The organism is Hymenobacter roseosalivarius DSM 11622 (genome assembly GCF_900176135.1).
Lineage (GTDB): Bacteria > Bacteroidota > Bacteroidia > Cytophagales > Hymenobacteraceae > Hymenobacter > Hymenobacter roseosalivarius.
The window spans coordinates 1-57,671 of record NZ_FWWW01000052.1; the positions used below are offsets into that span (position 1 = coordinate 1).

Below are 57,671 nucleotides of genomic sequence, written 5' to 3' on the forward strand. Positions count from 1 at the left end.
TTAAACGGAGAGTTTTTTTTAATCACTATAAACGTTTACGTAAATAAAAAAGTCCCCTCAGGATTGATACACGGTGAGTTTGCGGAGATTACAATACTAATTCTCCACTAAGCCTACCGTCCCATGCGAACAACTACCTTTTTGCTGATCATCTTGGCGCTGGCAGCAAGCTTATCTGCGCATGCCCAAACCCGTCAGGTGACAGGCGCCGTTCTGAGCGCCGTCGACAGAGCGCCGCTCCCTGGAGTCTCGGTAGTTGTGAAAGGCACTACCACGGGTACTTCTACTGATCCTGAAGGAAAGTTTAATCTATCGGTGCCAGCTGATAGCCAGCCTGTACTGGTTCTGTCTTTTATTGGCTTTGAGCCCACTGAAGTAAGTGTGGGCAATAGGTCAACTATCGATGCAATTCAGCTCAAGGAAAAAACCACCGAGCTAAACGATGTGGTCGTGGTCGGTTACGGCACCCAGCGTAAGCAGGATGTAACGGGCGCCGTGGCGTCCATTTCGGCCGGGCAGGTGGCCGAAACGCCTATCACACGGGCCGACCAGATATTGCAGGGCCGGGTGGGCGGCGTACAGGTGACGCAGACCAACTCTGAGCCGGGCGGCAACGTCTCCATCCGCATCCGGGGGACAAATTCCATCAACTCCGGCAACGAGCCGCTGTTTGTGATTGACGGCTTTCCGGGAGCTGGCGATTTGAACTCTATCAACCCCAGCGACATCGAGTCGATTGAGGTGCTGAAAGATGCGTCGGCCACGGCTATTTATGGTAGCCGGGGGGCAAATGGCGTCGTGATTATCACCACCAAAAAAGGCAAGGCAGGCGCTAATACCATCAACTTTGAAGCCTACACCGGCGTGAGCAATATTCGCAAGCAGTATGACCTGATGAACGCCACCGAGTATGCTACTTACCTGAACGAGGCCCAGGCGCTCAACAACTTAGAGAACCGAACTACTACGCCCTTGCCCTTTACCCAAGACCAAATAGCGCAGCTGGGCGAAGGCACCGATTGGCAGGACGAGGTTTTTCGCCAGGGCCGGATAAGCAATTATCAACTGGGGTTTAATGAGGGCAACGCGGACACCCGCTACAACCTGAGCTTCAACTACTTCGACCAGGACGGTATTATCCAAAACTCGGGCTTAAAGCGCGGGTCTATTCGGCTGAACCTGGATAAAAGAGTCAGCAATAAAATCAACGTCAACTTCACCAGCCAGATTTCCCGCACGCAGCAGCAGCGCACCACCGTGAATACCAATGGGGGCAGCGGTGGCGGCGTGGTTCTGGATGCGCTGCGGTTTAGCCCTACGCAGACCGTACGCGACGCGGACGGCAACTATACTTTACAAAACCAGCCGATACCCTACGTAGAAATTGGCGGTAACCCCGTCGCCTACGCTGACCTGGCCAAGGACGAGGCAACTGTCACGCGCGGCCTGATCAACGTAGCCGGGGAATATGAAATTCTGAAAGGCCTGAAGCTGCGCATTGCCGGTGGGGTCGACATTTTTGGCAACCTGCGCAATCAGTTTATTCCCTCTACCGTGTTCGTAGGCCAGAATACAAACGGCTCCGCGACCAAGGCGTCGAATAGCAATTATAGCTGGCTGAACGAGAATACGCTGACCTTCGACCGGGCACTAAACGAGAATAACGCCCTGAACGTGGTGATAGGTCTTACGTCGCAGCAATTCGTAAATGAGAACTACACCGCCGCTGCAAATAACTTTTTTACGAATGCGCTGGGCAGCGACAATCTCGGTATCGGGGCCAATATCCTGACCCCCATATCCGGGAAAAGCCAGAACACCCTGGCGTCTTATTTTGGCCGCGTTAATTACCGTTTGTTCGAGAAATACCTGTTCACATTTACCATGCGCGCCGACGGCTCGTCGCGTTTTGGCGCCGATAATAAATGGGGCTATTTTCCGTCGGCGGCCGTTGCGTATCGAATTATTGATGAGCGCTTCATGGAGAATTTATCCGCCTTCAGCGACCTGAAGCTGCGCGCCAGCTACGGCATTACCGGCAACCAGGAAATTGGCTCGTATCAATCGGTGGGGCGCTACGGCCTGAACGCGTACACGGCTGGTACTACGCGCCTGGTTGGCTTAGCGGCTTCCAACATTCCCAATCCAAATCTGAGCTGGGAGTCAACGGCTTCTGCCGATGTGGGCATCGACTTAGCCTTCCTGAAAAACCGGATAACCGTAACAGCAGACTATTACTACAAGAAAACCACCGACCTGCTGCTGCAAGTGTCGATTCCGCAGACCTCGGGCTTCTCCAATATTCTGCAAAATGCCGGCAGCGTGCAGAACAAAGGCTTCGAGTTCTCTTTGAATACGGTGAATTTTGACGCCAAAGCATTCTCCTGGAACACCAACCTGAACCTGTCGCTCTAACCGCAACAAAGTGCTCGACCTGAATGGCGAGCGGGAGCGGTTTGTGGGCCAGTCCAGCACCAGCATCTTTCCGGGTGCCACGGGCGCTACCAGCGTGCTGCGCGTGGGCGAGTCCATCGGCTCCTTTTATGGCTACGTGTTTCAGGGAATCTGGCAGACGCCCGAGGAAATTACGGCCAGCGGCATCACCACTCTCGTGCGCCCCGGCGACCCGCGCTACGCTGACCTGAATGGCGACAATCGAATTGATGGCAACGACCGCACCATCATCGGACAGGCTCAGCCCAAATTTATTTACGGCGTCACCAACAACTTCACCCTGGGGCCGGTTAGCCTGAGCCTCTTTATCCAGGGCGTGGAAGGCTCCGACATTCTGAACCTAAACCGCTACGAGCTGGAGTCGGGCTTTGTAGCGCCCAATAAGCTCAAGACCGTGGTAGACCGCTGGACCGGCCCCGGCACCAGCAACACCATCCCAAAGGCCAACAGCGTCGTGCGGCGCAATACGGGCATCACGAGTGACGTGGTGGAAGACGGCAGCTTCGTGCGCCTCAAAACTGCCACCATATCCTTCCAGGTACCTGTGCCTCAGGGCATGAGCAACACTGTGAAATCGGCTAGCATCTACGTGACCGGCCAGAACCTGATTACGATTACCGACTACTCGGGCTTCGACCCGGAGGTAAACTCATTTGGTAACTCCGGCCTGAGCCTGAACACCGACTACAACGCTTTTCCCACCACCCGGACCTTCATTGCCGGCGTGCGGATTGGCTTTTAATCAACTAGGTAATAATCGGTACTGACATGAAAAAGAAGATTATTCTCCTGGGCATCTGTTCACTTGGCTTGTTCTCCTCCTGCGAGAAGTTTCTGGAAGAAAAGCCCTACGACTTCCTGACGAGCAGCAATTTTTATCAAAACGAAGGCGACGCAACTGCCGCCCTGAACGGGGTATTCAGCACCATGCAGGTGCAAACGCATTATGGCCGCACGGTGTGGCTGGTGACGGAGTTGCCTGGCGAATACATGGAGGTGGTGGGTGCCGCTACCGGCGACCGCGCCGAGCTGAACCGCTACACCTACACCGCCAACAACGGGGAAATTGCCTTCTGGTGGATCAACACGTATCGGATGATCAGCCGGGCCAACGACGTGATTGAAAAAACGCCCCCCATCAACATGGACGAGGCGCGCAAAAACAACATCATCGGCAATGCGCGCTTCCTGCGGGCGCTGGGCTATTTTGAGCTGGTCCGCAGCTACGGCGATGTGCCTCTTATTTTAAGTCCCGTCAAAGGCCCCAACGACGACCTCCGGCCCGCGCGTACGCCCCAGGCGCAGATCTATGAGCAGATTATCGACGACCTAAAATTCGCGGAGGCCAACTGCCTGCCGGAAAACCAGATTCCGGCGGCGAATAAGGGCCGGATATCTACTGGCGCCGCCTCATCTATGCTGGCCAAAGTATACCTGACCCGCGCCAGCAGCCCCGCCGCGCAGGGCGCCGACAATCAGGAGGCGCTGGCGGCCTGCAACCGCGTGATTTCTTCCAATACGTACAGCCTCTCGCCGGTGTACGGCGACGTGTTCTTGCCCGATCGGGAAAATGGGCCGGAGCATATTCTTTCCGTGCAGTTCGATTTGCCCCCCAACGTGGGCAATATCATCGTGCGGCAGAATTACCCGGCGCTGCTGGGTGGGTTTGCGTCGTTCACGGTGAGGGACGCTTTTGTTAACTCCTACGCCGCTACCGATGTGCGCAAGGAGTGGAACGTAAGCAACCGCGCCGGCACCACCACGCTGCCTCAGTACTACTTCAACAAGTTCCGCGACGACCGGCGCATCGGCAACGACTCGCGCGTGAACTGGCTTATCACCCGCTTCGCCGACGTACTATTAATGCAATCGGAGGCGCTGAACAACCTGAACGCCGGAGATGCCACTAAGTACCAGGGGATAAACGGCGTACGGGTGCGAGCTGGTTTGGCCCCACTACCACTCACGGCTACTACCAAAGATGCGTTTGTGGATCTATTGGTACGGGAGCGAGGTTGGGAGCTGTGCTACGAAGGCCACCGCCGCTACGACCTGCTGCGCCTGAACCGCCTGAAGCAAGTGCAGCAAGCCACGTTCAACCGCGTTATCAGCGACAACTACCTGCTGTTCCCGATTCCGCAGAGCGAGGTCATTCTCAATCCGAACCTCACGCAAAACCCCGGTTTTTAACTGCTGAAAATCGCGCTGGGGGGTTTTTTTGGTAGTCGCTAATGCGTTGTGAGCGTGCGGTTGCATCTGCAAATGCTGCCGGGAATTCACGCTTACTCGCAGACTACCAAAAAATGCCCCCCAGTCGCAATATTACCGGCTGGGGGGCATTTTCGGGCGTTGTACACGCCTGCATTCGCTGGTACTATTTCACCGAAGCCACTACTCGCCAGGGCTCACACTACCTCATTCTAATCCTGCTATACATGGGAGTAAAGTATAAAGCACTTCTTCTCTCCACGATGCTGCTAGCGGGCCAGGCGGTAGTTGCCCAAAAAGGTAATGCAATTCCGGTGGAGCAGGTTATTGCGTTGACCGAGAAGCAGTACACAGGCTACTGTAAGCAATACCCCGACAGCACCAAATATCCGCGCAGCACCAAAGAAGACGGCACTATTCTGCTGACTTCGTCCCGCAACTGGACCAGCGGGTTTTTCGCCGGTAGCCTGTGGTATCTGGCGCGGTTTACGAACCAGGAAAGCTGGCGCCGCCGCGCCGCCGCCTGGACCGAAACGTTGGAGGCGGAAAAAAACACGACCAACACGCACGATCTGGGCTTTATCCTGAACAATTCCTTCGGCCAGGGCTACGCTTTGACCCAGAATCCGAAGTACAAAGACGTGGTATTACAGGCCTCCGCTACGTTGGTGCGGCGCTTCAACCCTACAGTCGGTGCCATTCGCTCCTGGGATTTCGCGCCGTTCACGTATCCGGTTATCGTCGATAATCTGATGAACCTGGAAATGCTGTTGTCGGCGGCCAAGCTCAGCGGCGACACCACGTTGGCGCGCATCGCCACAACGCACGCCGACACCGATCTGAAATACCGGTTTCGCAAAGACCACAGCACCTTCCACGTCCTCGACTTCGACCCCGCTACCGGCAAACCCCTGAAGCGAATAACGCACCAGGGCCTGGCCGATAACTCCTGCTGGGCGCGGGGTCAGGCTTGGGCGATTTATGGGTACACCATGCTCTACCGCTACACCAACAACAAGCAATACCTCGCCGCCGCCCAGCACGCCGCCGACTATTTCATCAAGCAAACCAACCAGATTCCGGACCACATTCCCTATTGGGATTTCAACGATCCGGCCATCCCCAACTCGCCCCGCGATGCGTCGGCCGCGGCCGTAGCCGCCTCGGGCCTGTTGGAGTTGAGCAAGTATGCCAAGAGCCAGAAGAAGTATAAGGAGGCCGCTACGGCTATGCTGAGTAGCCTCTGTACGCCGCAGTACCTGGCAGTAGCGGGGACCAATAACTTCTTTCTGCTGAAGCATTCCACGGGAAATAAGCCCGCCAAATCGGAAATCGATGCGCCGCTAGTATATGCCGATTACTACTTTCTGGAGGCATTGTGGCGCTACAAGAACTACGCAACGCTGGCGCTTCAATAAATTCCAGAACGTCATGCAGAGCGTAGAGAAACATCTCGCTCGCCTCGTTGCCAAGTAACTTTTAAAAGGAGTTGTATATAGTCGTCTGTCATCCTGACGAAGGAAGGACCTTATCACGTATGCACGAGTCGTTATTATGCCAGTCGTTCTTCGGGCATAAGGTCCTTCCTTCGTCAGGATGACAGAAGGAGCGAAAGAAAAGAGTTATTTCGGGAAGATCTGCATGACGACCAGACTAATTGAATAGCTAACCGAGAAACTGACTTCAGCTTCATTGCGAAAAGCTGAAAGAATACGCACTAACCATTAGCTCGTGAAAGTCGTCAAGCTCGCTGTAATTTTTCTGATTTTCTTACTGGGGGGCAAATACGCCTCTGCCCAGAAAAGTACCCGCTTAAACGACAACTGGGAGTTTGTACGGCAGGATTTGGGCGGGGTGTGGGAAGCGGTGCGGCCCATCGGCGCGGGCAACCCCGAAAGTGTGCCGCTGTGGGAGAAGGTAACGCTGCCGCACTGTTTCAACGCCCGCGACGCCGTCAATCCGGACGTGAACTACTACCAAGGGCCTGGCTGGTACCGCACTCAGCTGGAGGTGCAAAACCCCTATGCCAACGGCCGCACGCTGCTCCATTTTGAAGGTGCCGGCCAGAAAACCGATGTCTACATCTACACCACCAAAGTAGGTAGCCACGTGGGCGGCTACGACGAGTGGACGGTCGATATCACCCAGGCCGTGGCCGATTTCAAACAAACGGAAGTCTTTCAAAAGCAATTCAAGGGCAAAGTTCCCCTCTCGATTCGCAGCGACAACTCGCGCGACCTGGAGATGATGCCCTCCGATTTATCGGATTTCAACGTGTATGGGGGGCTGTATCGCTACCTGAATCTGGTGTATGTACCGGCTGTTTCGCTGGAGCGGGTGATGGTCAAAGCGGAAGTTGACCCGGCCGGCAAGCAAGGCTGACTGAACATTAAAGCTGCTTTTCAGGAGCCCTCGCCGGGTGGCAAAGCCCAGGTACTAGTGCGCGTGCTGGACCCAAAAGGTAAGCAAGTCGGGAAGTACCAGGCAAGCTATACGGTGAAAGCAGGCGAACAGGATCTGCACACATTCCAGCTGAAAAATCCGCAGCTCTGGTCGCCGGACAAACCGCAGCTGTACACGGTGCAGTTAACCGTGAAATCCGGTGCCGACACCTTCGTGCGAACCGAGAAAGTTGGCTTTCGGCACATCGAGTTTGTGGAGAAAGGCCCATTTAAATTAAATAGCCAACGCCTGCTGCTGCGCGGTACCCACCGCCACGAAGACCACGCGGGCGTAGTCGCCGCCATGACCGAACCCATGATTCGGCAGGAAATGCGGATGATGAAGGAAATGGGCGTCAACTTTATCCGTCTGGGGCATTACCAGCAGTCGCACATTGTGCTGCAGCAGTGCGACAGCCTCGGCATAGTGGTGTGGGAGGAGATACCATGGTGTCGGGGTGGCCTGGGGGGCAAAATTTATCAGGAGCAGGGCCGCCGCATGCTCACCAACATGGTTCAGCAGCACTACAACCATCCGTCGGTTATCATTTGGGGGCTAGGCAACGAAAACGACTGGCCCGGCGACTTTCCGGAGTTCAATAAGGAAAAGATTCGGACCTACATGAAGGAGCTGAACGCGCTTTCCCACCAGCTCGACCCGGCCCGCTACACCGCCATCCGTCGCTGCGATTTCTGCAAAGACATCGTAGATGTGTATTCGCCCTCCATCTGGGCCGGCTGGTACCGCGGCGTATACACCGATTATAAGGAAGTCAGCGAGAAAGAGTTTCAGGGCGTGAAGCGCTTCCTGCACGTGGAGTGGGGCGGCGACAGCCACGCCGGCCGCCACTCCGAGAACCCCGACAACGCCCTGGCCAAAATCAGCAGTGCCCAGCGCGCCGACGAGCGAGCCGGCGATGCGTCCCTGTTCGGCGGCAGCGCCCGCGTCTCGAAAGACGGCGACTGGAGCGAAACCTACCTCTGCAACCTCGTGGATTGGCACCTGAAGGAGCAGGAAACCATGCCCTGGCTCAGCGGCACGGCCTACTGGCCCTTCAAGGATTTCTCCACGCCCGTCCGCCCCGATAATCCAGTGCCCTACATGAACCAGAAGGGCGTAGTAGAGCGCGACTTCACCAAAAAAGAGGCCTACTACGTGTTCCAATCGTACTGGACCACCAAGCCGATGGCGCGCATCTACGGCCATAGCTGGCCCGTGCGCTGGGGCGACAAAGGCAAGCAGAAGATGATAAAAGTGTATTCCAACTGCGAGCAGGCCGAGCTGTTTGTGAACGGCAAAAGCTACGGCGTAAAGAAGCGCAACAGCCAGGATTTCCCGGCCGCCGGTCTGCATTGGACTGTCCCGTTCGTTGGGGGGCAAAATCAGGTGCGCGTAGTAGCGCGCCAAGGCAAGCAAACCGTGCAGGATGAAATCAGTTTCCGCTACCAAACCCAGAAATGGGACAAACCCACCCGCCTGACGCTGGAAAAAACAGGTGAAGCCGACGGCCTGACCACCGTCGAAGTAAAGCTCTTCGACGCCCAAGGTGTGCAGTGTCTTGATGCGGCCAACTGGGTACATTTTTCCCTTGCCGGGGCGGGCAAGTTGCACGATGATCTAGGCACCAGCAGCGGCTCCCGCAAAGTGCAGGCCTACAATGGGCGAGCCATCATCCGCCTAGAAGCCCAGGCCGGCAAGACGGCCGTAGCAGCTCAGTCGCCCGGTTTGGAAACCGTGCTGCTGACGCTATGAGTGGGGGGCTTTTTCTGGATAAGTTATCCAGCTTTGTAGCTCTAAGTGCTATATTTTGTCTGGCTGTCTACAATATTAATCGTCTTACTAAATTCAGGCTATCCTTTCAAGCGATCCTCCAATGAAAACTCTGCGACAGCCTGTTCAGCCTACAGGAAAAAAGGTGCTGCTGCTTACCCTCCTCCTGTTGCCTATTGGGTGCTTACTGTGGAAGTGGAGCACGCTGCCCGCCCAGGTCCCCTTGCATTTCTCCCGAGGCGGCGCGGATAGCTACGGCGACAAGCGGGCACTCATTGGCCTTGTACTCGTGCCTCTTATCGTATATATCGCGCTTCCTTTCATAAACCGAGTAAAAGCGGGGAATACCGAGCGCTCACAAATCGGGACGGGTGTGGCGGTCTTTTTGAGTGTGATACTATGCGCGTTGCTGGTAGTCAGAATGCCTGCTAGATAGCTTTACCGCAGTCGAGTGACTGCGGGGGCATTTACTAGCCCGTGAAACATTAGTATTTATTGATTTCCAGTAAATAGTTTTCGTTTAGCAATAATAAATGTAGCTTAACAGAATATTTTACTATTCAATTTATAGAGCTATGCCGTTTTCTGTAACCCTTGCCTCTATCCGCCCAAGAGCGTTTCTGTTGTTATATATGGGCACGGCGCAGTTGCTGATTTTTGTAGGGGCAGTCAGTTATAATTTTTGGAGGAGTGACCACATAGTCGTGTTGAACGTGCAGGCTCACAAAATAGCCGCTGATCAGCCGCACTTATCCACTCATATCAACTCGCCTGTGGGTGCGTACCTGACCGGTACGCAGGGAACTTTGCTGTATCAAACCACTTCGTTTTGGGACCACCTGTTGCTGTACCGCCTTGGCGACATGACCCTTATGGATGCGCTGTTTGGGTTCGTCATCGGGGTTTACCTGTTCCGAGTACTGCTAGGGTTGCGGGCAGGCTATGAGTTTTCGAGCCGCTTGAGCCGGGCCATCACGATAATCGGCGGGCTCACGGTAGCGATGCACTTTATAAAATCGGCTTGCGACATGGGTATAAAGCTGGTGTTCGAGGCTCGCATTCAACACCTGTTCTTCCTCGCTACCCCGCCGGCAAGCTTCATATACCTCATCTTGGGCTCCGTGTTGCTAATTTGTGCCCAATTGCTGCGGCGGAGCCAAGAACTGCAGCACGAAACCAACCTGACGATCTGAATGCCAGTCATCGTACAGCTTGACGTAATGCTGGCGCGCCGTAAAATGAGCTTAACGGAACTGAGCGAGCGGGTGGGCATCACCTTGGCCAACCTAAGCATACTCAAAAGCGGCAAGGGCAAGGCCATCCGCTTTTCAACGCTCGCGGCGCTGTGTCAAGCCCTAGCCTGTCAGCCCGGCGACTTGTTGGAATACGCGCCCGATGAAGACATTGAGCCATCGAATACTCTATTCGCTGACAAGGATATAGAATAATCTTCAGCATGACGAGGGCGGCCAATCTCAAGCTTAGGCTAAACTGCACCAATGGCCTTGCGCACCGCCCCCGCCACATGCGGCAAATTCTCATCTGTCATAGCGGAGCCGGAAGGCAGGCATAGGCCACGCTGAAACAGATCCGCGCAGATGCTGCCGCCGTATCGGGGGGCATTTTGGAAGAGGGGCCGCGGATACAGCGGTTTCCAGAGGAGCGTTTGTTTACCTAACACCTGACGAGGAGGGTATCAAGAGCAAGCCCTACCAGAACCTATTGGTGCACACCACTTGAGCTTTTTTCTTCAGGCGCAACCCCAGCAGCACCTCGTGGCTGCCGCCGTGGTAGCCGGCCAGCTCAGAGAGGCCTGCGTCATAGGAATAGCCCAGCGTGAACTGCTCGTAGCTGATGCCCACCAGCGCCACCACCGAGTCGAAGGCGCGCCAGGACACGCCGGCCCACAGCAGATCCTGGTACTTGAGCTTGGCGTTAATGTCGAGCGAGAGCGGGGCCGGGTTCACGGCCTTGAGCAGCACCGACGGCACCAGCGACCAGTCATCACTGAGCGGCACCCGCACTCCGGCCGTGGCGAAGTAGTGCCGCTTCAGGGAGTTGCCGGGCGCGCCCGCGTCCAGCGGGTTGGGCCCGTAGGAGAAGTTGAGCTTATTGCCCAACAGCTGTGCGCCCGATACGCCCACGTAGAAATCGGAGCTGTACACCCACAGGCCCACCGACCCATCCAACACCCGCGAGGCGGCACTGGCCGCTTGGGTCGTGGGGTCGAAGAATCGCAGCTTCTGCCCATCGACGGCAAACTGCTGCATGCCCGCCGACACGCCCAGCGCCGCCCGGAGGTTGGGCCTTAAAACCAGATTGTAGGCGTAGGAAGCGTAGGCCCCGGTTCGGCTCGTGGGCCCGGTCTCGTCTTTATACACAATGCCCCCCACCGCGTGAAACGGCCGGCGCAGGTCGCGGAGGGTACGCTTGCTGGTGGTACGCCACTTGCCGAGCGAGGAGCTGGCGCTGGCGTAGTAGGTTTTGGGCGCCCCCTCCAGGCCCGTCCACTGGGTGCGGTAGCTGAACTTGACGTCGATATAATCCTCCACGCCGGTTGCACCAGGGTTGAGAATGTAATTGTTGTTCATGTACTGGCTGTATTGCGCCTGCTGCTGGGCCCAGGCTGGCGCGGCGGCTAGCAGCGGGAGCAGCAGCAGAATTAAAGCTCTTTTCATAGCAGTATTGCCTTAGTGTCCATCTAAGAAGAAGGTGGTCTGGCTGCAACAGACGCAGCCGGACGTGTTGTTAATACAGAATCGTAATTGACCCGCTGTAGGACTTGCCCAGCGGGCCCCGCGTGGTGACGACGTAATAGTAGGTGCCGACCGGCGCGGGCTGGCCGTTGATGTCGCCGCGCCACTCATTGGCCCGGCTGTAGTTTTCGGCCGAGAAAATTCGGTTGCCCCAGCGGTTGAACACGCTCACGGTGTTGTCGGGAAATTGCTCGATGAATTCAATCTGCCAGGTGTCGTCGCGGCCGTCGCCGTTGGGCGTGAAGGCATTGGGAATGCGGATGGGTGGGCGCACGGTCACCGTCACCTGGTCGGAGTCGGCGCAGCCGCCTTCCCCAGCCGAGAGCGTGTAGGTCGTGGTCACCGTGGGCGAGGCCACGGGCCGCAGCGGGTCGTTGGCCCGAAAAGTCAGCCCTACCGTCGGCGTCCACGTCACGGGGTAAGTGCCATCGGCGCGGCCCTCCAACGTCACGGAGGTGCCGGCCAGAATCTCCTTATCGGGGCCGGCATCCACGTCAACCGGTGGTTGAATGCGCACGGCCACGCCATTGGAAACAGCCGCGACTTGCTGTCCGCACACGTTGGTCGTGCGCAGGCGCAGCGTCACGGTCTGGCCCTCGCGCAGCGTCGTGCTGGTGAAGACCGGGCCCGTGGCCCCGGCCACGTCGCTGCCGTTGACCTGCCACTGGTATTCGGGGGTCGGGCCGGCCTCGGTCACGCTGGCGATGCTGAACGTAAGCGGCGCGCCCAGGCACACCGGCCCGCCCGGCTGCACGGCAATGGCGAGCGTGGGCAGTGGCGTCGGCGTGCGCGTCACTGTGACCGTGGCCGTGGCCGGAGCCGTGCTGCACAGCCCCGCCGTGGGCGTCACCTCGACCCGTACCTGGTCGCCGGTCACCAACGTGCTGCTGGTGAACGTGGGCCCGCTGGCTACGGCCACGTTGTTGACGAACCACTGAAAAATAGGCGCGGGACCCGCGTTGGTAGCCACGGCCGTGAAGGTCAGGGCCGTGCCGGGGCACTGCGTGGGCGGGGCCGCCAGGCTCACACTGGGCATCACGAGAGGCTGTACCCGTACCGTCACGACGTTGGAAGTCCCCGTGGAGCAGGTGCCGGTGCCCGAGGTCACCCGGCGGCGGAAGAAGGTGGTAGCCGTCATTGGACTGGGCGCGAACGTCGGATTGGTGGCGCCAGGAATTGCCCCCCAGGTTACGTTATCCGCCGAGGACTCCCACTGATACGCAAAGGTGCCCGTGCCGCCGCCAGCCTCGCTGGTACTGGTGAGCGGGGTAGGTGCGGCACCCGCGCAGATGGTCTGGTCAGCCGCGATGCTACCCGCGCTCAGGGCCGGCAGCACCGTCAGGGCGACGGAGGGTGTAAACACCAACCCGCAAGGCCCCGACGTTACCTGGCGGCGGAAGAAAGTATTAGTCGTGAGCGGACCGGGTGTGTAATCGGCGCCAGTGGCCCCGACAATGGGCGTCCAGTTCGCGTTGTTTGGCGACGACTCCCATTGGTAGGCAAACGTGCCCGTACCGCCGCTGGCCCCCGCTGTGCTGGTCAGGGAGGCGGGGGTAGCGCCCGGACACAGCGTCTGGTCGGTGCCAATGGTGCCGGCCGTTAGGGCGGGTAGGACCCTGATGATGAGCACATTGGAAAAGGCTGGGGCGCAGGCACCACCGGCACTAGCCTGACGCCGGAAATAGGTGGTGGCCGCGAGCGGGCCCGGCGCATACGTCGACCCGTTAGCCCCACCAACGGGCGTCCAGGTCGCGTTGTCCGCCGATGACTCCCACTGATAGACGATAGTGCCCGTGCCGCCCGCGGCCGGGGTTTCGCTGGTAAGGGGAGTAGGGGTGCCTCCGGCGCAGAGCGCTTGGTTCGTGGCAATGGTGCCGGCTACCAAGGCCGGCACCACGGTCAGCGTCACTACGTTGGAGGGCGGGGTGGCGCAGGTGCCGGAGCGCACCTGGCGGCGGAAGAAGGTGGTGGCCGTAAGCGGGCCGGGCGTGAAGGTCTCGCCCGTGGCGCCAGAAATTGCCCCCCAGGTGGTGTTATCGAGCGATGATTCCCACTGATACGCAAACGTGCCGGTGCCGCCCGTGGCCGGGGCGGTGCTCGTCAGCGGGGCGGGGGTGCTGCCCGCACATACGGTTTGGTTGGCGGCGATGCTGCCGGCCGTCAGGGCCGGGAGGACGGTGATGACAACGGACGCTGTGGGAGTGCGTGGGGCGCAGAAGCCCGACGTAACCAACCGCCGGAAGTAGGTGGTGACGTTTAATGGACCTAGTGTGAAACCCGGGGCGTTGGCCCCGCCGATGTCGGTCCAGGTGGCGTTGTCCGGCGACGACTGCCACTGGTAGCTGAACTCCCCGGTGCCGGCGCCGGCCGGGGCCGTGCTGGTGAGCGGCGCCGGCGGGGCGCCCGCGCAAATCGCCTGGTTAGCCCCGATGCTGCCCGGCGTGGGTGGGCCGGGCACCCGAATAATACCCCTGGTTTCGCGGCAAAAGCAATCATTGGTGATGCGCAGGGTCACAACGTAGTCGCCGGGCGCAGGGTAGGTGTGAACCGGGTCAGCCACCGACGAAGTGGTGCCGTCGCCGAAGGTCCAGGCGTATACCAGATCGGGGGCCTGAACGGGAAAACTGGCCTGGAAGGTTATCTGCAGGCAAGCCGTGGACCGGGCCCCGATGCCGATCCGCAACAAGGAGCTTTGGTTGAAATTAGGCAAACCCAGCCCACTGCGGCGGCCCCCCAGCGCCAGGCTGTCATCGGCGTAGGCCACTTTCGCCCCCAGCGAGTCGGGGTAGGTAATGAAGCCCAGCGCGGGCTGTTTTTCGCGGGCCACGTAAATCTTGTCGTCGGGGCCTGCCTGCAGGGAACCCAGATTGGCCGGGGGATTTTGATTGAGTGGAATGACCTGTTTGCTGGCTGGCACGTCGGTGGCGTTCAAATCAAACTGCAATAGCTGGGGTGGGCTCTGCACGGTGGCGTAGAGCCGGTTGCGGCTGGGCGAGAACTCGACGCCGTAGTAGCGGCCCGCCCCGCTGTCGATAACCTGGGGATTGCTGACCACGCCCGTGGCGGCATCGAAGGCAAACAGCTCGACGGTGCTGCTGGCGTCGGCCAGGGTTTCGCTGAAGCGGGCCACGGCCAGCTGCTCGCCGTCGGGCGTTACTTTCATTTGGCCGCGGTAGCCCTGAGCCGCCACGCTCGGCGCGTGCAGAGCCCCAACAGTTGAAATTATGGGTGTGAGCTGCACGCCGGCCGGCGTCACGCGGTAAGCCAGAAAAGAGTCGCCGCGGTTATTGGTGCCGCTGGTCGCATTGCCCCAGCCATGCACGATTATCCAGATATCGCAGCCGTTTTTGTGCAGTACGCCGGTCATCTTCTCGGCCGTGCCGAGGGTGAGGGGCGTGTTTTTGGTGGCAGCCACCACTTCGCCTTGGCCCCCATCAGGGATTACAATTTCCGAGTAGCTCAGGCCTTTGGGGCCGCCCTGCGCGTCTTGGGTGAAGATGAAGTAGCGCGTGGGGGCGCCCGGAGGAACTATCCCCGGCCGCTTGATAGCCAAGGGACCGTCGGTGCCGAGGCGGTTGCCGCCCATGCCGGTGCCGTTGAGCATGATGTTGTGGTCGCGGCTCCAGACGGTGTCGCCGTTGCTGTAGAAGAGCAGGCTACCATTACGATCCGACATCACCCCGGAGCCGGCGGGTGCCACCATCCGGCCATCGGTCAGCACTGCGGGCGGAATAGAGTCGGTGGCTTCGTTGAAGTTGAGCCCCGCCCGCTGACCGAAATACCATTGGTTGATGAACTTCTCATCATCGCTGCACTCCGGGGGGGGCGTCGCTTGCGCGCGGGCCGTCGTGGCCGCGCCGCTCAGCAGCAAGAACAACAGCATCAGCAGCCAGCCAGCCGCCGGTCGCACCCGCCTGGCCGGGCATCGCCGGCTGATGCTGGCCGGCTGGCCGGGCTTGGAAATACGCGGGAAGGGAATACTGGTAGTAGATAGGCTAGGATGGGATAGCTCTGCGGGCATAGTGGGGCAGGTAAGTGGGCGGACGGGTAAGCGAGTATTCAGAAAGAAGAGTACCCCTCGCCGCCCCTAAGGAACGGAGCCTGATGGCCAGCTATTGCTAAGAAAAGCGCGGCCAGCCGGCTACAGTAAAGCTACGCACTGCCGACCAGCTTTGTGCAAGGCAATGTCCGAATAGTGATGAGGGCCGCCGTCAGCCACCTATCTCGGGCCAGCCTGGTCAAATTTTTATACTCTCTGTTTTCAGCACGCTATAAAGCATTCGTTCCCGCCCCGGATGCACGTTTGGCTTCGCCCATGCCGCCGCTGTCACCGCTACGCGGTTACTCCGCAACTTGAGTTAATCAGATTAAGTTGATCACCACTTTCAAAGATACTCTACACAACACCCAACACCTCCCGCACCGCCCCGGCTACGCGCCGCAGATCATCCTCCGTCATGGCCGAGCCGGAGGGTAGGCATAGGCCGCGCTCAAACAGGTCCGCGCAGACGCTGCCGCCGTAGTGGGGGGCATTTTGGAAGAGGGGCTGCAAATGCAGGGGCTTCCAGAGGGGGCGGGCTTCGATGTCGCGCGTTTCGAGGTGCTGGCGGAACTGCTCGGGCGTGACGCTGGTGTGGGCGGGGTCGAGGAGGAGGGTGGTGAGCCAGCGGTTGGCGCGGCTGCCGACGGGCTCCTGGGGGGCAAATCGCAGGGCGGGCAGGTCGGCGAGGTGGCGCTGGTACCAGGTGTAGATTTCGCGGCGCTTTTTCACGCGGTCGTCGAGCAACTCCATCTGGCCCCGACCGATGCCCGCGAGGATGTTGCTGAGCCGGTAGTTGTAGCCCGTAGCCGAATGCTGGTAGTGCGGAGCCGGGTCCTTGGCCTGGGTAGCCAGAAAACGGGCTTTTTGGGCCAGATCGGCATTATTTGTAATAAGTGCCCCGCCGCCGCTGGTGGTCAGAATCTTATTGCCGTTAAACGAGAAAACGCCCACTGCTCCGAAGGTGCCCAGCGCCTGCTGGCCGTAGCGGGAGCCGAGCGCTTCGGCCGCGTCTTCGAGCACCGGAATGCCGTATTCGTCGGCTATGGCCAGCAGTTCGCGCAGCTGGGCCGGCATACCGTAGAGATGAACCAGGACCAGGGCTTTGGGCGTTTTGCCCCGCCGGATACGATCCTCAATAGCTTCGCGCAAACGCAGCGGACACATATTCCAGGTTTGCGCCTCGCTATCGACAAAAACTGGCGTGGCACCCAGGTACGCGATGGGATTGGCAGTGGCTACGAAGGTGAACGAGGAGCAAAGCACCTCATCGTCCGCGCCGACGCCCAGCAGAATCAGGCCCAGATGAATAGCAGCAGTGCCCGAATTGAGCGCGACGCAATGCACCGCGCCGGTGTGCTGGCAGATATCGGCCTCGAAACCCGTGATGTTGGGCCCGGCCGGGGCCACCCAGTTATCCTCAATGGCCTTATGAACATAGTTCAACTCGTGACGACCGAGATGGGGTGGGGAAAGAAAAATACGGTCGTGATCCTGACTGTGCATAGGGTGGAAATGGCGGATAGGTAGTGTAATGACAACGCTAAGCTGAAGTTCAAAAAGGTGGTCGTACAGCGTAGCGCGAAGCAACTCGCGTGCATTCGTGGCAACGGTAATTCAGCATCAGTCAGGAAGATGCTTCGCGCTAAGTGCCCTCGCTTATCTATGCCCGCTGACGTGTTTAGCCGCTCCTCAAATGGAGTGCCGCTTAATTATCGCGGCGGGAACACCTACGGCAGTGCAGCCGGGAGGCAAATCGCGGACGGCTACCGCGCCAGCACCCACAATAGTGTTGGCACCTACCCGCACCCGATCGATAACCGTGGCATTGGTACCCAAATACACGCCCGTTTCCAACTGTGCCGCGCCGCCAATGTTGGCGTGCGGCATCAGGGAGCAAAAGTCGCCCAGCACGGCGTCGTGGCCGATGGTGCAGCCCAGGTTGAGGAGCACATGGCGGCCTAGCACGATATCACAGGTCAGAATACAGCCCTGGCTGATAACACAGCCCGCGCCCAGCTCTATGTGCTGATAAGGCTCGCAGGCGACGCCCGGGTGAATGAGCGTAGCGAAGGAAAGCTGCGGCGACGTGAGCTTTTCCACTACGCTGGCTCTACTTCGACTATTGCCGACGGCTACCGTTACGTGCAGCGGCTCGGTTGCGGCATTCAGGTCGGCGGCGGTGCCCAGGTACGGTATTCCGTGAATGGTGTTTGTCGGAGGGCGGGCGTCGTCGTAGAAGCCGGTGACGTGCCAAGTGGGCTCGTATTGGTTGATCTGATGAATCAGGACGAGCACTTCACGGCCCAGTCCGCCGACTCCAAAAATTGCCAACGGACGCGTTACGGGGGGCTGGTCGGCCTCTTCGTACTCAGAGAAAAAAAGCTTGGTCATGAGGAGGCGGAACTGTTGGCAACGGTGGGAGCAGGGGAGCCGCGAAAGGCTTCGGTGGTGGCCTGGTTGGGGGCTGTGATGCCCTGGGCACCCAGCACCTGACGCACGGTACGGGCCAAAATAAGCAGGTCGAGCCGCCAAGATACACGTTCGACGTACCACACGTCGTAGGCAAATTTCTGCTCCCAGCTGATGGCGTTGCGCCCGTTTATCTGCGCCCAGCCCGTCAGGCCAGGGCGCACGCTGTGGCGGCGGGCCTGCTCGGGCGAGTACAACGGCAGATACTCCGGCAGCAAGGGCCGCGGACCTACCAGGCTCAGGTCGCCGCGCAGCACGTTCCAGAGCTGGGGCAGCTCATCCAGGGAAGTAGCGCGCAGCCAGCGGCCCAGGCGGGGCAGCCGGGCGGCATCGGGCAGAAGCCGGCCGTGGGCGTCGCGCCGGTTGGTCATGGTTTGGAGCTTATACAGCCAAAAAAGCCCCCCATGCCGGCCAGGCCGCTGCTGCCGAAAAAGAAATTGTCCCCCGTTTTGCAGAGCCAATAAGCCCCCCGCCAGCAGCAGCACCGGCAGCGTGACGACCAGCAGCGGCCCCGCCAGCCCCACGTCGAGCAGGCGCTTTCCCCAGGCTTGGTACCAATCGGAGGGCGGTGAAGGAGGCATAAAAAGTAAGGTGGGCTGGGGGGGCAAATTTATCGTTTTCTAAAGCGTTCGTAGCGCAAGCTTTCGTGGTTTGAGGTAGGTTTGGGTTTTGGTGTTCCCCTGTTGCCTGCTAAACCCACCGGCCAACGCTTACGCTATTTCCTATGCTCGTTTTTCCGAATGCCAAGCTCAACCTTGGTTTATACATCACCGGCCTGCGTCCCGATGGTTTTCGCAACCTCGAATCGGTGTTTGTGCCGCTGCCGTGGAGCGATGCGCTAGAGGTGCTGCCTGCTACTTCCGGTTCTCTTTCTCTGACGGGCATTCCAATTCCGGGAGAGCCCAGCACGAATTTATGCTGGCGGGCCTACGAGCTGCTGCGGGCCGACTTCGATTTGCCCCCCGTACAAATGCATCTGCACAAAGTAGTGCCCATCGGAGCCGGTTTGGGCGGGGGCTCCGCCGATGCGGCGTTTGCGCTCCGGGCTCTGAACGACCTATTTGACCTGAATTTGCCCCCCGAAACGCTGGAAGGCTATGCCCGCCGCTTAGGCAGCGACTGCGCGTTTTTCATTCAGAACACGCCCGTATTCGCCCACGAAAAAGGCGATGCATTCACTCCCATCACCTTAAATCTGACGGGCACAGCCTGCAAGGTTATCTATCCCAATCTGCATATCAGCACGGCCGAAGCCTACGCCCGCGTCGTGCCCCGCCCGCCCCGCCACGACCTGCGCGCGAGCTTGGCCCAGCCCATGAAAGCGTGGCGCGACACCGTCAGCAATAATTTCGAGGACGCCCTGACGCCCCACTACCCGGTGCTGGGCGAGCTGAAGGGGGCGCTGTATGCGGCCGGTGCCGTGTATGCGAGCCTGTCGGGCTCCGGCTCGGCGGTATATGGACTGTTTCCGGGCCAGGAAATGCCCCCCAGCCTGCCCGCAGCGACCGATTATCTGGTGTGGAGCGGCGTATTGTAACGGTCGGTGGCTATACTACGGTGGCGGGCCGCTGCCGCCGCTGATTCCATTGGTCGAGCACGGGGTGAATGAGTACGCTGAACAGAATGACCAGCGTGCCCAGATAAAAGCCCCCCGACATCTTTTCTTCCGACCCAAAAATCAGCACGGCCAGCACGATGCCGTACACGGGCTCCAGGTTGGTAGTCAGGTTGATAACGAAGGCCGACAAACGCTTCATCAATTCAATTGAAGCCGAAAAAGCGTAAACCGTACACACGCCGGCCAGCACCAGCAGCCACACCCAATCCCAGGCGGCCAGGGTGAGCCGCAGGCCGGCACCATCGGTAAAATACAGACTATAAACCGGGAAAAACAGTACCACGGATAAGCAGGCACCCATCATCTCATAAAACGTCAGGCGCAGGGGCGAATGCTGTTTCACGAGCTTGACATTGAGCACGCTAAACAACGCCGACAAACCCGCCGACAGGATGGCAACACCCAGCCCCAATAGTTGGTCAAACTCGGCCTGCGACACCAGATACAGCCCCACCATCGTCAGCAAACCCAGGAAGACCTCGTAGCTCCGCACTCGCCGCCACAGCAACAGGGGCTCCAGCAGTGAAGTCCAGAGCGCTAGCGTCGCCATGCCCGCCAAGCACACGCTAACGGAGGAAAGACGAGCCGCCAAGAAGAAGGTAATCCAGTGCACCGCCACCAATGCGCCCACGCTTAGCAACCGCACCGCCTGGCCCAGCGGAATGCGCGGGCTTTGCTTTTTGAGGGTAAGCAGCAGGCCTAAGCCGATGGTAGCCAGCAGCGTCCGCCAGAATACCAGCTCCACCGGCGGCACCGAAATAAGCTTGCCCAGAATAGCTGTGAAGCCCCACAACAGGACAATAAAGTGCAGGCGCAGGTAATCTTTGAGCATGTTTAAGGGGTGATTTCTTATTCATTAAAGAGTTGATGCCCACTCTGGTAGTGACCTCAATCCCTAGCCCATTCTCCTCGGGGAGAAGGGGGGACTAGCTCTAGAAACTAAGAAACTAGAAAATATAGTTAGGTCTATAGAACTAGAAACCAGTTCCCCCTCTCCTTGGGGCAGGGGGCTAGGGGGTGAGGCCTCCGTTGAACGGCTAGGGGTTGAGGTACCTATTTCGGTACCAGCCGATACAAAACAAGGCCAATTACCGAAAACACCATACTAGGGACCCACGCCGCCAGCATCGGCGACATCGTGCCTACGGCCGCCAGGTTGCGGCTCAAAATCACGAAGAAGATGAAGATGAAAGCCAGCACGAAGCCCAGCGCGATTTTGCCCCCCACACCGCTGCGCGACTTACCCGCGCTTAGAATGACGCCAATCACGGTCAGAATGAGAATGGCGAACGGATAAGCGTAGCGCTCGTATTTTTCGCTCAGATACGTCTGTGTGTCGCTGGCACCGCGGTCGATTTTTTGCTGGGTGTAGGCGTTCAGCTCAGGCAGCGTGAGGGTTTCGGCTAGACGGTAGGTGCTGGCAAAATCCTTCGGATACAGGTTGAAAGTGGTGTCGCGCGTGGGATAGGACTTCAGGCTTTCGCGCTGCCCGTTGAAGGTGCGGACCAGCTGAGGCGAGAGGCGCCAGGCTCGTTTTACGGAGTCCCAGGTAATGGCGTCGGCCGTGAGGCGGCGCTTGAGCACGGTACCATCAATGGTTTCGAGGGCGAAGCGGTAGCCGATATTATTCGTGTTATCGTAGCTCTCCATGTAGGCGTAGCTGCGCGGACCTACTTTAATATGGACGTTGCGCTGATCGAAGCGAAACTGCCGCTTCGTGTACTTGCGCTCAAACTCTACCCGCGTTTTGTTGGCTTTCGGAATGATCCAGCCAATAAGCCCGAACGTAGCCGTACCGATAATTGCCCCCCCCAGCACATACGGCACCAGTAAGCGGGGAAAGCTGATGCCACTGGCCAGAATTGCCACTATTTCGGTGCGCGAAGCCAGCTGAGCCGTCACGAAAACGACAGCAATAAATACTGTTATCGGCGAAAGCAGATTGGCGAAGTAAGGAAATAGATTGACGTAGTAGTCAAAGATTATTGTCTTGGCCGACAGGTTGTACTTGATGAAATCATCGTTTTTTTCCGTGAAGTCAATCACGCAAATAACGGCCACCAGCATTATCACCGTGAACAAAAACGCGGTGAGAAATTTTTGGAGGATGTATTTATCGAGAATCTTCACTTTGTAGTCAATTAATAATGAGCAGTGAATAATGAGTAATTAGAACGGCATTGTTCACTACTCAATTATCCATTGCTCATTGATTTACAACCGCGTCATTACCTGTTTTACCATCTTCTCCTTCCACTCCCAGAAGGTGCCAGCGATGATGTGCGTCCGCGCCTGCCGCACCAGCCAGAGGTAGAAAGTAAGGTTGTGGATAGAAGCAATCTGGGGACCCAGCATTTCTTGGCTCTGAAACAAATGCCGAACGTATGAGCGCGAATAAAACGTACTCACGTAGCCGCCTAGTTCAGCATCAATGGGCTCAAAATCGGTGGCCCACTTCTTATTTGTGATGTTCATGATGCCCTGGGTGGTAAACAGCATGCCGTTGCGGGCGTTGCGCGTCGGCATCACGCAATCGAACATATCCACGCCCAGCGCGATGTTTTCCAGGATGTTGGCCGGCGTGCCCACGCCCATGAGGTAGCGGGGCTTGTCGGGGGGCAAAATATCACAGACCAGCTCCGTCATTTCGTACATCAGCTCGGCCGGCTCGCCCACGCTCAGGCCGCCGATGGCATTGCCTTCGCGCTGCTGCTCGGCGATAAACTCCGCCGACTTAATGCGTAAATCTTTGAAGGTGCTGCCCTGCACGATGGGAAAAAGCGTCTGCTCGTAGCCGTAGTGGCCCTCGGTGCTGTCGAAGCGTTGAATGCAGCGCGTGAGCCAGCGGTGCGTCATATCCAAGGAGCGGCGGGCGTAGTCGTACTCGCAGGGCCAGGGCGTACACTCGTCGAAAGCCATGATAATATCGGCCCCGATGGTGCGCTGAATATCCATCACGCCCTCGGGCGAAAACAAATGCTGGGAGCCATCAATGTGGGAGCGAAACTTGACGCCTTCCTCCTTGATCTTGCGCGTGTTACTTAAAGAGTACACCTGGTAGCCGCCGCTGTCGGTCAAAATGGGCCGGTCCCAGCCGTTGAACTTGTGCAAGCCGCCGGCCTGGCGCAGAATGTCAAGGCCGGGCCGCAGGTACAGGTGATAGGTATTGCCGAGGATAATCTGGGCCTGCACGTCGTGGGTGAGGTCGCGCTGCTGCACGGCCTTCACGGTGCCGGCCGTGCCGACGGGCATAAAAATCGGCGTCTCAATGCTGCCGTGGGCGGTGTGTACTACGCCGGCGCGGGCTTTAGTTTGCGGATCGTGGGCTACTAAATCAAAGGTCATATGTGCTGGAGGAGTTCCCGCAGAGGGCGCAGAGGGTTTCGCAGATGACGCAGAAGAACACCCTTCGCGACTTCTGCGAAACCTTCTGCGCCCTCTGCGGGAACCGACGTTAGAAAAGCAAAGGTACGCCGAATGCCTACTTTTGCCCCCTGATTTATACCGACACTTTGCCTTTCAACTATTCACCCGCCATTTGGCTGCTGCTCGGCTGCGTGCTGGTGCAGCTCTATTATGCGGGCTATTATTTTTTGTCCTTTACCCGGCGCCCGGTGCCTGATTTGCTACCCAAAGGTGCCGCAGAGCCTGTTTCGGTGCTGGTGTGCGCCCATAATGAGCTGGAGAACCTGCGTCGGCTGCTGCCACTGCTAATACAGCAAAACTACCCGGCGGACTTTGAGATACTTCTGATTGATGACCGCTCTACTGATGGCACGGCCGGCCTGGTTCAGCAGTTCACCCAGATTTACCCGCACATGCGTCTGGTATCGGTGCTGGCCACGCCGGTCGGGCTTTCGCCTAAGAAATACGCGCTTACACTCGGTATCAAAGCCGCCCGCTACAAGCACCTTCTCTTCACCGATGCCGACTGCTGGCCAGCTACGAATCAGTGGATCAGCACCATGCAAAGCGGCTTTGCCCGGCCCGCCGACCTAGTGCTTGGCTATTCGGCCTACGCGTCCGCGCCGGGTTTTCTGAATAAGCTCATCCGGTTTGAAACCTTGCTGACCGGCGCCCAGTATTTGTCGTTCGCGTGGCGTGGGTATCCCTACATGGGAGTGGGGCGAAATCTGGCGTATACCAAAAGCTGTTTTCAGGCTACCAAAGGCTTTGCTTCTCACTTGCGGCGCTTGGGCGGCGACGACGACCTGCTGGTGCAGGATGCCGTGGCGCAGGGGCAGCGAGTGGGGGTGCAAGCACAACCGGCCGCGCAAACTATTAGCTGGCCAGCCCAAACGTGGAGGGCTTGGTGGCGGCAAAAGCGACGTCATCTGTCGGCCGGCCCGCGGTATACCTGGAAAGATCAGGTCCGAATTGGAACGTTTATTGGTACTAATCTACTTTTTTATTTCACAGCAATTTTGCTCGTATTTTCCCGGCCCGATTGGATACCTTTGGCCGTCATATGGGCAGTGCGCACGGGGGCGATGAGCGCAACCTACGCGCGACTCGGCCGTCACTTAGCCGACCGTCTGCCTTTTTGGCTGTTACCAGTCCTCGACGCAGCTTATTTTTTTAATTATCTCGCTCTGGGAATTTCGCTGTTCCTCTACCGCACCCTCCGATGGAAGTAAACAACCAGGAAATACAGAAACAATTCTCCGCCAAAGCCAAGCATGACTTCAAGCTGATCCGCGCCGCCGTTGAGCAGGGCGACGAGAAAGCTTACGCCGAGCTCATGCAGATTTACAAGAAGCCGGTGTACCACGTAGTGCTCAAGATGGTGCGCAACCCCGACGACGCCGAAGACTTAACCATCGAGGCCTTCGCCAAAGCTTTCCGCAACCTGCACAAATTCAACCCCGAATACGCCTTCAGTACCTGGCTGTTCCGCATTGCCACCAACAACTGCATCGACTTTATTCGCAAGAATAAGATCAAGACGATGTCGATTGACTCGGCTATCAAGATTGACAATGGCGATGAAATCACCATCGATTTCCGCGACCAGAACCTGAATCCCCAGGAGTCGGCCATCAAAAACCAGAAGATTGAAATCATGCAGCACGTTGTGTCGCGCCTGCCCGATAAGTATCAGCGCCTGGTCACGCTACGCTATTTCGATGAGCTGAGCTACGAAGAAATCGCCACTGAGCTTAAAGCCCCGCTCGGCACCGTGAAAGCCCAGCTGCACCGCGCCCGCGAATTGCTCTATGACATGGTGAAGAACAAGAAGCACATCATTTAAAAAAGCCCCCCAGATATTTTCTGGGGGGCTTTTTCTATACATTTAGTTATGCCGTACTTCTTTATCCTTCCAATTTTTGTCTTGTGGCTCGTGGGGTTATTGATGGCTGCGGTAGCAGTAAGATTTAGCGCTAGTTTTCGGCCTTGGAGCATTTATTTAGTTGCGGTAGCAATTGGGTCCATTCCAGGTTTTCTGCTGGGTAACATTGCTTTATTCGTTGGGGCGCTGGGTGTGGCTAAACTCTTGGCGTTGCTTTCGCTTCCTCGTATACTTCAGCCCCTACAAATGCTTACCACAGCAGCTACCATTTTTATAGGACCGTTCGTTGCCTCGGCAATTGGTAGCCTGGTTGGTTCATTGTTAGGAATTATTACTGTCTGGCAGTTCAGGCGGAGAAGACAAAGGCTGCTTCTTTCCGTCTAACAAGCGCATTTCCGCGCTACTTTTGCCCCATGGACCTGATTCAGCACTACTTTCCCCACCTCACCGATCAGCAGCGCCAGCGCTTTCAGCAGCTTGAAGGCGAGTTCAAAAGCTGGAACGAGCGCCTGAACCTCGTGGCGCGCACCGATGTAGAAAACCTTGCGGAGCGTCACTTGCTGCACTCTTTAGGTATTGCGAAGGTAGTGGAGTTTGCCGCTGGTAGCTCGGTGCTGGACGTGGGCACTGGCGGCGGTCTGCCTGGCTTGCCGCTGGCTATCCTATTTCCCGAGGTGAAATTTCACCTCGTTGATAGCATTGGTAAGAAGATCCATGCCGTACGGGAAATGGCGCTGGCACTGCACCTAGCCAATGTGACGGCCGAGCAAACCCGCGCCGAGCAGGTACGCCCCAAGTTTGATTACGTCGTCAGTAGGGCCGTAGCGCGCCTGGCAACCTTTCATACCTGGATTGCTCACCGCTACAAGCCTGCCAGTGCTGCCAACAGTGGTCTTTACTATCTGAAGGGCGGTGATTTGACGGAGGAAATAGCTGAAGCAGGATTGCCAGCCACGCTTTTTGAGTTAAGCGCCTATTTCACCGAAGAGTTTTTCGAGACAAAAAAAGTCGTTTTTGTACCTGCTACCGCTGGGTAGCAACGCGCCACGGCGCGTTCGACGTAAGGGCCATTGGGGGGTATTTTCTGCTAAAACAGGATCATTATGGACGCTAAACGCGCCACGGCGCGTTCCTGGGAAGCACCCATAATAGCAGGTATAAATCTTTACGCCGGTACTTCCGCGGTCAAAAACTCAATAGCCCGGCGCTCCGAGTAGTAGGCACCATCAGGGCTACCTTCAGGAAAACCTACGTGGCCCCCTTCGCGGGGCGTTTCCAGGAACACGAATTGGCTATTAGCTGCCGCGTCGCGGGGAAAGCACGCGGGGGGCAAAAATGGATCATTCTCCGCATTCACTATCAGCGTAGGCACCCGAATATCCTGTAAGTAGCGCCCCGAGCTGGAATGCTCGTAGTAATCGTCGGCCGATTTGAAGCCGTGCATAGGAGCCGTGAACCGGTCGTCGAACTGCAAAAAGTCGCGCAGCTCATCAAGGTTTTCTACATTCACCTGCCCCGGCAGCAACTCGGCCTTCTGACGCATTTTGGCCCGTAGCGACTTCAAAAACCGGTTCAAATACACCCGGTTTTCAGGGCGGGCGATGTGCTGAGAGCTGGACTTAAGATCAGTTGGGACTGAAAACACGGCGGCCCGCTGCACCTGGGCGGGTACGCGGTCAGTCTTCTCGCCTAAGTATTTTAGGGTTACGTTGCCACCCGCCGAAAAGCCAGTGAGATATATGCGGCGGTAATGGCCAACCCCAAGAGCATAGCGCACCACGAAATCGAGGTCGTCGGTGTCGCCGAGGTGGTAAGAGCGAAGCAGCCGATTCATCTCGCCGCTACAACTGCGGTAGTTCCAGGCCAGGGCATCGAAGCTGGCGCGGTTTAGGGCCCGCACCATGCCCCGCACGTAAGGCCGGCCAGCGTCACCTTCCAAACCATGCGAGACGATGGCCAATGTATCAGCTCTCTGGCCTGCGGAGGCCTGCGACCAGTCCAAATCTAGAAAGTCGCCATCGTCAGTTTCTACCCGTTCGCGCTGGTAGCGCACGTCGGGTACCGAGCGCCACAGGCTGGGCACGATGGTTTGCAAATGGCCGTTAAACATATAAAACGGCGGCTGATAGCGGGAGTGCGGGATTAGCGGCATATGCCAGAGAGCGTTGAATTGGCGTTTGCCCGGCGGTGTACTCTAAAATACAAAAAAATTCACTCTTAAAAGTATACAAACGAGAAAAAGTTCGTCATGCATACCTTCGCTGTTTAGTTAAGGATGACAGGGCTGGATAGTACAGTACAGCGTTCATTCAGTTGTTTGCTTCGGCGTTAAGAGAAAGTCGAGGGGAGCTATTTGGTATTTCCATCCAAAGCCTTACCTTTGCCACCCCAACTGAATTTTAAATCGAGCAGAACGTCACTATTTCCATCTCATGGCGAATCATAAGTCGGCCCTCAAGCGCATCCGTTCCAACGAAGCCAAGCGCGTGTTGAACCGTTACCAGGCCAAATCTACCCGCACCGCTATCAAAAAGCTGCGTGCTGCCACCGATGCTACCGAAGCACAAGAGCTGCTGAAGAAAGTATCGTCCATGCTGGACCGTCTGGCCAAAAAGAACATCATTCACAAGAATAAGGCAGCTAACAATAAATCTAGCCTGACCAAGTTCGTGAACTCGCTGGCTGCCGCTTAATTTATTTAAGAGGCTTTCTGCTCCATCATAGAAAAGGCCCTGCGCGCAAGTGCAGGGCCTTTTCATGTTTGTGTCATTCTGAGCAAAGCGAGTAATCTGAATACCACCTGTCGAACTCAGATTCCTCACTTTGCTCAGAATGACACTTAAGCCACGCTTACCTTCACCATGTTCGTCTTGCCTTTCTCGTTGATAGGTATAGAAGCCGTATTAATAAATACGTCTCCCTGTTTTAGGTTGCCGGTGGTGGTCAGCACATACTTGATATCCGACACGGTATTGTCGGTGCTCACCATGCGGTCGTAATAGAAGGCGCGTACGCCCCACACTAGGCTTAACACCGTCAGCAGGTCGCGGGTGTCGGTGAAGACGAAGATATCAGCTTTGGGGCGGTATTTGGCAATTTGGAAGGCCGTATAGCCCCGGTGCGTCAGGCCGGTAATGGCGCTGGCTTTGGTATTACGGGCTAAGTGCACGGCCGCTGACAGCACGCTGTCGACCATAAAGGACGGCGCGGCCGGGTCGATGGGGTGGAAGCGATGGAAAATATTATTAGCGTGAGTCTCAACGCTACGGACGGTGTTTACCATGGAGCGAATTACCTCTACCGGATACTCACCCACGGCCGTTTCGGCGGATAGCATGAGGGCATCGGCGCCATCGAGCACAGCGTTGGCTACGTCATTGGTTTCGGCGCGGGTGGGGCGCGGATTTGTAATCATACTTTCCATCATCTGCGTAGCAACAATGACGGGTTTACCGAGCTTATTGCACTTCTCGATAATCATCTTCTGAGCCAGTGGCACCTCACCACCGTTTATCTCCACACCCAGGTCGCCGCGGGCCACCATTACGGCGTCGGTCAGCGCAATGATCTCGTCGATGTTGCGTAAGGCTTCCGGCGTTTCAATTTTCGCAACCACGCGCGTCTGCTTACCGCTTTCTGCAATCAATGATTTAATAAAGCGGATATCCTCAGCCCGGCGGGCAAACGAGAGGGCTACCCAATCCACGTCGTGTTCCAGACCGAATTTCAGGTCCTCAATGTCCTTCTCCGTCATCGAGGGGGCTGATACGTCTGAGTCAGGCAGGTTTATGCCTTTGCGAGGCTTCACAAGGCCTCCGTATATCACTTCCACGTCTACTTCCTGCTCACGGTCGGTGGCCAGCACCCGTAGCTCAATTTTGCCGTCGTCAATCAGAATCATGTCGCCCGCCTTCACATCGCGGGCCAAGCCCATGTAAATGGTGCTTAAGCGTGTGGCGGTGCTGATTTCCTTTTCCCCGCACACGAGCTTAATCTTATCGCCGGGCTTAATTTCAACGCCACCGCCTTCTACGTCACCGAGGCGGATTTTGGGTCCCTGCAGGTCTTGCAGCAAGCCTACATTGGTGCGGATATCCTTGTTCAGGCGGCGCACATTGTTAATTACAGCTAAATGGTCCTCGTAAGAGCCGTGCGAGAAGTTGAGGCGAAACACATCGACCCCCTCACGGATAAGCGTACCCAGGCGTTCGTACGTGTTAGAGGCGGGGCCAACGGTGGCCACAATTTTGGTTTTATTGAAATGCGGACGAGGTTCCATAAGCAAGTAGCACCAAGCTCCAGCTTGGTGAATCAGTGAACGATGAGGTTGGGGGGCATTTTATACTGCTGAAGAACCAAACTGGAGCTTAGCTGCGCCGTCCTTTGGTTGGTGTTACATCAAAACAGCAGGTTTTCTTTAAACTTCAACTCATTAGGGTCGAACTGGCATACGTACTGCACAGCAGGTAAGGCCGTGAGTTGGTCCATCAATTCGCTGGCTGCTAGGGCACCCGAACCATTGCTAACCTGTAGCAGATAGTCGTACTCTTTAATATCAGGGGCAAGAAACGGCTTTTTTAGTGGCGATGGGTCTGCGGAGCGGTTGCGCAACAGCCGTAAAGTAAGCGTTTCAGTGGCGTACAAATAATTGCTGATAACTAAACGACCTTTTGTTAAGAGGTCATATACCAGGTCCTGCTGCTTCACCAAGCGCAAGCGTAGCGCCTGATTCAGCGTCCAGGCCAAGGTATGTTCCCGGCTCGATGAAACGAGGCCAAACAACTCAAAATCACAGTCATACTCAACGTCCAGCGTTAGCATTTTCATAGGGTGCTTGCGGGCTTAAGCAGAACAAAACAACGGACCGCAGGAGCTTACAGGAACTGGCTCGGCCGTAATCTTGTATCTGCAAGATTCGGGGTGGTTGGTTTGACAATGTTAGGGAAGTTAGTGTTATTTGTGCCGAGTTTTCTCTAAACCCCCACGGAAATGTCTGAAATTGCAGAAAAAGTAAAAGCCATTATCATCGACAAGCTTGGCGTTGAAGCCTCGGAAGTAACGCCGGAAGCGAGCTTCACCAACGATTTGGGCGCCGATTCATTGGATACCGTCGAGCTGATTATGGAGTTCGAAAAAGAATTCAACGTGTCTATCCCCGACGACCAGGCCGAGAACATCGCCACCGTGGGTCAAGCTATCAGCTACCTCGAAGAGCACGCCAAATAACCTGACGGCTTCTAAGCCGTACCCCGTTTTATTGCTTACCGGCCGGCCCGCCGCCGGCCGTTTTGCTTTTTAATTTCTCCCGTTAGCCTATGTCTCTTCGGAGAGTTGTTGTGACCGGCCTTGGTGCCCTTACGCCTCTTGGCAAAACCGTTACCGAATATTGGGATGGCTTGTCGAGGGGCGTAAGCGGTGCAGCGCCCATCACGCGTTTTGACGCCAGTAAGTTCAAGACCCGCTTTGCCTGCGAGGTAAAAGGCTACAACCCGGACGATTATTTCGAGCGCAAAGAAGGCCGTAAGATGGATTTCTTCACGCAGTTTGCCATCATTGCCAGCGACGAAGCCATTCACGACGCGGGCTTGCTGGAGGGAGTAAATCGCGACCGGGTAGGTGTTATCTGGGGCTCCGGTATCGGTGGCCTCAAAACCTTTCAGGAGGAGTGCTTCAGCTTTGCTAAGGGCGACGGCACCCCGCGCTACAACCCCTTCTTCATCCCGAAGATGATTGCTGACAGCTCGTCGGGCAACATCTCTATCCGCCACAAGTTTCGGGGGCCAAACTTCGTGACGACCTCGGCTTGCGCGTCCTCGTCCGACTCTATTGTGGCCGCTTACAATTATATCCGCCTCAACCTGGCTGATGTAATGGTAACCGGCGGCTCAGAAGCGGCCATTACAGAAGCAGGAGTAGGTGGCTTTAATGCCCTGAAAGCTATGAGTGAGCGCAACGACGCGCCCGAGGCGGCCTCCCGTCCCTATGATAAGGAGCGGGACGGCTTTGTACTTGGTGAGGGCGGCGGCGCTATCATTTTAGAAGCATATGAGCACGCGATAGCTCGGGGGGCAAAAATCTACGCCGAGATAATCGGTGGTGGTATGTCTTCGGATGCTTACCATATCACGGCCCCCGACCCTGAGGGCAACGGCGTGGTGTTGGTGATGCAAAATGCTCTGCGTGACGCCGGTATCGGTCCTGAGGACGTGGATTACATTAACACCCACGGTACCAGTACGCCCCTCGGCGATGGAGCCGAGGTGAAAGCTATTGAGAAGGTATTCGGTGAGCATGCTTACAACCTGAATATTAGCTCTACCAAGAGCATGACCGGTCACTTGTTGGGTGGGGCTGGTGGAATTGAGGCCATAGCGTGTATTCTGGCCTTACAGCACGGCGTGATTCCGCCCACCATCAACCACTTCACTGCCGACCCCGAATTAGACCCACGCCTAAACTTTACTTTTAACGAAGCGCAGAAGCGGGACATAAATATTACGCTGAGCAATACTTTCGGCTTTGGGGGTCATAATACGTCGGTTCTGTTTCGCAAATTTCAAGGCTAATGACACGGCCGGGGCAGCCACTTCCACTGTTCGGATTCTTCCGGCGGTTGCTGGGGCAGGATAGGGTTTTTCGCCAGGCCATTGCTACGGTCACCGGCCGCGCTCCGGATAATATCCGGCTGTATCAGCTGGCGTTCACGCACTCGTCATTAGTGCGCCAGCAAAATGATAAAAGCCGTAACCAAAGCAATGAGCGCCTGGAGTTTCTGGGCGATGCCGTGTTGGGTACGGTGGTGGCTGAGTATCTGTTTCGGAAGTACCCTTACGAGCAGGAAGGGTTCCTTACCGAGCTGCGCTCCCGCATCGTAAACCGCGAAAGCTTGAACGCGCTGGCGCTGAAAATTGGGCTGGATAAGCTGGTGCAGCTTGATCCGACCCAAAGCCGCGCGGCCCGCTCGCGGTCTGTGAATGGCAATGCCTTGGAGGCGCTGGTGGGGGCTGTTTATCTGGACCAAGGCTACAAAGCGGCCCGCAAATTTGTGCTGGCGCGCCTGATTAAGCCTTACGTGGATGTCAAGTCGCTCACGACGACGACTGCTAACTTCAAAAGCAAGCTTATCGAGTGGACGCAGCGCCAAGGCAAGCATTTGCGCTACGAGTTGGCTGGCGAACCCCAGATGGGTGGCGTAATGGAGTTTTCGGCTACCGTATTCGTGGATGACGAAGCCGTAGCAACGGGCATGGGCCTCTCGAAGAAACAAGCCGAACAGACGGCAGCGGAGCGGGCCTTGACGGCGTTGGGCGTGTAAAGTTTAGGTCAGGTAGTGGGTTTCCGCAGAGGAGCGCAGAGGCAAAACGCCTAGGTTCGCCGAGATTTAGGTAACTCTGGGGGGCAAAAAGTAGTTGTTGGCTAAACTATTCTATCTTTCCATGCGACTAGCCGGCGCGGCCCTGAACCAGATTCCTTTTGATTGGCACCATAACCTGCGCACCATCCGCGAAGCCATTGAGCAGGCGAAAGCGGCCAGTGTCGATTTGCTGTGCTTGCCTGAGCTGTGCCTGACGGGCTACGGCTGCGAAGACCTATTTCTGAGTGACTGGCTATCGGCGGCGGCGCTGGAATATTTGCAGCAGATTCGGTCGTGGACGGACGGTATTCTGGTTTGCGTAGGGCTACCTGTACGCATTGATGGCCGTACATATAACACCACCGCCGTGCTGCGCGACGGCGAGATTCTGGGCTTCGCGGCCAAGCAGTTTCTCGCCAACGACGGCGTGCACTACGAGCCGCGCTTTTTTAACTCCTGGCCTGCGGGCGAAACCACGACCATTAAGTTTCAGGATGAAGCGTGGCCTCTGGGCGACCTGATTTTTGAGCACCAGAGCGTGCGTTTTGGCTTCGAGATATGCGAAGATGCCTGGCGCCCAGCCGCTGACCGGCCCGCTGGGCGCTTAATGGAGCGCGGAGTACAGCTTATCGTGAATCCCTCGGCCAGCCATTTTGCGATGAGCAAAACGGACGTGCGCTACCAGCTCGTATTACAGGCTTCGCGCAAGTATAACTGCACTTACCTCTACGCTAACCTACTCGGTAATGAAGCGGGGCGTATTATTTATGATGGCGAAATACTAGTGGCGCGCAATGGGCATCTGCTGCTGCGCAACCAACTGTTGAGCTTCAAGGAAGTCGATCTGGAGTGCGTGGATGTTGATTTCACTGTTGATTTGCCCCCTACGGATGTTGTGCCACTGCCCGCGCCCGATGAATATCGCGAGTTGAACCAGGCCCTTAGCTTAGCGTTGTTTGACTATATGCGGAAGGCCCGCAGCCGCGGCTTCGTGCTCTCCTTAAGTGGTGGCGCCGATTCGTGTATGTGTGCCGTGGCCGTGGCCGAAATGGTGCGCCTGGGCACCGCTGAGCTAGGCACGGCGGAGTTCATGCGCCGTGCTGGTTGTTTTACGGCCGAAGAAATTGCTACACTAGTCGGCCCCGTTGCACCCGTGCCCGACCATCATGCGCCCGGCCCCAAAGATGCCTCGCTCAGCCTCCTCAACCAAGAGCAGAAGTCAGTCAATCAAAAGATTACCAGTCGCTTGCTCACCACTGCTTATCAGGGCACCGTTAACTCCTCCGATGATACTTTTCAGTCGGCTAAAGAGCTAGCTGAGGAGCTGGGGGGCATTTTCTTTGATTGGACCATCGATGAGGAGGTGCGTGGGTATGTCGCCAAGATCGAGCACGCGCTGGATCGGCCGCTGACCTGGCAGACTGATGACCTGGCCCTGCAGAATATTCAGGCGCGGGTGCGGGCACCCGGTATCTGGCTGCTGGCCAACGTGCAAAACTGCCTGCTGCTCACTACCTCCAACCGGTCCGAAGCTTCCGTAGGCTACTGCACCATGGATGGCGACACGGCCGGCAGCATTTCGCCCATTGCGGGCATCGACAAGGATTTTGTGAAAAAATGGCTGCGCTGGGCTGAAAAGGAGCTAGGCTACCATGCTTTGCGCCACGTAAATGCCCTACAGCCCACGGCTGAGCTGCGACCTCTGGAAGACAAGCAAACCGACGAGCGCGACCTGATGCCCTACGTGCTCCTCAATCGTATTGAGCGCCTGGCTTTTTACGACCGACTTAGTCCCCGCCAGGTGCTGGCTACGCTGGTGCGGGAAGAGACCACAATAACCCCCGAACAGCTCAAAACCTACGTCAGGCGCTTCTACTCGCTGTGGGCGCGCAACCAGTGGAAGCGCGAACGCTACGCGCCCGCCTTTCACCTCGATGATTATAACGTGGATCCGCGCTCTTGGCTGCGCTTTCCTATTCTAAGCGGCGGCTTCACCCAGGAGCTGGCCGCGCTGTAAGGACGCGCGTTGCCCGCGCCTAGTTGTTGCACCATTTTACTAGTACGCGAGGGTAGCGCCGCGCCCAATGGCTGGGCGCGTGCAATGCGCCCCTACAAACCACTACCTTTGCCCTTATATCTCTTTTTCGCCTTCGCATGACATCGCTGCTCGCTTATATTACCTGGGACGTTGCGCCCGAAATTGTTAAGATCGGTCCGCTCACGCTGCGCTGGTACGGCCTGCTGTTCATGTCGGGCTTCGTGCTGGGCACTTTCGTGCTCTCGCACATCTACCGCTCCGAGCGTGTGTCGCCGCAGTGGGTCGATGTAATTACGGTGTATATGCTGGTGGGTACCGTAGTGGGGGCGCGTCTCGGGCACTGCTTATTTTACGACCCTGGCTACTACCTGACTCATCCCCTTGATATTCTTAAGATCTGGGAAGGCGGCCTGGCCAGCCACGGTGCTACGCTCGGTATTTTGCTGGCCGTGTGGTACTTCAGTCGCAACAATAAGTTTGATTACCTCTGGACCCTCGACCGCATCGTCATTGTGGTGGCGCTGGGCGGCGCGCTCATTCGCTTGGGCAACCTGTTCAACTCCGAGATTTTTGGCCATGAAACCACGGTGCCGTGGGCGTTCAAGTTTGTGCGCGATACGGAACACCTAGTGAATGGGGTAGCCGTACCACGCCATCCCACTCAGATTTATGAGTCGTTGTTCTGCGTGTTTCTGCTGGTGTTATTGTACCTGATGTGGAATCGTACCAAGGAAAAAACGCCCAGGGGACAATTATTTGGCTTGTTCGTGGTGCTGCTGTTTACCTTCCGCTTTTTAATCGAGTTTTTGAAGGAAGATCAGTCGGACTTTGAGAACGGCATGGTGCTGAATATGGGCCAGATACTGAGCGTTCCGCTGATTTTCGTCGGGTTGTGGGTGCTGCTGCGCGCCGGCAAATGGCCGAATAACCCCTTCGGATTTGCCCCCCGCGACTTAGAAGAAAGAGCCGCCGCCGAGAAAGCCGAAAAAATGGTGAAATCGAAGTAGCCTATTTTCAAGATCACAAAAAAGCCCCCCAGAGCGAATCCGAGGGGCTTTTTTGTGGCTATAATGTTGCCAGTGCTTCCTCATATATTAGTCATTGGCCCCCGATGTTCACCCCAGATTTCGATTGGCCCTGCAAAGTATACTGGTAAATCGATCCTTCTTCCGTGCTGATAACCAGGGTCTGGCTGTCAGTGAAAACAATACCTTCCGTTTGGCCCACGCCCGGCAGGTTTATACGCTGGGGTGTGGCTTTAAGCAAGGCCTGAAACGTATCGCCCTCGTACAAAAACAACTCCTCCTTGCCCAGTAAGGCCAAGCGTTTACCGTCAGGGCTCAGGTCAGCGTCCGTCACCTCACCGTTGATGGGCAGGCTGGTGAGGAGGCGGGCCGTTTGCTGGCCGGGCTTATCAGATACCGCGTAAACCTTGCTGGTGGTTTGGTTGGCCCGGTCACGGGTGAAAAGATAAACCATGCCGTCGTGCCAGAGCGCTGCCTCGCAGTCGAAGTTGCGCTCGCTTTTAGCAGGTGGAAATTTGCGCTGGTCGGCGTAAGTAAATCGGATGGTGCCTATTTGCTTGGGACTGGCCGGATTGAGACGGTAAATAGCCAGGTCCTGGCGGCTATTATTATTGTTTCCGGCATCTACCACGAATAAATTGCCACGGTTGTCCTGTGCCAGGCTTTCCCAGTCCTGGTTTGGTACGGAAAGCCGGGTTTCATACAGCAGCTTGCCCGTCGCGTCGATCTTGTACAGGATAGGGGAGTTGCCGGCGTCGCCGTGGGTGTAAAAGGTGCCAGACTGATCGGCGCGGGCCAGACCCGAACTTTCGGGTACTGCATTATTGAGCGAGCCCGTGCGGCGCAAGCCTGGTATTGATTCTTCGATAAGACGATTTTCCAGGCTTTCCTGCTTCTCCTTCTTTTTGCCCGTCTTGCCACCTGATGCTGCTTCGTCGGATTGAGCCTGCGAACAGCTACAGGTAAGTAAGGCGCTGATTGACAGCGTGACGACGGGTAGTAAGCGCATATACGAGAGTGTAGAAACCTAAAAACGTTGCCTTGCCCGGCGGACATAAGCAACGGTAGCGCTTAGCTATACGCATTACTCCGCTCAGGGTACGGGGTCGAAGCCGTGACCACCCCACGGGTGGCAGCGCCCAATGCGGCGCAGAGCTAGCCAGCCTCCGCGCCAGGGGCCAAATTTGCCGATGGCCTGGGCCGCGTAGGCTGAGCAGGTAGGCTGAAATCGGCAGCTGGCTGGCGTCAGGGGTGAGATAAAGTGCCGATACACCCAGATAAGGGCAAGAAAAAAGCGCCGGAACAGGGAAGCCATGGGGAAGGGTTGAGTAGGAAAAGTACGCAGTGGTATTACGAATTCTCCCGTCGTAGTACCACTATCGTCGAACGACTCTGGCGTAGGTAGGCGTCAGCAACGATAGTGGCACTACGAATTGCCCAACGGGCTTCGTAGTGCCACCCTGCCTTACTACTCCCGGCAGATGCGTAAGTTTGGTAGCTGATACAGAATGCTCTTTCCAACTAACTTTTTCATTCTCATTACTCACCCTTATGCTGAAAAAAATCTGGGCAAATGCGTTGCTGCTGGCGCTGTTGCTGCCGATGGCCGCTCGTGCCGATGAAGGAATGTGGCTGCCGATGTATGTGAAGCGCCTCAACTACGTCGATATGCAGAAGAAAGGTCTGCAACTGACGGCCGAAGAAATCTATGATATCAACAACGCCAGCCTCAAAGATGCGGTGGTGCAGTTGGGGGGCTTTTGTACGGGCGAATTTGTGAGCGGCCAGGGTTTGCTGCTGACCAACCACCACTGCGGCTACGATGCCATTCAGAGCCATAGTACGCCCGAGAAAAACCTGCTTGCCGACGGCTTTTTCGCCGCTAATAAGAGCGAAGAAAAACCCAATCCCGGCTTGTTCGTGGATATTCTGGTGCGCATGGAAGACGTAACGGGTCAGGTGCTGGAGGGTATCACGCCCCAAACGCCGGAGCAGGAGCGGGCCGCGCTGGTGCAGCAGCGGCAGAAACAATTGGCTGACGCTGCCAAAGAAAATGGCCAGTACGTAGCCTACGTGCGCGATTTTTTTGCCGGCAACGAGTACTACATGTTTGTATATCAGCGCTTTGGCGATGTACGCCTGGTAGGCGCCCCACCCGAATCAGTGGGCAAATTTGGGGGCGACACCGACAATTGGATGTGGCCCCGCCACACCGGCGACTTCTCCATGTTTCGGGTGTATGCCTCCAAAGACAACAAGCCCACCACCAGCTACGTGGCTGATAATGTGCCGTATGTGCCCAAAAAGCATTTACCCGTAAGCCTGCAAGGGGTGAGTGAAGGCGACTTTGCGATGGTGTTTGGCTTTCCGGGCCGCACGCAGCGCTTTTTGCCCGCCGCCGGCCTGCAGCTCACCCTCGACCAAAGCAACCCGGCCCGCATTAAGCTGCGCGATACCCGCCTGAAACTCTGGAAGGAAGATATGGACGCCGACCCGGCGCTTCGCCTCAAATACGCCTCTAAGTACGCCAGCATTGCCAATTACTGGAAGTACTTTATAGGCCAGAACGAAGGTATGAAGCGCCTGAAAACGGTGGATAAGAAGAAGGCGGAAGAAGTCCAGTTTGCCCAGTGGATTGCGGCCGACCCCGCCCGCCAGCAGCTCTACGGTAGCGCGTTGCAGGATATCAACCAGAATTACGCGGCCCTGCGTGAGTTCAACCTAAGCAATGTGTACCTGAATGAAGCCGCTTTTGGCACCGAAATCATGACGTTCGCGGCTCGAATGCTGCCCTTGTATTCGTTGCTGAAAGACCCGAACGCCGACAAAGCCGCTATTCAGAAGGCTACAGCCGATTTGAAAGAGCCCGCCGCCGAGTTCTTCAAAGACTACAGCGCCCCAACGGATAAGAAGGTGTTCGCAGCCCTGATGGGTCTGTACTACACCGACGTGCCCAAGGCCCAGCAGCCGGAGGTGTTTCAAACGGTAGCCAAACAGTATGGTGGCTCCATGAAAAAGTACGCCGACTATGTATTTGGCAACACCTTCATGACCTCACCAACGAAGCTGAACGCATTTCTGGCGGCGCCTACCTTGGCCAAGCTGGAGGCCGACCCAGCGTTCAAGACGATGAACTCGGTGTACACGAACTACGTGCAGAAAATTTCCCCCCAGCTTCAGGCCAGCCAGGCTACTATGAGCCGGGCTAACCGCCAATACGTAGCGGGCCTGCGGGCCAAAAACACCGATAAAGTGTATTCGCCTGATGCCAACTCCACGCTACGCCTGAGCTACGGCACCGTGCGCTCCTACGAAGGCCGCGACGCCGTGAGCTACGACTATCAGACGACGGGCCAAGGGATTCTGGAAAAAGAAGATGCCTCGAACCCCGAGTTCGTGGTACCCGCTAAGGAACTGACATTGCTGAAAAGCAAGGATTTTGGTCCCTACGCCAACAAAAACGGCCAGCTGCCGGTAGCGTTCATCACCGATAATGACATTACGGGGGGCAATTCCGGCTCGCCCGTCATCAACGGGCGCGGCGAGCTGATCGGGCTGGCCTTCGATGGTAACTGGGAAGCTATGACCGGCGACCTGGCCTATGATCCTGACCTGAAGCGGTGCATCAACGTAGATATTCGCTATGTGCTGTTCTGCGTGGATAAGCTCGGCGGCGCTAAGCACCTCGTCGATGAAATGACAGTGGTAAATAAGGGTCCTAATCCGGGTGTAGGGAACATCGCTGTCAGTACGTCCAACCAGGTAGATGGTGCTGGTGAAGCCGGGAAGATGAAAACCAAATCGCCTGAGGCTGGCAAGATCAAAATCAAGAAGAAAAAGGACAAAGAAAAAGCTGAGGCCAGCGCAGAGATGTAAGGCCACGACTCTGTTACCTTTTGAAAAGCCCCCCAGACTAATCTGGGGGGCTTTCTTATGTGCAATACCTTCACGCTAGGTAACAAATCATTCGTCAAATAATTTCTTTCTATACTTCTGGTATATATGTGGATTTAAATAAACATATGTATTTGATTAATAGCCTCTTGTAGCTTAGATAAGTTATAAGAGATGAAGTATTGGTGAGAGCAGTTAACTTCAAAATAACTCATTCATATATATTATTATACTTATTTTAAATTATGAAACTCATTGGTAAGCAATCATAAGCTTTGCTAGGTAAAATATAGGACTTAGTGCCTCATCTTACTACTAAACAGATTATAAACACAACCACTTGATAACAATGCTTATCAAATGGTTTATTTAATGGTGATTAAAAATATAAATTCATAGGTATGTTATGAGTAAGGTGATATATAGATACCTATTACTTATACTTTTACAATAATTGTTGAATAATAGGAATATTCGAAATAATTGTTGCATTTTATATGCAAAAGAACGGCCGCCTATTTAGTTTTGAAGAAGTTTAAAGGCAATTAAATAATAGAATTTTTCAATCCGAACCTTTCAGTACTTACGCAGTTGGTGTTAAAGATTATGTAAATCAAGTAGTTGCTAAAGCAATAAAAGCTGCTTCAGCAACCTAAAAATCCTCCCCCAAGCGCTCTAAAAGCTGTTTCACAACCGCAACTGCGTAAGTTCTACCCTTTATAAGTTTGTAAAGCCTAGTCAGTATCATAGAAATAAATGAGTACCCTGCTCATTTACTCCGCTCTTCTACCTCTGCAACTCATTTCATATGTATCAAATCTTTACCCATCATCCTAGTGGGCATCACACTAACTCAATGCTCAAACGCAGCTTTGACCTATGCTTCTCCTTGCTGGTGGTCGTGCTCGTGCTTAGCTGGCTGGCACCCCTGCTGGGCCTACTGATTAAGTTCGAGAGCCGCGGGCCGGTCTTCTTCAAGCAATTGCGCACGGGCAAGCATGGTAAGCCTTTCTACTGCCTGAAGTTTCGCAGCATGTATTTAAGTGCCGAGGCTGACCGGAAGCAAGCCAGCCGGGGCGACAGCCGCATTACCCGCATCGGGGCCTTTATTCGTAAGACCAGCATCGACGAGCTGCCCCAGTTTATTAATGTCCTGCGCGGTGATATGTCTGTGGTGGGCCCGCGGCCCCACATGCTGCAGCACACACTCGACTACACCCAGTGCATCACGAACTTCATGGAGCGCCACGCCGTCACACCCGGCATCACGGGCTGGGCCCAAATTAAGGGCTACCGGGACGAGACGCGCGAGCTGCAGGCCATGGAGCACCGGGTACAGGCCGACATCTGGTACTTGCGCAATTGGTCTTTCTTCCTAGACGTGCGCATTGTGGCTCTGACTATACTGCAAGCCATCCGTGGTGATGAAAACGCTTTCTGAAAAAGTCTTTTAGGAATGAAGTATTTGCAGACTAAGCTTGCATGGTCTGCTAAGAACTTGATCAGTTGAAGCTTAACGCGTCTTATAAGCTTTTTGGAGTTCCTTCATTTCCACTGCTAATCTATCAAGTTGTTGGACCAGTGCTGTTGCTTTCTGTCCGTAGGCAGCTTGTTTATCTGTCCACACCAAAAACTGCTTTAGCTCCTCCTTCGCATAGCGTAACAGCGTAGCCGCGTTCTCCAAAAATTCTTCTTCTGGGTTCATAATATGGTGCTTATCAATCACCAAATATACTCAGTAAGCTAAAGAGCCCATTTCAATAGATTTTCCCGAGCTTAATATAGGATGTCAATTCTATAAAAAGGTTGCAGAATTCATGCTACTTAGATGGTACAAGTATTTGATCTGCTATTAGTTTTACTCAGAAATGTTGTAATGAATGCATTTGACTATTCATTATTATATAATGTACAAGCTGACCAGTACATTATATGATAATGACCTAAATTAGGTGTATTTAGTAAGCGTCTTATTACAATAAATGGGCAAAGCCACAGATTTGCCGCGAAATTTGCTAAAAGGGGCTGAAGCCAGTATGGGCTTCTTATCCCATTATTATGCAAAACGGCTATTTATCGTTAGGAGTCTTATTTCTATCCTTTACTGCTTCTACTGTAAGCGCTGGCAACGGTCCCGGCGTTCGGGGGGCGCGAGCGGCGGCGCTGGGCAACGCGTCCGTTACAATCACTGATGTTTGGGCAGTAGGTAACAACGTAGCCGGGCTCGGTCAGGTAAGTCAAACCAGTGTCGGCTTCTATGCTGAAAACCGCTATTTAAGCTCCGCATTCAATACGGTGGCGCTTGTGGTGGCTACGCCGGTTGGTTCTGTACATTCCGAAAAGCCCCCCAGCCGAGGTGTAGTAGGCTTCGAAGCGCAGCGCTTCGGAAACAACTTGTACGCTGAACAACGCCTGGGTTTAGGCTACGGATACCGGGGCGGACAGATCAGCGTGGGTGGCCGCGTGGACGTGTTGCAAGTCAGTATTCAGGGTTTGGGAAGCCGAAGGGTAGTAGCTGCTTCTCTGGGCGGTCAGGCCGAGCTGATTCCAAACCGCCTGGTATTCGGGGGATATTTGTATAATCTGAACCAAGCGCGCCTGGCTGCTTATGAAGATGAGCGGGTGCCCACCGTGCTTAAAGCGGGCCTTTCGTACCGCCCCACAAGTAAGCTAATGCTGAATGTGGAAACGGAAAAAGATGTAGAGCAATCCGCTGATTTCAAGGCTGGTATTGAGTATCAGATGCTGGAGACGCTGGCGCTCCGAGCCGGCTTTGCTTCGCTCGTGGAGCAAACTACGGCTGGAGTAGGCTTCAAAGCCGGCCGCTTTCAGATTGACTATGCCGCGGCCTGGCAATCAGCACTGGGCTTGAGTCAGCATGTGGGAGTGAGCTTGCAGTGGGCTAAAAAGTGAGGACTGCTTACAAAAAAGCCCCCCAGGATATGCCAATGCTGTGGGGCGCACACGACGAAACGCTAAGATGCGCAACTGCCAGCAAACGTAGTTGGTGTCGCGCTGTAGCGTGGGCTTGCGGGCTGCTGTGGTTGACTCTGCCTTTCAGTCTTCAAGCGCAGGACTACGTGCGCCCCGCCGCCGATCTGGACCGGCTGGTGCAGGAGCTGTTTGCCGAAATCCAGAGCGATGAAGTGGCTTTTGAAGATGTGTATGAAACGCTGCTTCTTTATTATCAGACGCCTCTAAACCTGAATACCGCCAGCCGCGAGGAGCTACGGGGCTTGCTGTTGCTGTCGGAAACGCAGATCTCCGCTTTGCTGGATCATCGGCAGCAGCTTGGGCCGCTGCTGAGTTTGTATGAATTGCAAAGCATCACGGGCTTTGAGCAGCTGCGCTCTATTTATCGGGTGGCGCCCTTCGTGACGGTACAGTCCGGAAACCAGAATGATGCTCGTGGCCCGCTATGGCAGCGTATCCGGCACGAAGACAACAATGCCTTATTCCTGCGCTACGAGCGTGGTTTGCAGGCGCGTCGTGGCTATGCTTCCCCCGATACTACCAGTACCGGCCGACCGCTCAGTCGCTACCTCGGCTCGCCCGATAAGCTGTTGGTGCGCTACCGCGTCAGCCACACGCGCGACTTCAGCCTGGGCTTTACTGCTGAGAAAGATGCGGGTGAGCCACTGGTTTGGGAACCTGGCAAGGGACGACTGGGGGCCGATTTTTACTCCGCGCACTTTGTAGTGCAGGAGCGAGGCTGGCTCAAAACCCTGGCTTTAGGCGACTATCAGTTGCAATTTGGGCAAGGACTATTGCTCTCGTCGGGCTTGCAGGTGGGCAAAGGCGCTGAAACGATAACCACCTTGCGGCGCAGTAGCCTAGGAGTCCGGCCATATTCTTCGGTGCTGGAAAGCTCGTTCTTTCGTGGGGCGGCGGCTACCGTAAGCTTGCACAAATCAGTACGGGCAACAGCATTTTTCTCGGCCAAAAAAGTGGATGCTAACCAGCAATTCGCCACCGATTCGCTGGCGCAATTCAATACGTTTTCGTCGGGTATCAGCACTAGTGGCTTGCACCGCACGGTTACTGAGCTGGCCAACCGGCAGCGCCTGCACGAAGCTATCGGCGGTGGCAACGTGACGTATACGAGTCTGGGGGGCAATTTTGCGGCTGGGGCCACGGCGGTAGGCACGCACTACGGCATGGCTTTGCAGCGCCGCCCCGAGCCATACAATCAGTTTGAGTTTCGGGGTAAAGACAACGTGGCGCTGGGAGTACACTATAGCTATGTGCTGGGAAATGTGCTCTTTTTTGGGGAGACAGCCCGCTCCAGCAGCGGTGGCTTAGGCACCGTAAATGGCCTGTTAGCCAGCTTAGCCACCAACGTAGAAGCCTCCGTCCTCTACCGCCGCTACGACCGGAACTTTCACACCTTTTACGGGCAGGCGTTTGGAGAAAATACGCATAACATCAACGAAAGCGGGTTGTACCTGGGCCTGAAAGTGCGACCTGCGCCGCGTTGGGAAGTCACGGGGTACTATGATCAATTCTGGTTTCCGTGGTTGAAGTATCGGGTGGATGCTCCTTCACGAGGCCACGATTATTTGCTGCGCTTGTCGTTTGCGCCTACCAAAACCAGCCAACTCTATGTGCAGGTACGCTCTCGTACCAAGGACCAGAACGCTGACCTGACGCCTGTGCGGCCCGTGCCCCAGCCCGTACCCACCGAGCGCCGCAGTCTGCTGCTTTTCTACGATGCCGCGCCTTTATCTACCATCAGTCTGCGTACGCGCCTGCAAGGCACTCATTACCGCGAAGACGGCGCTACTCTGCACACAGGTTTCTTATTGGCTCAGGATGCCACCGTGCGCCTCAACCGCTACCTGCGCCTGAGTGCCCGCTACGCCCTCTTTGATACCGACGACTACGACACGCGCCAATATGCTTTCGAGCAGGACGTGCTGTACGCTTTCTCGGTGCCTGCCCTTGCCGGCCAAGGCACCCGCACCTACGCGCTGGCGGAGGTGAAATGCACTCGTCACCTTACGCTCTGGCTGCGCTATGCCGCCACCCAATACCGCCACCAGCAAGTAATCAGCTCCGGCCTGGAAGAGATAGGAGGCGCAATTCGCTCTGATATAAAAGCGCAGGCGCGCTATACGTTTTAAGGCAGACTCACTGCATAGATTTCCGCGCTACGGCTATTCCTTCAACAGCCGTACTATGCTGGTGCCTTGCCGCGTAGTCAGGCGCAGGAGGTAGATGCCCTGGCTGAGGTGGCGCAGGTCGAGGTGATGCTGAAGTGGGGCAGCGGCTTTACTCACCGTTTCCTGACAAACAGTTCGGCCCAGCGCATCCATGACGTGCATTGTAATGGGGCCCGCCTGCCGGTTATTTACGGTTAGTTGAAAAACTCCGGTACTGGGGTTGGGAAAAATTTCCAACCCAGCAACCGGAGTGCCAGAAGTCGAACTGCTCAGCACGGTGGAGATAGTGAAATCCTGGGGAGAAATAGCGAAAAATATATTGCCCACCGACTGCACCTTGATGCGTGCGGTGGTAGTGCTCAGACCAGCGGGGAGTAGTACCGGGTGCGTACCATTATTCGGCGTAGCTACGGCCAGGGTAGTCGGAAAGGTGAGCCCACCATCGGTAGAAAGTAAAATAGAAACCTGCGCGGCCTTGATGGGCGCCTGATCGGTATTCGCCACGTCCCAGGTTACTTGCTGCGTCGACCCGGTCGGCCAGATAGCGGCTGCGGTGGGGGCCGTTATCAGAAATGGGCCGGCGGGGGCTACCACGGCTACGCTGGTCGTATCGTAATCGGTGCCCCCGGCCGGGCGGCGCTGGTCGCGGGCCACCAGGCGAAAGTGTAAGCGCCGGGCGTAGGTAGGCAGTAGCTCGCCGGGCGGCGGGGCGGTAGCCGCAAGCAAGCTGGCAAGGTCGGGGAAAGTACGGCTGAGAGAAGCGCTGGGGGGCAAAAATCGGAATAGGGGCGCATCCCCAACCGGGCTATTTGGGTTGCCGGCGGGGCCAAGGTCGTTCTGCTCCCAGGTGTAGGTTACCGCGTCGCCGTCGGGGTCGGAGCCGGTACCGGTGAGCGTGAAAGGTGTTCGGGCTGGAATGCGAAAATTGCCCCCCGCATCTACTACCGGTGGCTGATTGCCGCTGGCCGTGACCTGGGCGCAGGTACCGAACGCCGCCACGTAATCCAGAATCTGATCGAGGCTGCGTGAATGAAAATAGGGGAAGCTGCTCGGCTGAATATTCTGGGGCGAGCAAAGGCCCGCGTATCCCATAATGGAGCCCCCGCTGCCCGGCTCATACGCCCAGCTGGCAGCGCGGCTGCCCGCACAAAATCCGGTCGTGCCGTTAAAGGTATGATCGGCCCCAAACTGGTGGCCCAGTTCATGCGCCACAAAATCTACATCAAAGGCATCGCCGCTGGGGTCGGCCTGGCCCGTGGTGCCGCCCGCTTTGAACAAGGTGTTGCACACCGTGCCTACGTAAGCCAAACCGCCCACCCGCGTACCAAACACATGCCCCAGGTCGTAGTTAGCCGAGCCAATCAGCGCATCTATTGTGCGCTGGTTTTCCGTGAGCAAATCCGACGCGTTAGTGTTGGTATAGGGGTCGGTGGCGGGATCGAGGAAAAGCAGCGCATCGTTGGCTGGCACCAATTGCAGCTGAATGGCCAGCTCCTGCTCATAAATACCGTTCACCCGGTTCACCGTCGTTACGATGCCGGACAGGGCGGCGGCCTTGGTTCCACCTTTGGTAATCGCATATTCGCCCGTGCAAGCCACGGCCAGCCGATAGGTGCGGAGCTGAGCGCCATTGGCCCGCAACTGATTTTTTGTGGGGGGTAATTTGCGCTTTGCATCGGTGGTCAGACAGGCTGCTCCGCCTTGGCGCATTGCTGAGCGATAAAAAACCCGATAGTTTATGGTGTCACCCGGCGCGGCGGGGTCGATGTAAACGGTAGTGGCACCCATCAGAATCTGGGCGTGAAAGCCGGCCGGCGTCAGATCGAGGTGAGCGGTAGTTGTCGCGTTATCAAGGCTTTGGGCATTATATGTTTTGATGCGCGGATACAGCGCTGCCAGTCGGGGGTGCAGCACAGCGGTTTCCGTTACCCGAAAGCGCTGGCTGGAGCCATCTGGTAAAGGAAGTGAAAGCACTATTCCCTCACTGATCTTATCACTACTGCGGAGAGCCGGAGCGGCTTGCAGCGCCGCCCGCAGGACCGTTGTTTGAAAGCGAACCGCCCGAAACTGAGTTAGCCCGGAAACCGAAACCCGAGCAGCGGCAGTGCCCGGCGCGGCATCCACCCATATAGTTTTAGGCACTTGCGCAACTGCTGCAACAGTACTCAACAACAGCAATAAAGACAGCAGCCAGCGCCCCGTAGGGCGGCCAGCCCAGGGAAAAGTTGAGGGCATAGTATATCTAGAAGCAACTACCGGCAAACAAGTTACGCCTCAGCCCGAGAAAGGTCTCCTACTATCAGCAAGCGGGAGTCGGCCAGTGTTTCTACGCAACGATAGTCATCGGATTTCAACGGCACCAGCTAACAATTGATTTGCCCCCCAAACACAAAAAAAGCCGGCTCGAAGCCGGCTTTTCTCTAACACAAGGTTTGTTATGCCTCATTCTTCAATAGCACCAGCTGCGTCTTATCAGCGGCGCTTATTTTGCGGCGAAACTCGACGTAGGCTGGATAATCAGTGCGGGGAAAGCGAGTGCGGGGCATGTGCAGACGCCGCACGTATTGTAAAGTACCGTCGGGTAAAGTTTGAATTTGGCTGGAATATGTTCCGAAAGCAGTTATAAGCTGCACCGGAGGCGGCAAGGTTTCCGCCTGGAAGCCGGCTGGCACATGAATACGCACGGTATCGGCGTGCGAAAAGGCGTGATCGAGCCAGATATCGGCGCGGCGCTCGCCTACGGGCGGTGCCAGCGCCGGCAGGCGGCTAAGCAGGTTGGGCGTCAGGAAAGCGCGTTTGCCGCTCGGGGGGGCAAAATTTGGCAAAGTGAGACCAAGCGTTTCAACTACGGCTGGCAACGCCACGCGTCGGTCGGGGGCGAGGTTGAACTTAGTGATACTAAAATTGGGCAAAGGCAACGATTCAGCAATCCGCTTCTTCTGGTCGGCAGGGGAGAGGCCGTGCAGCAACTGACTTTGGTCATCCTGCTCCTGCCCCGTACGTACCGTTTGAACGCTGACGGTAGCCGTTCCCTGGGCATCCAGGTAGAGGTCGGCGCGCCGCTCACGACGGTTTTCGGTGGCGCCATAACGAGGCGTACGCACAATTTTGCCCCCCGAGGGCGTGAGTAGCAGGGCATGACGGTTGCCAGTAAAGCTGCCCATATACCCAAACGCTTCGTTCTGGCTCGTGCATTCCAGCCATACAGTATCCGCCTTAGCCGCTTTCAGCGGTACGCAAAGCACGACATGGTTGAATTGATTGCTCGGAAACTCCGTCCGGATATCTGCCTCGTCAGCCCGCACCAGGGCGCAGTAGGCCGTTACATCGGCGGCCTTGAGTAAAGCCATGCAGTAGTTAGTCAGAGCCTTGCAGTCGCCGTAGCCGGTGGCACTCACGGCGCTGGCCGGAAAAGTTTGCCAACCGCCTAGTCCTAATTGGATGGAAATGTAGCGGGTATTGGCCTGCAAATACTCATACACCCTGCGGATGCGCGCCCGCTCATCAGGCACATCCTTTACCAACGCCGCGATACGCGCTTTCACGTCGGCGGGCAGCATGTCGCGGCCCGCGTTTAGGTCGTAATTCCATTGGCCCAGCGTCTGCCAGGAGGTGAGCGCGCCGCGGTGGCCCTGCACCTCAAAGGCGGAGGGCGCGGTCAGGACGGCAGGCACCAGCTCCTCCAGGGGCGGACCAGCCGGCTCCTGTTCCAGCGCCGCCAAATTGGCTACCTGCCATTGGTATACATCCAGCGTGCCCTGCTTGCCGCGCACAACGGCCGAGCCGCTAGGTAAGTGGCGCTCCTGGTAGCGCAGAGGCAGCTCGGCGGGCGTTATTACCCGAAATGAAGCGTGCTCTACCGCCACCTGCTCGCCGGCCTGCGGGTGCCATGATGAGTAAAACAGCGGATTGTCCGAAGTGACTTCGTATTCAAACTCGACCGTGTACGGATAGTTGGGTTGACTCAAATCAGCGAGCCGGCCGCGCGTGTCGGTAGCCAGGCTGAAGCCGTCGGCGAGGCTGTAGTCTTTTACGTCTGATGCTTTCAGCTGCCGAATGAGGCGGCCGTTCGCGTCATACACCGCGCCGCGCAGGTAGTTCACGGTATTAAGCTGGTCATAAGAAACCAGCTCGCCCGCCCAGTGCTTGCCGTTTTCGTCGAGGATGGTGGCTGCCCGGCGTACCGTCTGTACCGTGCGCCCCACTGATTTCACCAGCAAGGTTTCCTCGTATTCGCGCACCACGGCGTGAGCGTTTTCGAGCAGGCCGGGGGGCAAATCCGATAGCGCATACTTCGGTGGCTGCCCTCCAGCCCAGGCCGCCGGGGCAACCAGGCCGCTCAACACTAAGCCGCAGCCTATCCGACGTAGGCTATTTAGAAAACAACTCATGATTTCTTTTTCAACACAATCTGTTCGGCGTGCTTGGCCAGCATCCGGCTATAGAATTCGCGCAGGTACGTGTATTCCTCCGCCGAGTACACGGCCCGACGCAGCGTCATACGGCTCATAATCTGAATAGAGCCCGGCGAGGCTGCTACCTGATACGTGAATACGCCGCCATCTTCGGGCAGCTTTACGGCCGTTGGTTTGGGTATATCTTCTGGCTCGTAGCCGGCGGGCAGGGTAATGTTCAATTGCACTGTTTCGTCGAAAGGAGCCGCGAAATCAACCGGGAAGCGGCGGTCTTCGTGCACGAATGGGTTGCGCTCCGTGCTGAAGTGCCGCACCAGGTTCAGGTAAAGCATAAGAGCAGGAGCATCGGCACCGGGGGCAGTGAACTCATAATCAAGGGTAAGCGGTTTGTGCAGGGTTTCGCGCTCTTTGAAGGTATAAGCGGGAATAGTCCAGCCCTCGTGGGTTTTGGCCATATCTTCCATAAACTTCTTCTCGCCCTTTTTCACCAGGTTCTCACGCTGATCCAGGGCCGCGTAGCCACCGTTCTCCTGGTGTACTTTTCCCTTCATGCCGCCACGCTCATCCATCGTGAGGTGCACCTGATGATAGTTTACGTAGCGTTGCGTGGGCGTCAGGCTTACCCAGCGTGACTTGCCGGTGCCCGGCATCAGCAGGCGACCTGTACCGCTTAAGCAGCGCGTTGGGAGCATGCCAAAAGGCAGCAAGGCATCGGTAGCATCGGCTAATAGCTCTTGGTTGCTGGGCAGGGCTACATGGGCTACCACATAGTTGAAGCTCGACATCAAGGGCAGCGTTTCCGTCAGTCGGCCGTGGCTGCGGGTGCTGAGCACGACGGGGTTAGCATCCAGGCCAGCGTCGCGCAGAGCCGCGATGAGCAGCAGGTTTACGTCGGCCGAATTGCCCGCGTGCTGATCATAGGTGTGCTTGAGCGAGCCGGTGCTGAGCATCCAGTCGGTACCGTTATGCTTCACGGCTTTGCGCACCATGGCGTGTACCGCCGCGGCGCGGGCCGCTAAGTCGGTGTGTTGGGCCGTGATGGCAGCTAGCTCGGCCTTCAGAAATCCGCCGCGCTTGAGCTGAGACCCCAGGTTCTCGTGATTAAGCAACTCCTCGTCAATTTTCTGCCAGGAGCCGGCCACGCTTTCGTAGGCCTGTTCAGGCCATTGGATTCCAGCCAACTCAAAATCTACTCGAGCCACATAGTCCTTGGAAGTAGTCATAAAAGGCTCATCGCGGAAGCCCGGCACCTGCTTCATAGCCCAGCGGTAGTTGGTAACGCGCGGCGTAACGGTTGTGGAGCTAGGACCAGTACGTCCACTACCCGCACGCAGGCCACCGCCGCCGCCGTCATTGAAAGAGCCGCCCTGACTAAAGCTGAACTGTGTGATGCCGTCCGTGCGCTCCTGCACCGCCAGCGGCTCGTAGCCCTGAAATAGCTGCTTATAATCGAAATACTCCGGAATAGCGGCGCGGTACTCGCTCCAGCGCACGGGGATATAATACTGAAACTGCCAGTCCTGGAAGTTGAACAGGAAATCGGAGTTGACGGTGTACGTATACTCAATTACAGAGCCCTCACGCACGTTGGGCAGCGTGAACTTGCGGATGAAGTTGTTCGTCGTCTGCTGCTCCATGAAGGTAGCGTCGGAGGCCATTTTCTCCTTCACCACTTGCCCGTTCACCATGTTGTAGGTAAAGCCGCGCAGCGCCGAAATCTTTTCCTCGTTGGCTCCTTTCTTGTACAAAGGCACCTTCACGGTAGCCCAGTCGTACCCCGATTTTTTAAGGATTTTGATACGGGTCACCCGCTCGAATATCAGCTTGAAGTCGCCGCTGCCGGTTTCGAAGCGAGTGCGGCCGAAGTCGCAGAGCACAACGGCCTCGGCGGCGCTGTCGGCCACGAAGTTTTTGGCGTCAAAATCCGCTAAGTCAGGCTTACCAAACTTAATCGGATCAGCCTGACCAAGGACAGGGAGTTGAGAGGCGCCCGTCAGCAGCAATAAGGTTAGAGCGCTGCGATGGAGTAATGTTTTTGGCATAAAGTATTGCTATTGAATTAGGTTGAGATTATTCGGAAAAAGGAAAATGCTTTGAGACAATACAGGATAAAGTGAAATTTTACACCTAGGTGTCTTGAGGTGTTTTCTTGAATTTTGCCGTCATAAAATACAATAAGCCCGGCGCATTGTGAAAGTGATATATACTATAAATGCTTAATTACTTGCGCTTTACCACAATGGCCTCGGCATGCTTAGCCACCACGCGGCTGTACAGCACGCGGAGAGCAACATACTCTTGGGCTGAATATTCGGCTTTGCGCAGCTGAAGGCGGCTGATGATGTGCAACGTATTTTGCTGGGGCGTAATATTGAACTGAAAACGCCCCCCGTCATTGGGCAGGCTCAGCAGTACGTTGGCGGGTAATTCCTGCACTTCGTAGCCGGCTGGTAAGGTCAATACAATGGTCTGGCTATGCTCGTGGGGCATTCCAAAATCGACGGGAAACTGCCGGTCTTCCAGGCGAAACGGATTTTGGTCTTCTCCCAAATGGCGCAAGGGCTGCACGTACAGTGTGGCGGCGGGCGTTTCGCCACCCGGTATTTTTACGCCAACTTCTACGCTAAACGGTTGCTGCGAGGCTGCTACGTTCTTAAATACCGGACCTGTTAGCGTCCACTCGGGCCAGCGCTGCTGCAAATTCTTAACAAACTGTTGCTCTGTGCTACCAGCCAGCTGCTCGCGGGCTTCCAGGCCGGCATAGCCCGTGTGCTCCAGCTTAATTTTGCCCCCCAGCGCCCCCAACTCATCCAGCGCCAGCTGAGCCGTGGTATAACGCAGGTAGCGTTGCTTGGGCACCAAGGGCACCCAGCGCCCGCCCGTCTTATCCACCAGTCGGCCCTGCCCGTTAAGGCAGCGCTCGGGTAGGAGGCCAACGGTAATCAGCGGCTCGGTGGCATCTACCAGCACTTCCCCATTATCGGGCATGGTGACGAGGGCCGCCACATAGTTGAACTGACTGAGTACGGGCAGATCGGTCTGAATGCGGCCGTGGTTGCGGGTGCTGAGCAGCAGCGGGTCCGCCGTCAGACCGGCCGCGCGCAGCGTATTAATAAGCAGCAGATTCAGCTCGGCGGCATTGCCATTGCCTTGCTCGCAGATGCGCCGCAGCGTTGCCGTGGTGTACAAGCGACTTTGCCCGTTGTAGCGCACCGTGCGCTGCACCATCGCCAACGCCGCGTTCAGGCGCTCAGTGGGGTTGGGATATTGCGTGACCAGCGCCGTAGCAGGGCTTGTGAGCGGCGTAGTCTTGCTCAGGGTTAAGCCGAATTGCTCATCCTTTAGTAACTCGACGGCAATTTTCTCTCAGGTGCTGGTTATCTGCTGGTATGCCTGCTCGGGGTACTGAATACCATCCAGCTCAAAATCCAGGCTGCTGATGTAGTCACGGGCGGTGGTCATATAGGGCTCATCGCGAAAAGCCCCCACGTCCTTCATTACCCACCGCGAGCTGAGCGCCTGGGCGCTGATTCGCATGGTGTTGGTGCCGCTGTTGGTCAGGTTGCTGCCGTAGGAGTCCTTCTTGGTCATACGGATGCTGGTACCGTACGCTACGGCCTGACTTTCCTTTACCGCGAAAGGCAGATAGCTGCGGACGGTGGCTTTATAGGTGAAAAACTGCGGAACCACCGTGCGGTACTCACTCCAACGCACCGGAATAGTGTGCTGAAACTGCCAGTCCTGCAGGTTAAACAGAAAGTCTGATTTAATCGTGTAGGTATATTCAATAATGGAGCCCTCGCGTACATTGGGCAAAGTGAAAGCGCAGCGCAGATGATTCGCGTCAATCTTCTCTTCGAATACAGCCTCTTTATTTAGTTTTTCCTTTACCACCTGGCCATTCACCAAGTTGTAGGTGAAGCCTTTGAGGTTGTTGATTTCCTCCTTGCGGTCGTCTTTGTGGTAGAGCGGCACCTGCACCGTAGCCCAGCCGTAGCCAGCTTTGCGATGAATGCGCAAGCGCGTAGTGCGCTCAAATACCAGTTCAAACCCTTCGTCGCCACCCTTGATCTTCGACTGGCCAAAGTCGCAGAGAATTTCGGCGGCGGCAGTCGTATCGGCTTTGGGCTGGGGGGCAAAATCGGCGGCCTTAACCTCGCCGAATTGAATAGGAACCTGCTGGGCTTGGCAAAAATGCCCCCCAACCATAAATAACGCGGCCAAGGCTAAGGAGCGGCCTACAGACGAAGGCATAAGGAACCAATAAAGGAGATAAGAATGGCCTAAACTCCTTCATGCATAGCTCCTTAAAAAAGCCAAAATCACCGTGGAGGAAAGAGGCCGGTAATCCGGCAACCAAAAGTGCAAGATTGGCGCGTCTATTCCAAGTTTTCTGCTATATAGATTTGTATCTGCGTTAAGCGGTAGCGCGCACGCGCTCTTCTGCCCGCACGCCCCATAGCAGATAAGCCAGCGCAGCCAACGTTGCAATGGCTCCCAGCGCGTGTACGTATGGCAAATGACTGGCAACATTGCCGTACAGCCAGCCCGAAAGCAGCGCGCCCAGTCCAATGCCGGCCTCCAACGCGATGTACATAGTCGCCACTGCCGCTGCTCGTGGCTCAGGTCAATGGTCCAGGCGTAGAGGGTGGGGGAGTTGAGACCCGCCGCCAATCCGAATATCACGGCGGCGGTCAAAAATATCGATACTGAATTGGCCACAATCAGCAGGATCATGGACAGGGCTAGCAAGGCAGCCGAAGCCCGCAGAATTGGTACGCGGCCGTAGGTATCGGAGGCGCGGCCAGCTACTAGGCGCACCAGCAACGACGCGGTGGTGAAGAAAGTGAAGAACAGCCCTTTGTTGGCGATGCCCAGCAGTTGGCTTTGGTCGGGAATAACGGTGAGCACAATACCGAAAGGAAACAGGCACAGCAGCGTAACAATGGCGGGTGCCCGCACCTGGGGTTCCAGCACCTCGCTCCACTCCAGGCGCAATAGCCGCCAGCTGAACCGCTCGCGCTGGGCCTGGGGCAAGGTTTCGGTCATGGTGCCCTGTACCGCCAACGACAGCAGCGCCGCCCCCGACGAGCAGTAAAACATGGTTCCGAGCGAAAACTGGTTGGTAATCAGGCTGCCCACCACCGGCCCGGCCGCCATACCCAAGCTGCCCGCCACGCCCAGCAGGCCCATGGCCTCGCCCCGCCGCTGGAGCGGAATGATATCGGCGATAAACGCGGCCGTGCCCGTGGGCTTGAAGCCCGTGCTGAACCCATGGAGCAGACGCAGCAGCAGAAAACCCGCCACCGTCGTGACCCAGGGATAGAAGAACCCGCACAGAAAGCATACCAGCGAGCCAAACACCATCACCGGAATACGCCCCACGGTATCGGCCAACTTGCCGCTAAAAGGCCGCGAAATGCCCGCTGTGAGCGTAAAAAGCGCGATAATAAACCCTTTGTAGTCAGCCCCGCCCAGCCGCGTGAGGTAGTCGGGTAGCTCCGGCAGAAGCATGTTGAAGCTGATGAAAAACAGAAATGAACTCAGGCACATCAGCCAAAAGCCAGCCGAGTAAATACTGTTCCGAAAGAAGCGCATCGACGCAAAGGTACACCTGCTAACGCCAGTTGGTTAAAGTTTTTGCCCCCCACGGCCAAGCAGCAGCGGAAGCAGGAAGGCGAAGCTGTACAACCCTAGTGGCGCCCATTCTGACTGCATCAGCATCTGTATTTTACGGTAGAATCGTTACCCCATATTTCGCGCAGATTACCGTCACAACTGCAACATCCGGCGGACCGGACGGTAGCTGATTCATTTCCTCAAACATGCGCTCTATACCAGCCGGAAAGATGGATAAATGAACTTTGGCTTTCGTATCGCCTACTATAGTGAAGCGGTGCGCCACGCCGCGCGGCACGTACGTTAGCTCACCTGCCTTCAAGGTTTGTACCGTGTCTTCTATCTGAAACTCCACCGTGCCTTCCAGTACATGAAATACCTCGCCTTCATTAGCGTGCACATGCTTCGGAACGCCTATACCGGGGTCGTTCCACTGTTCAATAAGTGTGAACTGATTGTTGGTATCCTTTCCACTGAGTTTAATGCACTGATGGTCACCTAGCACAGTTAGGCGGACACCATCTTCTGCTTTCAGAATTTTAGCTGTTGCATTCATATTCGTCCAGTAGTTATCGTGTTAAGGAAGATATTAAGATTATCAGATATATGCCATGTGCCTGGCTAACCTTTTCCAAGATCAGTCGGCTTTTTTCCAGCGTTTTTTGTTGTCTGAGAATTCACCGCTTCCGGGACCGTGAGGTTCTCTATAAGGTTAAGTCTGACCGTATTGTGTACCGGGCTTGCTGGTACTATGCCAAAACGACCGCTTCCACAATCCGGCGCGAAGTGTGCCCAGCCCACGGCCTATGCCTTGGTTCTCTGATCTTTTCGATAAAATATCCGCCAAACGACCCCGCCCCGATGGTAAGCCAGCCCTTACGGTGCGGGAGCGGTTTTCGGCGTTAAAAAACATTCCGGCTTTCCTGAAGCTCATCTGGGAAACCAGCCCCAGCCTCACGCTCGGCAATATTGGTCTGCGCCTTCTGCGGGCCGCTTTGCCAGTGGCCATGCTGTATGTAGCGCAGCTTATTATTGACTCGGTGGTAAATTTGGCCCGGGCGGGGGGCAATTCTGATGGTTCGCTGGGGCCGCTGCTGAGCTTGGTGGCGTTGGAGTTTGGGTTGGCCATTTTGTCGGATACACTAGGGCGCGGGGTGGCCTTGCTGGATAGTCTGCTGGGCGATTTATTTGCTAACCGCTCCTCGGTGCGCCTCATGGAGCACGCCGCCGAGCTGGACCTTGATCAGTTCGAAGACAGCGCGTTTTACGATAAGCTCGAACGCGCCCGCCGCCAGACGCTTTCGCGCACGGTGCTGATGGCCCAAGTGCTCAGCCAGGCCCAGGACGCCATCACGATGGCGTTTCTGGCCGTCGGGCTGGTGGCCTTCAATCCGTGGTTGCTGCTGCTGCTCCTGGTGGCCGTTATTCCAGCTTTTCTGGGCGAGTCGCACTTCAATGAGCGCAGCTACTCGCTGGTGCATGGCTGGACCCCGGAGCGCCGCGAGCTGGACTACCTGCGCCAAACCGGCGCTAGCGACGAAACTGCCAAAGAAGTTAAGATTTTTGGCTTGTCGGGCTTTCTGATTGATCGGTTTAAGTTGCTGTCGGATCAGTTTTATCAGCAGAACAAAGCGCTGGTGCTGCGCCGGGCGGGCTGGGGGGCTTTTTTTGCGGCGGTGGGCGCGGCTGGCTATTATGCGGCCTATGTATATATTATTATGCGGGCCGTTGGCGGACAAATTTCGATTGGTCAGCTCACGTTTCTGGCGGGTTCGTTTGCCCGTATGCGCAGCTTGCTGGAAGGTATTCTAAGCCGGTTCAGCAGCGTGGCCGAAGGAGCGCTTTATCTGCAGGACTTCTTCGATTTCTTCCGCATTCAGCCGCGCATTATTCGCGATGAGGCGCACGTCGTGCGGCCATTCCCGCGGCCGATTCAGGTGGGTTTTCAGTTTGAAAATGTTGGCTTCAAATACCGCAATGCTGGCAAGTGGGCCATTCGTAACTTGAGCTTTACGCTGCAAGCTGGCGAAAAGCTGGCCTTGGTGGGCGAAAACGGCGCTGGTAAAACGACGCTGGTGAAGCTGCTGGCTCGCCTCTACGATCCCACGGAAGGCCGCATTCTGCTCGACGGGCACGACCTGCGCGAATACGACCCGGCCGAGCTGCGCCAGGAAATCGGCGTCATCTTCCAGGATTTCGTGCGCTTCCAATTGTCGGCGGGCCAGAATCTGGCTGTGGGCCGCATCGAGGAGAAAGAAAACCAGGACCGGATTCAGGCCGCCGCGGCTCAAAGCCTGGCCGATACGGTGGTGCGAAAGCTGCCCGCTGGCTACGACCAGATGATCGGCCGCCGCTTTGCCGGGGGCGTGGACCTAAGCGGGGGCGAGTGGCAGAAAATCGCGCTGGGCCGCGCCTACATGCGCGACGCCCAGCTCCTTATTCTGGATGAGCCCACCGCTGCCCTCGATGCCCGCGCCGAACACGAGGTTTTCCAGCGTTTCGCCGACCTGACGAAAGGCAAAACCGCTGTGCTTATCTCGCACCGCTTCAGCACCGTGCGCATGGCCGACCGCATCCTGGTTATTGAGAACGGGGAATTCGTCGAAATTGGCTCGCACCCGGAGCTGCTTGCCCGTGGGGGACGCTATGCTGAGCTGTTTGCCTTGCAGGCCGCCGGGTATAGATAAGCAGAGAGTTTAGGCCGGCGCACTAAGAAGCCCTAACCAGCCGCATCAGTGGCATTAACCAACTTTTTTGCCCCTTTTCAACTGATTATCAAACCGTAAACAAAATCCATTTCGTATCTTGGGTAGAGCAATCAACCAATAGCCAAGACCCATGAAACTAACGTTTACGCTACTTGTGAGCTTGGTGGCGCTGGCCATGACGGGCTGCTTTGCCTCACGCGAGGCCCGAGTAGAATCGGATTATAGCTATACGGGCAATTTTCGCCGCTATCGGACCTATGATTTCATTACCGGCCAAGGCTTAGCCGCCGATACCAGTCGCTTGGGTGAGGTGCTGCGCGAAGCCATCCGGACTCGCATGCGGGTGCAGGGGTATCGGCCTGCTCGTAGCCGCGCCGACTTGCTGGTAAACTTTCGCGTGTTTGAAG

Annotated in this window: 47 protein-coding genes (1 of these 47 running past the window's edge); 26 read left to right on the forward strand and 21 right to left on the reverse strand. The window is 56.4% G+C overall.

The window, feature by feature from the left end:
* Positions 1-123 precede the first annotated feature (123 nt).
* The 9 genes from B9A24_RS06220 to B9A24_RS06255 all read left to right on the forward strand — a co-directional run bounded on the left by B9A24_RS06220 (position 124) and on the right by B9A24_RS06255 (position 10,322).
* Positions 124-2,415, forward strand: coding sequence for a SusC/RagA family TonB-linked outer membrane protein (locus tag B9A24_RS06220; RefSeq protein WP_084444318.1), 2,292 nt, complete (start codon positions 124-126; stop codon positions 2,413-2,415).
* Positions 2,416-2,425: 10 nt separating this feature from the next.
* Complete coding sequence (locus B9A24_RS06225; RefSeq protein ID WP_084444319.1) at positions 2,426-3,196, forward strand: SusC/RagA family TonB-linked outer membrane protein; 771 nt, start codon at positions 2,426-2,428, stop codon at positions 3,194-3,196.
* 26 nt (positions 3,197-3,222) lie between these two features.
* Complete coding sequence (locus B9A24_RS06230) at positions 3,223-4,644, forward strand: RagB/SusD family nutrient uptake outer membrane protein (RefSeq protein ID WP_084444320.1); 1,422 nt, start codon at positions 3,223-3,225, stop codon at positions 4,642-4,644.
* Between the two features lie 113 nt (positions 4,645-4,757).
* The gene (locus tag B9A24_RS06235) at positions 4,758-6,080 is read left to right on the forward strand and encodes a glycoside hydrolase family 88 protein (RefSeq protein ID WP_200813873.1); all 1,323 of its coding nucleotides are present in this window, start codon (positions 4,758-4,760) and stop codon (positions 6,078-6,080) included.
* 313 nt (positions 6,081-6,393) lie between these two features.
* Positions 6,394-7,044 (forward strand): sugar-binding domain-containing protein, encoded by a 651-nt coding sequence (locus B9A24_RS22260; protein WP_200813874.1) that lies wholly within the window; start codon positions 6,394-6,396, stop codon positions 7,042-7,044.
* 63 nt (positions 7,045-7,107) lie between these two features.
* Positions 7,108-8,856, forward strand: a complete 1,749-nt coding sequence (locus B9A24_RS06240; protein WP_200813875.1) for a glycoside hydrolase family 2 TIM barrel-domain containing protein — start codon at positions 7,108-7,110, stop codon at positions 8,854-8,856.
* A gap of 121 nt (positions 8,857-8,977) precedes the next feature.
* Positions 8,978-9,310 (forward strand): DUF1648 domain-containing protein, encoded by a 333-nt coding sequence (locus B9A24_RS23195; protein ID WP_084444321.1) that lies wholly within the window; start codon positions 8,978-8,980, stop codon positions 9,308-9,310.
* A gap of 139 nt (positions 9,311-9,449) precedes the next feature.
* A complete protein-coding gene (locus B9A24_RS06250) occupies positions 9,450-10,067 on the forward strand; it encodes a DUF2975 domain-containing protein (protein WP_084444322.1) in 618 nt (205 codons plus the stop codon).
* Positions 10,068-10,322: a helix-turn-helix domain-containing protein gene (locus B9A24_RS06255; RefSeq protein ID WP_084444323.1), complete on the forward strand. Its 255-nt coding sequence runs from the start codon at positions 10,068-10,070 to the stop codon at positions 10,320-10,322.
* 261 nt (positions 10,323-10,583) lie between these two features.
* Here B9A24_RS06255 and B9A24_RS06260 read toward each other — a convergent pair whose 3' ends face one another.
* From B9A24_RS06260 to B9A24_RS06280, 5 genes are all read right to left on the reverse strand, one after another.
* On the reverse strand, positions 10,584-11,552 hold the full coding sequence (locus B9A24_RS06260; RefSeq protein ID WP_084444324.1) for a PorP/SprF family type IX secretion system membrane protein: 969 nt from the start codon (positions 11,550-11,552) through the stop codon (positions 10,584-10,586).
* 70 nt (positions 11,553-11,622) lie between these two features.
* On the reverse strand, positions 11,623-15,651 hold the full coding sequence (locus tag B9A24_RS06265; RefSeq protein WP_084444325.1) for a T9SS type B sorting domain-containing protein: 4,029 nt from the start codon (positions 15,649-15,651) through the stop codon (positions 11,623-11,625).
* Between the two features lie 375 nt (positions 15,652-16,026).
* Positions 16,027-17,175, reverse strand: coding sequence for a DegT/DnrJ/EryC1/StrS family aminotransferase (locus B9A24_RS06270; protein WP_084444326.1), 1,149 nt, complete (start codon positions 17,173-17,175; stop codon positions 16,027-16,029).
* 186 nt (positions 17,176-17,361) lie between these two features.
* On the reverse strand, positions 17,362-18,063 hold the full coding sequence (locus tag B9A24_RS06275; RefSeq protein ID WP_084444327.1) for an acetyltransferase: 702 nt from the start codon (positions 18,061-18,063) through the stop codon (positions 17,362-17,364).
* On the reverse strand, positions 18,060-18,722 hold the full coding sequence (locus B9A24_RS06280) for a sugar transferase (protein ID WP_084444328.1): 663 nt from the start codon (positions 18,720-18,722) through the stop codon (positions 18,060-18,062). Before B9A24_RS06280 ends, B9A24_RS06275 begins: the two co-directional genes overlap by 4 nt.
* A 143-nt stretch (positions 18,723-18,865) precedes the next feature.
* Here B9A24_RS06280 and B9A24_RS06285 point away from each other — a divergent pair, with 143 nt between their 5' ends.
* Positions 18,866-19,678, forward strand: a complete 813-nt coding sequence (locus B9A24_RS06285) for a 4-(cytidine 5'-diphospho)-2-C-methyl-D-erythritol kinase (RefSeq protein ID WP_084444329.1) — start codon at positions 18,866-18,868, stop codon at positions 19,676-19,678.
* A gap of 10 nt (positions 19,679-19,688) precedes the next feature.
* Here B9A24_RS06285 and B9A24_RS06290 read toward each other — a convergent pair whose 3' ends face one another.
* The 3 genes from B9A24_RS06290 to tgt form a co-directional block, all read right to left on the reverse strand.
* Entirely contained in the window at positions 19,689-20,591 is a 903-nt protein-coding gene (locus B9A24_RS06290; protein ID WP_084444330.1) for a DMT family transporter, read from the reverse strand.
* Positions 20,592-20,812: 221 nt separating this feature from the next.
* Positions 20,813-21,889 (reverse strand): LptF/LptG family permease, encoded by a 1,077-nt coding sequence (locus B9A24_RS06295; protein ID WP_084444331.1) that lies wholly within the window; start codon positions 21,887-21,889, stop codon positions 20,813-20,815.
* Positions 21,890-21,973: 84 nt separating this feature from the next.
* Positions 21,974-23,104, reverse strand: a complete 1,131-nt coding sequence (tgt, locus tag B9A24_RS06300) for a tRNA guanosine(34) transglycosylase Tgt (protein WP_084444332.1) — start codon at positions 23,102-23,104, stop codon at positions 21,974-21,976.
* Positions 23,105-23,271: 167 nt separating this feature from the next.
* Here tgt and B9A24_RS06305 point away from each other — a divergent pair, with 167 nt between their 5' ends.
* Genes B9A24_RS06305 through rsmG form a run of 4 tightly spaced genes read left to right on the forward strand, consistent with a single transcriptional unit; the run spans position 23,272 to position 26,086 of the window.
* Positions 23,272-24,396 (forward strand): glycosyltransferase, encoded by a 1,125-nt coding sequence (locus tag B9A24_RS06305; RefSeq protein ID WP_159451965.1) that lies wholly within the window; start codon positions 23,272-23,274, stop codon positions 24,394-24,396.
* The gene (locus tag B9A24_RS06310) at positions 24,387-25,010 is read left to right on the forward strand and encodes an RNA polymerase sigma factor (RefSeq protein ID WP_084444334.1); all 624 of its coding nucleotides are present in this window, start codon (positions 24,387-24,389) and stop codon (positions 25,008-25,010) included. The genes B9A24_RS06305 and B9A24_RS06310 overlap by 10 nt, the downstream gene beginning before the upstream one ends.
* Before the next feature lie 48 nt (positions 25,011-25,058).
* The gene (locus B9A24_RS06315) at positions 25,059-25,433 is read left to right on the forward strand and encodes a hypothetical protein (protein WP_084444335.1); all 375 of its coding nucleotides are present in this window, start codon (positions 25,059-25,061) and stop codon (positions 25,431-25,433) included.
* Positions 25,434-25,462: 29 nt separating this feature from the next.
* The gene (gene rsmG / locus B9A24_RS06320; protein ID WP_084444336.1) at positions 25,463-26,086 is read left to right on the forward strand and encodes a 16S rRNA (guanine(527)-N(7))-methyltransferase RsmG; all 624 of its coding nucleotides are present in this window, start codon (positions 25,463-25,465) and stop codon (positions 26,084-26,086) included.
* Positions 26,087-26,214: 128 nt separating this feature from the next.
* Here the strand turns inward: rsmG and B9A24_RS06325 are convergent, their stop codons facing one another.
* On the reverse strand, positions 26,215-27,201 hold the full coding sequence (locus tag B9A24_RS06325) for a YheT family hydrolase (protein ID WP_084444337.1): 987 nt from the start codon (positions 27,199-27,201) through the stop codon (positions 26,215-26,217).
* A 280-nt stretch (positions 27,202-27,481) separates the two neighbouring features.
* On the opposite strand from B9A24_RS06325, the gene rpsT reads away from it, so the two are divergent.
* Positions 27,482-27,742 (forward strand): 30S ribosomal protein S20, encoded by a 261-nt coding sequence (rpsT, locus tag B9A24_RS06330; RefSeq protein ID WP_084444338.1) that lies wholly within the window; start codon positions 27,482-27,484, stop codon positions 27,740-27,742.
* Between the two features lie 146 nt (positions 27,743-27,888).
* Here rpsT and pyk read toward each other — a convergent pair whose 3' ends face one another.
* Complete coding sequence (pyk, locus tag B9A24_RS06335; protein WP_084444339.1) at positions 27,889-29,328, reverse strand: pyruvate kinase; 1,440 nt, start codon at positions 29,326-29,328, stop codon at positions 27,889-27,891.
* Between the two features lie 119 nt (positions 29,329-29,447).
* Positions 29,448-29,876, reverse strand: a complete 429-nt coding sequence (locus tag B9A24_RS06340; protein ID WP_084444340.1) for an IPExxxVDY family protein — start codon at positions 29,874-29,876, stop codon at positions 29,448-29,450.
* Positions 29,877-30,038: 162 nt separating this feature from the next.
* Here B9A24_RS06340 and B9A24_RS06345 point away from each other — a divergent pair, with 162 nt between their 5' ends.
* The 5 genes from B9A24_RS06345 to lgt all read left to right on the forward strand — a co-directional run bounded on the left by B9A24_RS06345 (position 30,039) and on the right by lgt (position 35,448).
* Entirely contained in the window at positions 30,039-30,275 is a 237-nt protein-coding gene (locus B9A24_RS06345) for an acyl carrier protein (protein WP_073109216.1), read from the forward strand.
* Positions 30,276-30,364: 89 nt separating this feature from the next.
* On the forward strand, positions 30,365-31,615 hold the full coding sequence (fabF, locus tag B9A24_RS06350; protein WP_084444341.1) for a beta-ketoacyl-ACP synthase II: 1,251 nt from the start codon (positions 30,365-30,367) through the stop codon (positions 31,613-31,615).
* Complete coding sequence (gene rnc, locus B9A24_RS06355; RefSeq protein ID WP_084444342.1) at positions 31,615-32,364, forward strand: ribonuclease III; 750 nt, start codon at positions 31,615-31,617, stop codon at positions 32,362-32,364. Before fabF ends, rnc begins: the two co-directional genes overlap by 1 nt.
* Before the next feature lie 121 nt (positions 32,365-32,485).
* A complete protein-coding gene (nadE, locus tag B9A24_RS06360; protein ID WP_084444343.1) occupies positions 32,486-34,420 on the forward strand; it encodes an NAD(+) synthase in 1,935 nt (644 codons plus the stop codon).
* 137 nt (positions 34,421-34,557) lie between these two features.
* Positions 34,558-35,448 carry a prolipoprotein diacylglyceryl transferase gene (gene lgt, locus B9A24_RS06365; protein ID WP_143434793.1) on the forward strand — a complete coding sequence of 297 codons (891 nt, stop codon included), beginning with the start codon at positions 34,558-34,560 and terminating at the stop codon, positions 35,446-35,448.
* A 91-nt stretch (positions 35,449-35,539) separates the two neighbouring features.
* Here lgt and B9A24_RS06370 read toward each other — a convergent pair whose 3' ends face one another.
* Both B9A24_RS06370 and yidD read right to left on the reverse strand, forming a co-directional pair.
* On the reverse strand, positions 35,540-36,475 hold the full coding sequence (locus tag B9A24_RS06370; protein ID WP_084444344.1) for a hypothetical protein: 936 nt from the start codon (positions 36,473-36,475) through the stop codon (positions 35,540-35,542).
* An 84-nt stretch (positions 36,476-36,559) separates the two neighbouring features.
* On the reverse strand, positions 36,560-36,781 hold the full coding sequence (gene yidD / locus B9A24_RS06375) for a membrane protein insertion efficiency factor YidD (RefSeq protein WP_084444345.1): 222 nt from the start codon (positions 36,779-36,781) through the stop codon (positions 36,560-36,562).
* Positions 36,782-37,017: 236 nt separating this feature from the next.
* Between yidD and B9A24_RS06380 the strand changes: the two genes are divergently transcribed.
* Together B9A24_RS06380 and B9A24_RS06385 are read left to right on the forward strand one after the other, a co-directional pair.
* Complete coding sequence (locus B9A24_RS06380) at positions 37,018-39,342, forward strand: S46 family peptidase (protein ID WP_084444346.1); 2,325 nt, start codon at positions 37,018-37,020, stop codon at positions 39,340-39,342.
* A gap of 826 nt (positions 39,343-40,168) precedes the next feature.
* Positions 40,169-40,801 carry a sugar transferase gene (locus tag B9A24_RS06385; RefSeq protein ID WP_084444347.1) on the forward strand — a complete coding sequence of 211 codons (633 nt, stop codon included), beginning with the start codon at positions 40,169-40,171 and terminating at the stop codon, positions 40,799-40,801.
* Between the two features lie 72 nt (positions 40,802-40,873).
* On the opposite strand, the gene B9A24_RS06390 is transcribed toward B9A24_RS06385, so the two are convergent.
* Complete coding sequence (locus tag B9A24_RS06390) at positions 40,874-41,089, reverse strand: hypothetical protein (protein ID WP_084444348.1); 216 nt, start codon at positions 41,087-41,089, stop codon at positions 40,874-40,876.
* A 329-nt stretch (positions 41,090-41,418) separates the two neighbouring features.
* Between B9A24_RS06390 and B9A24_RS06395 the strand changes: the two genes are divergently transcribed.
* Positions 41,419-42,273 (forward strand): hypothetical protein, encoded by an 855-nt coding sequence (locus B9A24_RS06395; protein WP_084444349.1) that lies wholly within the window; start codon positions 41,419-41,421, stop codon positions 42,271-42,273.
* A 131-nt stretch (positions 42,274-42,404) separates the two neighbouring features.
* Complete coding sequence (locus tag B9A24_RS06400) at positions 42,405-44,483, forward strand: helix-hairpin-helix domain-containing protein (protein WP_234997039.1); 2,079 nt, start codon at positions 42,405-42,407, stop codon at positions 44,481-44,483.
* 33 nt (positions 44,484-44,516) lie between these two features.
* Here B9A24_RS06400 and B9A24_RS06405 read toward each other — a convergent pair whose 3' ends face one another.
* The 7 genes from B9A24_RS06405 to B9A24_RS06435 all read right to left on the reverse strand — a co-directional run bounded on the left by B9A24_RS06405 (position 44,517) and on the right by B9A24_RS06435 (position 55,112).
* On the reverse strand, positions 44,517-46,664 hold the full coding sequence (locus B9A24_RS06405; RefSeq protein WP_159451966.1) for a zinc-dependent metalloprotease: 2,148 nt from the start codon (positions 46,662-46,664) through the stop codon (positions 44,517-44,519).
* A gap of 293 nt (positions 46,665-46,957) precedes the next feature.
* Positions 46,958-48,913 (reverse strand): DUF3857 domain-containing protein, encoded by a 1,956-nt coding sequence (locus tag B9A24_RS06410; RefSeq protein WP_084444352.1) that lies wholly within the window; start codon positions 48,911-48,913, stop codon positions 46,958-46,960.
* The gene (locus tag B9A24_RS06415) at positions 48,910-50,979 is read right to left on the reverse strand and encodes a DUF3857 domain-containing protein (RefSeq protein WP_084444353.1); all 2,070 of its coding nucleotides are present in this window, start codon (positions 50,977-50,979) and stop codon (positions 48,910-48,912) included. The genes B9A24_RS06410 and B9A24_RS06415 overlap by 4 nt, the downstream gene beginning before the upstream one ends.
* A gap of 178 nt (positions 50,980-51,157) precedes the next feature.
* A complete protein-coding gene (locus B9A24_RS06420) occupies positions 51,158-52,165 on the reverse strand; it encodes a hypothetical protein (protein WP_084444354.1) in 1,008 nt (335 codons plus the stop codon).
* 138 nt (positions 52,166-52,303) lie between these two features.
* Entirely contained in the window at positions 52,304-53,191 is an 888-nt protein-coding gene (locus B9A24_RS06425; protein ID WP_084444355.1) for a DUF3857 domain-containing protein, read from the reverse strand.
* 39 nt (positions 53,192-53,230) lie between these two features.
* Complete coding sequence (locus B9A24_RS06430; protein WP_317044228.1) at positions 53,231-54,535, reverse strand: MFS transporter; 1,305 nt, start codon at positions 54,533-54,535, stop codon at positions 53,231-53,233.
* Between the two features lie 133 nt (positions 54,536-54,668).
* The gene (locus tag B9A24_RS06435; protein ID WP_084444356.1) at positions 54,669-55,112 is read right to left on the reverse strand and encodes a cupin domain-containing protein; all 444 of its coding nucleotides are present in this window, start codon (positions 55,110-55,112) and stop codon (positions 54,669-54,671) included.
* Positions 55,113-55,362: 250 nt separating this feature from the next.
* On the opposite strand from B9A24_RS06435, the gene B9A24_RS06440 reads away from it, so the two are divergent.
* Both B9A24_RS06440 and B9A24_RS06445 read left to right on the forward strand, forming a co-directional pair.
* Entirely contained in the window at positions 55,363-57,243 is a 1,881-nt protein-coding gene (locus B9A24_RS06440) for an ABC transporter ATP-binding protein (protein ID WP_084444357.1), read from the forward strand.
* A gap of 151 nt (positions 57,244-57,394) precedes the next feature.
* A protein-coding gene (locus B9A24_RS06445) for a DUF4136 domain-containing protein (protein ID WP_084444358.1) crosses the window boundary here: on the forward strand, positions 57,395-57,671 show its beginning. The gene runs 314 nt beyond the window's last position; only the first 277 of its 591 coding nucleotides appear in the window; it begins with the start codon at positions 57,395-57,397; the stop codon falls past the right edge of the window.

What these genes read in the sequence shown, in the direction of transcription:
- B9A24_RS06260 (WP_084444324.1), bottom strand. Translation starts at nt 11,552, where the DNA reads ATGAAAAGAGCTTTAATTCTGCTGCTGCTCCCGCTGCTAGCCGCCGCG.
- B9A24_RS06275 (WP_084444327.1), bottom strand. Translation starts at nt 18,063, where the DNA reads ATGACCAAGCTTTTTTTCTCTGAGTACGAAGAGGCCGACCAGCCCCCC.
- B9A24_RS06230 (WP_084444320.1), top strand. Translation starts at nt 3,223, where the DNA reads ATGAAAAAGAAGATTATTCTCCTGGGCATCTGTTCACTTGGCTTGTTC.
- B9A24_RS06250 (WP_084444322.1), top strand. Translation starts at nt 9,450, where the DNA reads ATGCCGTTTTCTGTAACCCTTGCCTCTATCCGCCCAAGAGCGTTTCTG.
- B9A24_RS06420 (WP_084444354.1), bottom strand. Translation starts at nt 52,165, where the DNA reads ATGGTGCAGCGCACGGTGCGCTACAACGGGCAAAGTCGCTTGTACACC.
- B9A24_RS06370 (WP_084444344.1), bottom strand. Translation starts at nt 36,475, where the DNA reads ATGCGCTTACTACCCGTCGTCACGCTGTCAATCAGCGCCTTACTTACC.
- B9A24_RS06285 (WP_084444329.1), top strand. Translation starts at nt 18,866, where the DNA reads ATGCTCGTTTTTCCGAATGCCAAGCTCAACCTTGGTTTATACATCACC.
- B9A24_RS06410 (WP_084444352.1), bottom strand. Translation starts at nt 48,913, where the DNA reads ATGAGTTGTTTTCTAAATAGCCTACGTCGGATAGGCTGCGGCTTAGTG.
- B9A24_RS06310 (WP_084444334.1), top strand. Translation starts at nt 24,387, where the DNA reads ATGGAAGTAAACAACCAGGAAATACAGAAACAATTCTCCGCCAAAGCC.
- B9A24_RS06270 (WP_084444326.1), bottom strand. Translation starts at nt 17,175, where the DNA reads ATGCACAGTCAGGATCACGACCGTATTTTTCTTTCCCCACCCCATCTC.
- tgt (WP_084444332.1), bottom strand. Translation starts at nt 23,104, where the DNA reads ATGACCTTTGATTTAGTAGCCCACGATCCGCAAACTAAAGCCCGCGCC.
- fabF (WP_084444341.1), top strand. Translation starts at nt 30,365, where the DNA reads ATGTCTCTTCGGAGAGTTGTTGTGACCGGCCTTGGTGCCCTTACGCCT.
- B9A24_RS23195 (WP_084444321.1), top strand. Translation starts at nt 8,978, where the DNA reads ATGAAAACTCTGCGACAGCCTGTTCAGCCTACAGGAAAAAAGGTGCTG.
- B9A24_RS06380 (WP_084444346.1), top strand. Translation starts at nt 37,018, where the DNA reads ATGCTGAAAAAAATCTGGGCAAATGCGTTGCTGCTGGCGCTGTTGCTG.
- B9A24_RS06430 (WP_317044228.1), bottom strand. Translation starts at nt 54,535, where the DNA reads ATGCGCTTCTTTCGGAACAGTATTTACTCGGCTGGCTTTTGGCTGATG.
- B9A24_RS06265 (WP_084444325.1), bottom strand. Translation starts at nt 15,651, where the DNA reads ATGCCCGCAGAGCTATCCCATCCTAGCCTATCTACTACCAGTATTCCC.
- B9A24_RS06435 (WP_084444356.1), bottom strand. Translation starts at nt 55,112, where the DNA reads ATGAATGCAACAGCTAAAATTCTGAAAGCAGAAGATGGTGTCCGCCTA.
- lgt (WP_143434793.1), top strand. Translation starts at nt 34,558, where the DNA reads ATGACATCGCTGCTCGCTTATATTACCTGGGACGTTGCGCCCGAAATT.
- nadE (WP_084444343.1), top strand. Translation starts at nt 32,486, where the DNA reads ATGCGACTAGCCGGCGCGGCCCTGAACCAGATTCCTTTTGATTGGCAC.
- B9A24_RS06255 (WP_084444323.1), top strand. Translation starts at nt 10,068, where the DNA reads ATGCCAGTCATCGTACAGCTTGACGTAATGCTGGCGCGCCGTAAAATG.
- pyk (WP_084444339.1), bottom strand. Translation starts at nt 29,328, where the DNA reads ATGGAACCTCGTCCGCATTTCAATAAAACCAAAATTGTGGCCACCGTT.
- B9A24_RS06280 (WP_084444328.1), bottom strand. Translation starts at nt 18,722, where the DNA reads ATGCCTCCTTCACCGCCCTCCGATTGGTACCAAGCCTGGGGAAAGCGC.
- B9A24_RS06415 (WP_084444353.1), bottom strand. Translation starts at nt 50,979, where the DNA reads ATGCCAAAAACATTACTCCATCGCAGCGCTCTAACCTTATTGCTGCTG.
- rsmG (WP_084444336.1), top strand. Translation starts at nt 25,463, where the DNA reads ATGGACCTGATTCAGCACTACTTTCCCCACCTCACCGATCAGCAGCGC.
- B9A24_RS06385 (WP_084444347.1), top strand. Translation starts at nt 40,169, where the DNA reads ATGTATCAAATCTTTACCCATCATCCTAGTGGGCATCACACTAACTCA.
- B9A24_RS06220 (WP_084444318.1), top strand. Translation starts at nt 124, where the DNA reads ATGCGAACAACTACCTTTTTGCTGATCATCTTGGCGCTGGCAGCAAGC.
- B9A24_RS06340 (WP_084444340.1), bottom strand. Translation starts at nt 29,876, where the DNA reads ATGAAAATGCTAACGCTGGACGTTGAGTATGACTGTGATTTTGAGTTG.
- B9A24_RS06315 (WP_084444335.1), top strand. Translation starts at nt 25,059, where the DNA reads ATGCCGTACTTCTTTATCCTTCCAATTTTTGTCTTGTGGCTCGTGGGG.
- yidD (WP_084444345.1), bottom strand. Translation starts at nt 36,781, where the DNA reads ATGGCTTCCCTGTTCCGGCGCTTTTTTCTTGCCCTTATCTGGGTGTAT.
- B9A24_RS06290 (WP_084444330.1), bottom strand. Translation starts at nt 20,591, where the DNA reads ATGCTCAAAGATTACCTGCGCCTGCACTTTATTGTCCTGTTGTGGGGC.
- rnc (WP_084444342.1), top strand. Translation starts at nt 31,615, where the DNA reads ATGACACGGCCGGGGCAGCCACTTCCACTGTTCGGATTCTTCCGGCGG.
- B9A24_RS06425 (WP_084444355.1), bottom strand. Translation starts at nt 53,191, where the DNA reads ATGCCTTCGTCTGTAGGCCGCTCCTTAGCCTTGGCCGCGTTATTTATG.
- B9A24_RS06395 (WP_084444349.1), top strand. Translation starts at nt 41,419, where the DNA reads ATGCAAAACGGCTATTTATCGTTAGGAGTCTTATTTCTATCCTTTACT.
- rpsT (WP_084444338.1), top strand. Translation starts at nt 27,482, where the DNA reads ATGGCGAATCATAAGTCGGCCCTCAAGCGCATCCGTTCCAACGAAGCC.
- B9A24_RS06325 (WP_084444337.1), bottom strand. Translation starts at nt 27,201, where the DNA reads ATGCCGCTAATCCCGCACTCCCGCTATCAGCCGCCGTTTTATATGTTT.
- B9A24_RS06345 (WP_073109216.1), top strand. Translation starts at nt 30,039, where the DNA reads ATGTCTGAAATTGCAGAAAAAGTAAAAGCCATTATCATCGACAAGCTT.
- B9A24_RS06440 (WP_084444357.1), top strand. Translation starts at nt 55,363, where the DNA reads ATGCCTTGGTTCTCTGATCTTTTCGATAAAATATCCGCCAAACGACCC.
- B9A24_RS06235 (WP_200813873.1), top strand. Translation starts at nt 4,758, where the DNA reads ATGCCCCCCAGTCGCAATATTACCGGCTGGGGGGCATTTTCGGGCGTT.